Genomic DNA, 55,646 nt, shown 5'->3' with positions numbered 1-55,646 from the left:
GCCGGGAGCTGAATGCCTTCATCGATCCTATCGCGGTGGTATCCCTGACACCCAGGACCGATGCTGGTTGTCCGGGCGCTTGATCGAATAGTGCTTTCGCGCTTTGCCAAAACAGCGACAACAGCTTAGATTGCTCTCTGCGGGGCCTGAAACCATTGAGTGGCGTTGTGATGAATTCCTCCTCATACCCGGTTTCAGGCCCCGTCCTTACCTCAATCTCGCGCGTTTCCGAGACTTCCTACCTATCAGAGAGCCGATGCTGCAGTCCTCTCACTGCGCTGGCCGATACCCGCGTGCCTTTAACCCTGACTATATGAAATGAACCGCCCGGCCAACACCTCGAGCGGATCATCCATCACGCAGACGAATCGGCACCATGACCTTACCGCTCACCGCATCAACCCAGGCTCTAAACGCCTCGCTTGCCAGCGATACCTATCCACCCGACTTCAGCAAGACGACCCAAGAACTGGCCCGTACCCTGCTGCATCCCCTCAAACCCGAGCTGGATGTCGAGACGACCTGGCTGACTTACCGTGACAACGAGGTCGGATTCGACCACGGGAGCAACATACACAGGGTTCCACTGATCCCTGGCCTGATCGAATACTTCACCGGCTATTTGCAATGGATCGACAATGATGTAGTCGCTCTCCACCCGCCTCTCGACACGCCTTCTCCAACGCCTGACACACAGCAGCCTGACGTCAAGCCACCTGCCATTCAGCCGCTGGGGCGGGCAGCGACTGTAACGTTCTTCACCCAGGTCAGCGAGCAACTTGAGCAGTGCTACACACGAAATCTTGCAGACTACTGGAGCACTGCGACGCTTGATGGCGAAACCCGGAGCAGCCAGTTTGTCGCAGAGCAGATCGAGTGCCTGACATCCGAATGTGCGGTGCTGATCGCCCTGGGAAAGATGACGACCGGGCACTACAGCCTGCTTTCGGCCACCCTTGGGCCCTGTGCCACAGATGCGACCGCGGGTCTCGCAGACTTGCAGCCGCACAGTGTTTACAGCCTGTCGGCACAAGACGGCGACGGCCCCTCGCTGTCGCTTTACGGTGCGTTTGCCATTGCCCGGCGTCTTCGTGATGCGCCGGTCCAGCCAGACCTGGAAGAGCAGGAAGAGCTGGAAGATGTACTTCTGTTTACGCCCCATGACGGGCTGGAAGCATTTGCCTCATTGCAACAGTTGAACCACGCGCTTGTTCAGCGAGTGACTGAACCCGAGTACCGAGGACGCTTGGGCGACAGCGTCACCGCCGGGGAGGCAAGCCCCACCAAACCCACCCCTGTCCTGCAATGGCAATACACCCTGATGGACGGCAACTTTCTCAGCCTGCTGCTTGCCCGGCAGGTTGTCGCGCAGCAGTCGGTCTTCGCTCAGGCTGTACAGCTGGCCCGCGCTCAGAAGATGGACGCGGTCTGTTTCGAGCAAACGATAGCGAGTTTGCTGAAACCCAGGATTTACTTCGACAACCACTGGCGACTCGACGGATTCGACAGCGATCTGGTGCAAAGCCGAATGCCCGATTGGTGGAAAACCATGACGCTGACGCAGCGTCAGGCATGGCATCGCCAGGCAAAGCGGTTTGGCGAATTGGTGGTGAACATGCGCAAAGCCAGCAAGGAGCACTTCGGCCAGGCAGAAAATGACAGCCGCACCTACCCGACGCGCTATATCGACAAGCAACTGGCTCAACTGCTGAACCGGCTATCCATCACGGCAACAGCGCAACAGATCAATATTTCACTGACCTACAGGACGGGCATCGAAGTGCTCGATATTCCCGGCGCGCCTGTATTGCCAGAAATCAACACCGAGAACGTTTCACTCAGGCAACTGGCACATACCCAAGCCCTGCACACCAAGGCCAAGGATGCCGTGCTTCTACGCGCTGTCGACGCCGAAGGCGTCTACCTTGCGCACTTGGACAAGCAGGCCGTAACAGAGCTGATTACCACGCTGGAAGATCCCCAATACCTCAGTAATTACCTTGACCTGCACCTGAAAACCTCGGCGTATGCACAGCAGCTCAAGCGGTCAGAAAAAGCCATGTTGCGAGCTCAGATGAAGATGGCGCTGCTGGAGATCGAACAACAGGCTTTTGCACCCACCGGCCGCGAGTGGATCAAGGCTGTGCTGGATTCGCCAGGACTCCAAGGACGTCGAACCATCAACAAGCAAGCCATTGAAGTCCGTTTTTTCAGCGTCAACCAACTCAAGATGACCAACGTGATGCTGATTGCTCCAGCCGGAAAATTCGAGAAGGGGCCACTGGTGCTGTGCACGCTGGATGCTGCCGACGGTGTCGTTTTCCGCTGGTTCAACAGCATGTATCACCTGACCACCAGCTTTCTGGAAGAGGCACCCTTCCAGCAGTATCTGATTCAGCAAATACCGGTTTCCAGGCGTCTTGAGACGCTGCATGCCATGCAGTACGAAAAGGAAGCGAAGCATTGGCGTCCACCCGAAGTATTTACCCAACTGACGCTGCTACCGATCCCGTCAAGGCTGCTGCGCCCCGTCGTGTTTGTCAGCCAGAGCAAAGACATTTACGAGGAAAATCACGAGACCAAGATCAACCTTCTGATCAACGAAGCCAAACGGCAGATGAGTCTGACCACCGGTACAGGGCAATCGGGTCTGGGCTTCGATCTGATCGCGAGCATTGCGATTCTGTTTCTGCCTGGCGCGATCATGATGCCTGTCGCGCTGGGCGCTGGCCTTTACAAAACCTGGAGCGCTTTTTCGAAAATCGATGAAAACGACCTGGAAGGCGCCGCCGAGGAGTTTCTGAGCGCCCTCAGCTATCTTGCCATTGCCTTGGTCGGCCACTTGGCGCTGGCCTTGAAGCCGGCAGGAAGCGCCGCAAAAATGGTGAGACGTCCGCACCTCGTACGCAGAGTCGGTCGTGATGGTCAGGCGCAGATCGGCTACCTCCTTTCGCACTCAAAGGCGCCGCGTTTCGCAGGCTCGAAATTGATCACTGCCATGGACCCCAAAAGCTTCGTCGCCATTGAGGTAGAGGGCCAGACCTGCTTCATAAGCCGGCGGGCTAACGTGTTCGGCCACTCGCGCCTTTATCGGGTAAACCCGATGGATGCCACACAACTGGTGCACGGGCAGGAGTTTGCTCTTCGCAGCACGACCGGCGTCTGGAAAATCGTGGGCAAACAGATCCCGCGCATGAGTCAATCGGCAATCCGCAGTGCCGAGGCGCGGCTGACCAGCCTGACAACTCTCTGGCCGGCGTCTCTGGAGGAAGCAAGTAGCATCGAACGCCTGAAGTTCGAGACCGACTACCTGACGCTGGCCCATACATCCAACGCAGAAAAATTTTCCGAAATAACCACCTACGTGGAAGGCGGTTCAACGGAGATCAACCCGCTGCTGCGAAGCGGCGTACGCAATGCCACCACGCGCAGGTTTCTGCGTCAGTTCCATAAGCTCAAGGCGTGGGAAGGCACTGCATTTCGCGCCACCTATGTGTCCAGCGACGGGGTGGCATGCCTTGAGCGCGAAGTGGGTGCAGTGTTTACCGACAATGGCGTGCAGTCTGCATCGATGTCGCGAGCCAACGCCTCCAGATGGAGCCAGGACGGGTTCGTGAATCGCAACGCCAATGCCGAAAACCACCCGGTGTTCTTCATCTTTGCACCGGCTGTGCCCAAGAAGAACATGTTCACCGGCTTTCTTGGTGATCACGTGGCCATTGCGCCGGGGACATACGTGCAACTGGGTGCGACCAAGCGGGTCAACGGACAGCTGTTTGCCTGGTTCGATGCGCCCGAACAACTGGTTGATCAGACCTACGATCTCTATACCGGGGAACAGGAACTCTGGGTCTGAAACCCGCACGCGGCTGATCCGGGAAGCCGGTCGTTACTGGCCGGCGCTCCTGCAAAGCAGCCTTGCACCATTGCAGAGCCCGGAGCGCACGCGGGACAAGGCCGGGTTCCACCTTGGTGCACATCTTCCCCGAACCGCGACACATTCGTTCCATTTTGCGACGTTTCTGCATTGGCCCAGACCTTGCTAAAGCCTGAAAGAGCAAAAAATGCACCGCCGCCAAACCTCAAAACAATGTACTAAGGGAGCCAGTCAATGAAGCGTCGCAGCCTGATCAAAGCCTTTACCCTGTCCGCATCCATCGCCGCCATGGGGCTGACCTGGACCGTTCAGGCAGCCGAGACCATCAAGGTCGGCATTCTGCATTCGTTGTCCGGCACCATGGCCATCTCCGAGACATCGCTCAAGGACATGGCCTTGATGACCATCGACGAGATCAACGCCAAAGGCGGCGTCAACGGCAAGATGCTGGAGCCGGTCGTCGTCGACCCGGCGTCCAACTGGCCGCTGTTCGCGGAAAAAGGCCGTCAGTTGCTGACCCAGGATAAAGTAGCCGTGGTATTCGGCTGCTGGACATCGGTGTCGCGCAAATCGGTGCTGCCGGTCTTCGAAGAACTCAACGGGCTGCTGTTCTACCCGGTGCAGTACGAAGGCGAAGAGATGTCGCCCAATGTTTTCTACACCGGTGCTGCGCCTAACCAGCAGGCCATCCCTGCCGTCGAATATGTCATGAGTGAAGATGGCGGCTCGGCCAAGCGCTTCTTCCTGCTCGGCACCGACTACGTCTACCCGCGCACCACCAACAAGATTCTGCGCGCCTTCCTGCATTCCAAAGGCGTGAAAGATACCGATATCGAAGAGGTCTACACCCCGTTCGGTCACTCCGATTATCAAACCATAGTGGCCAACATCAAGAAGTTCTCCGCCGGTGGCAAGACAGCCGTTATCTCCACCGTCAACGGCGACTCCAACGTGCCGTTTTACAAGGAACTGGCCAACCAGGGCCTGAACGCTACCGACGTGCCGGTTGTGGCCTTCTCGGTAGGCGAAGAAGAACTGCGCGGCATCGACACCAAGCCACTGGTAGGCCATCTGGCCGCCTGGAACTACTTCCAGTCGGTGGAAAACCCGGTCAACAAGAAGTTCGTGGCTGACTGGAAGGCCTACGCCAAAAAGAAAAACCTGCCAGGCGCTGACAAGGCCGTGACCAACGACCCGATGGAAGCCACGTATGTCGGCATTCACATGTGGGCGCAGGCGGTCGAGAAAGCCAAATCCACCGACGTGGACAAGGTCCGTGAAGCCATGGCCGGACAAACGTTCGCCGCGCCGTCGGGCTTTACTCTGACCATGGACAAGACCAACCATCACTTGCACAAGCCAGTGATGATCGGCGAAATCCAGGACGACGGTCAGTTCAACGTTGTGTGGCAGACCAAAGAGCCGATCCGCGCCCAGCCTTGGAGCCCGTACATCCCTGGCAACGACAAGAAGCCGGACGCCCCGGCGAAGAGCAACTGACCCCCTATCAACACAGCCTGATCGTTCCCACGCTCCAGCGTGGGAACGCAGTTCTGGACGCTCCGCGTCCGATCCTGAGCGCGCGGCTCGGTGCATGGTTGACGCAGAGCGTCACGAAAGGCATTCCCACGCAGAGCGTGAGGAACGAGCAGCGTCAGGGCGAACAGTCACGAATGTCTAGTGGAACGCCATAACAGACCAAGGCCATATTGATATGCCTTCTTATTTCTACCGTTTGATCCTCACCATCAGCCTGCTGCTGCCTTTGGCTGCCCAGGCCGGTGATGCCAGTGACTTTGTCGCAGCCAGTTCTTCGCAACAGGCAGAGCTGCTGGAGGCCTGGGCCGCCAAGCCTGTGCCGGAACGCGTCGAGCTGCTTGAAGCCTTGCGCGATGGCCGTGTAGGTGCTGACAGCAGCAAGCGCGCCTGGATCGAAAACAACGATCAATACGTGGCCGTCGATGCACAGGCTCCTGCCGCCGCCGATGCTCCAACGCCTGACGAACCGCGTAAATTGCGCTTGAACAACCGGCTGCGTGGCCTGGTTGAAACGGCGCTGGCCAGCCATCAGTTGCTGGCAGCCGACACACAACTGCGCATGGCCGCGGCCCTGCAATTGCAAAAAAGCGCGCGCCCTGCACAACTCGAGTTGCTGACCGAACGCGTGGCCAGCGAATCCGACTCAAGCGTCAAAAGCGCGCTGACCCTGGCGCTGGCCAACCTGCAAATGGTCGATTCCAGCCCGACAGTACGTCTGGCTGCCGTGCGGCTGCTGGGCGAAACCGGTGATCCGCTGGCGCGTACCCGTCTTGAATCATTGCTGGCACCCGGCGTGGAAACCGACGCTTCGGTACGCGTGGCGGCTGAAACCAGCCTGGCGCAGGTCAAGCGCAAGCTGATGATCGGTGAAATCCTCGGTCAGGCGTTCAGCGGCATGTCGCTGGGCTCGATCCTGTTGCTGGCGGCGCTGGGTCTGGCGATCACCTTCGGCCTGCTGGGTGTGATCAACATGGCCCATGGCGAGATGCTGATGCTGGGAGCCTACTCCACCTACGTTGTGCAACTGATGCTGCAGCGCTATGCACCGGGGGCCATCGAGTACTACCCGCTGATCGCGCTGCCAGTGGCGTTCTTTGTCACCGCCGCGATCGGCATGGCTCTGGAACGTACGGTCATTCGTCACCTGTATGGCCGCCCGCTGGAAACGCTGCTTGCAACTTGGGGCATCAGTCTGATGCTGATTCAGGCCGTGCGTCTTGCCTTCGGCGCGCAGAACGTTGAAGTCGCCAACCCGCTATGGCTGTCGGGTGGCATCCAGGTGCTGCCTAATCTGGTGCTGCCTTACAACCGCATCGTGATCATCGCCTTCGCGCTGTTCGTGGTGGTACTGACCTGGCTGCTGCTGAACAAGACCCGCCTGGGCCTGAACGTGCGCGCCGTCACCCAGAACCGCAACATGGCCGCCTGCTGTGGCGTACCGACCGGGCGCATCGACATGATGGCCTTCGGTCTGGGCTCAGGTATCGCTGGTCTGGGGGGTGTTGCCCTGAGCCAGATCGGCAACGTGGGCCCTGATCTTGGGCAAAGCTACATCATCGATTCGTTCCTGGTGGTCGTGCTCGGTGGCGTCGGGCAACTGGCCGGCAGCGTGATGGCGGCCTTCGGGCTGGGCATCGCCAACAAGATTCTAGAACCGCAAATCGGCGCTGTATTGGGCAAGATCCTGATTCTGGCGCTGATCATTCTGTTTATCCAGAAACGTCCGCAAGGCCTCTTCGCACTGAAAGGACGGGTGATCGACTGATGAGCCAGCCATTGATAGTAACTGCCGCGCAAAAAGTCGGGCCAAGAGTCACGCTGACTGCAGGCTGCGTAATACTGGCGGTGCTGCTGGCACTGCCGCTGCTGTCGTTGCTGCCTGCCGATAACGGCTTTCAGGTCTCGGCCTACACCCTGACCCTGGTGGGCAAGATCCTCTGCTACGCCATTGTCGCGCTGGCGCTGGATCTGGTCTGGGGCTATGCCGGGCTATTGTCGCTGGGCCACGGCCTGTTCTTCGCCCTGGGCGGCTATGCCATGGGCATGTACCTGATGCGCCAGGCCGCTGGCGATGGTCTGCCGGCCTTCATGACATTTTTGTCGTGGACCGAGCTGCCGTGGTACTGGGCGGGCACCGACCATTTCCTCTGGGCGTTGTGCCTGGTGGTATTGGCACCGGGACTGCTGGCGCTGGTATTCGGCTTCTTCGCCTTCCGCTCGCGGATCAAGGGCGTGTACTTTTCGATCATGACCCAGGCGCTGACCTTCGCCGGCATGCTGCTGTTCTTTCGCAACGAGACCGGCTTTGGCGGCAACAACGGCTTCACCAACTTCCGCAGCATTCTGGGCTTCAGCATCAGTTCACAAGGGACCAGAGCCGCGCTGTTTCTGGCCACGGTCGCATTGCTGGTGGCCAGTCTGTACATCGGCTGGCGCCTGGCGCAGAGCAAGTTCGGCCGCGTGCTGACGGCACTGCGCGATGCGGAAAACCGCCTGATGTTCTGCGGTTACGATCCGCGCGGCTTCAAACTGTTCGTCTGGGTCCTGAGCGCTGTGCTGTGCGGTCTGGCTGGCGCTTTGTATGTGCCGCAGGTCGGCATTATCAACCCCAGCGAAATGTCGCCGACCAACTCCATTGAAGCCGCTGTCTGGGTTGCCCTGGGTGGCCGCGGCACGCTGATCGGCCCGCTGCTGGGCGCAGGTCTGGTGAACGGCATGAAGAGCTGGTTCACCATGGCCTTCCCGGAATACTGGCTGTTCTTTCTTGGCGCGCTGTTCATCATCGTCACGCTGTATCTGCCCAAGGGCGTGATCGGCATGCTGAAGAAAAGGAGCGAGCAATGAAAACCACTCCGACCCCGTCTTTCATGCTTGAACCGATCCTGGCGCCAAACTCCGATGCCGGCACCAGCCGCGACGCAGTGGGGCTCGGCAAAAGCGCCGGCAAAGGCCTCAACACTCGCCACGGTACGATCCTGACGCTGGAAGACATCAGCGTCAGCTTCGACGGCTTCAAGGCCCTGAACGATCTGAATCTGTACATCGGCGTAGGCGAACTGCGCTGCATCATCGGCCCCAACGGCGCGGGCAAGACCACGCTGATGGACGTCATCACCGGCAAGACCCGGCCCAGCCACGGCAAGGCATGGTTCGGTGAAACGCTGGACCTGACGCAGATGACCGAAGTGCAGATTGCCCAGGCCGGCATCGGCCGCAAGTTCCAGAAACCCACAGTATTCGAGGCCTTGAGCGTGTTCGAAAACCTTGAGCTGGCGCAGAAGACCGACAAATCGGTGTGGGCCAGTTTGCGTGCGCGGTTGAGCGGCGAACAACAGGACCGGATCGGTGAGGTGCTGGAAACGATCCGCCTGACCAGCTCGATGCAGCGCCCTGCAGGCTTGCTGTCCCACGGCCAGAAGCAGTTTCTGGAGATTGGCATGCTGCTGGTGCAGGACCCGCAATTACTCCTGCTCGACGAGCCGGTGGCGGGCATGACCGATGCCGAAACCGAATTTACCGCCGAGCTGTTCAAGAGCCTCGCCGGCAAGCACTCGCTGATGGTGGTTGAGCACGACATGGGTTTCGTCGGCTCGATTGCCGACCATGTCACCGTGCTGCACCAGGGCAGCGTACTGGCTGAAGGCTCGCTGAACGACGTACAGGCCGATGAACGCGTGATCGAAGTGTATTTGGGACGCTGACGCAACGAACCGATCGTTCCGGCGCGCTGCGCGGGAATACCTGTCCAGACGCCCCGCGTCGCAACACTGCGATTACGCTGCAATAGACGAGAACACCCACCATGCTCCAGGTCGAAAAGCTTCATCAGTATTACGGCGGCAGCCACATTCTTCGCGGTCTGTCGTTCGATGTGAAGGTCGGTGAAGTCACCTGCCTGCTGGGCCGCAACGGCGTGGGCAAGACCACGCTCTTGCGCGTGCTGATGGGCCTGCTGCCATCGAAGGAAGGTTCGGTGCAATGGGAAGGCAAGACCATCACCCAGTTCAAGACGCATCAACGGGTACATGCCGGGATCGCTTACGTGCCGCAGGGCCGGGAAATATTCGGTCGGCTTACGGTCGAGGAAAATCTGCTCATGGGCCTGTCCCGTTTTCCGGGCTCCGAGGCCAAGGAAGTGCCGGCCTTCATCTACGAGCTGTTCCCGGTGCTGCTGCAAATGAAGCACCGCCGCGGCGGCGATCTGTCCGGTGGTCAGCAGCAGCAACTGGCCATAGGCCGGGCATTGGCGAGCCGTCCACGCCTGCTGATTCTCGACGAGCCCACCGAAGGTATTCAGCCCTCGGTGATCAAGGAAATCGGCGCCGTCATCAAAAAGCTCGCCGAGCGTGGCGACATGGCGATTCTGCTGGTCGAGCAGTTCTACGACTTCGCCGCGGAGCTGGCCGATCAGTACCTGGTGATGTCGCGGGGCGAGATCGTCCAGCAGGGCCGTGGCGAGAACATGGAGACCGACGGCGTTCGTGGTCTGGTCACTATTTGATGCGCCAATCCGTTATCGTGCAGCATTCGACAAGCCAATGAAGACACCATGAACCTGCCTGCCAACACCGCCCTCTTCACCCCCAGCTGGCACGCCGAGCTGGAATTGGGTTACGGCCGTTTCGATGACAGCACACGCCCGACGCAGCGGCGCCACAAAGGACCGCTGCGGGTGCAAAAGCATCTGTACGCCGAAGGCCCGGAGGTGTGCCAGCACATCATCGTTCATCCACCAGGCGGTATCGCCGGGGGTGACCGGCTGGATATCTCGGCCACCGTGGGGGCCAATGCCTGGGCACAGTTGACCAGCCCCGGCGCGGCCAAATGGTATCGCGCCGCCAGCCCGGCCTTTCAGCAACTGGAACTGCACGTCCAGCCTGGTGCGACGCTGGAATGGCTGCCGCAGGAAACCATCGTCTTCAGCAATGCCCAGGCAGAACTGAGCACTCGGATAGAGCTGCACGGTGATGCGAAGCTGTGTTACTGGGATGTAGTGGCGCTGGGCCGCCCGGCCAGTGGCGAGCGGTTCGAGCACGGGCATTTTCAGTCGCATCTGGATATACGTCGCGACGGCACATTGCTCTGGCATGAGCGACAACGCATTATCGGTGGCGACGGGCTGCTGGACTCGCCCATCGGCCTGGACGGCAGAACGGTGTTCGCCACCCTGCTGATGACCGGCGAAGTAAGCAGCGAGCTGCTCGAGGCCTGCCGTTCGCTGTCGATGCCCAACCCGGTACGCGGCGACCTGACTCAATTGCCCGGTCTGCTGGTCGCTCGCTGTCTGGCAGACGAAGCATTACACGCGCGGGCCTGGCTGATACAAATCTGGAAATACCTGCGCCCTGCCCTGCTGGGACGCGAGGCGGTAACGCCAAGAATCTGGAACACCTGATTGATGACTGGACGCTCTGCATTCCAGGCTACACCCTCGGCGCTGATGCACTCAGCGTGGTACATAAGTCCTGAAAAGCCCGAAAATCGGGGCTTTTAGCGCTTCTGCCCGCAGGGCGTGGGAGCGAACTTGTTCGCGAAGACCATGTTTTAGGCGCTGCATTTTCGGCGACTACACCGGCCCCTTCGCGAACAAGTTCGCTCCCACGGCCTTCGGCCAGAACCCAAAACAGACTTATACATAGCAATGAGGGCTCAAGCCTGGGAACGATCAACCACCGAATTTGAACAAACGGAAGCCCCATGGACCTGACACCACGCGAAAAAGACAAGCTGCTGATCTTCACCGCCGGACTGGTCGCCGAACGGCGTCTGGCACGCGGTGTGAAGCTCAATTACCCGGAAGCCATGGCCTACATCTCTGCGGCACTGCTCGAAGGTGCGCGTGACGGACAGACCGTCGCTGAGCTCATGCACTACGGCACGACCCTGCTGAGCCGCCATCAGGTCATGGAAGGTATCGCGGAAATGATCCCGGAGATTCAGGTGGAAGCCACCTTTCCGGACGGCACCAAACTCGTCACCGTGCATCAGCCGATTGCCTGAAGGAGTGATCATGCAGGACGTGATTCGCGATGCCCTGCCGGACGATCTGCCGGGCATTCTGGAGATCTACAACGACGCAGTGCTCAATACCACGGCTATCTGGAACGAGCAGCCGGTTGATCTGGCCAACCGCCAGGCCTGGTACGCCGCTCGCCAGAGTCAGGGTTATCCGATTCTGGTGGCCACCGACACCGCAGGCGAAGTGCTCGGCTATTCGTCGTTTGGCGACTGGCGGCCGTTCGAAGGCTTTCGCCATACGGTCGAGCATTCGGTTTACGTGCGCGCTGACCAGCGTGGCAAACGCTTGGGCCCGCGTCTGATGGCCGCCTTGATCGAGCGCGCCCGTGCCTGTGACAAGCACATGATGGTCGCGGCGATCGAAAGTGGTAACGCTGCGTCCATCGCCCTGCATGATCGCCTGGGTTTCAAGACCACCGGACAAATGCCTCAGGTCGGCACCAAATTCGGCCGCTGGCTGGACCTGACCTTCATGCAGCTCGACCTGTCGCCCGGTGCTCAGCCACCGGCTTCGCAAGCCCCCTCCGCCCTTTAGAGAGCACGCCATGAATCCAGCACAGCTGCGCCGCGTCACCGCCGAAAGCTTCGCGCATTACCGCCAGGGTCTGGCGCAATTGTTGTTCGATACGGTTCATGATGGCGCGTCGGTCGGTTTCATGGCCGACCTCGACATGGCGCAGGCCTACGGCTGGTGCGACGGGCTCAGAGCCGATGTCGCCGCTGGCTCTCTGCTGCTGTGGGTGGTGGTCGAGAACGAGAACGTCCTGGCCAGTGCGCAACTGTCGCTGTGCCAGAAGCCCAACGGCCTGAACCGCGCCGAAGTACAGAAACTGATGGTGCTGCCTGCGGCGCGCGGGCGTGGCCTGGGCAGGCAATTGATGGAGGCCGTTGAACAGGCGGCCGTGAAACACAAACGTGGGCTGTTGCACCTGGACACCGAAGCAGGCTCGGCGGCTGAAGCCTTCTACAGCGCGCTGGCCTACCACCGTGTCGGTGAGCTGCCGGATTATTGCGCCACACCGGACGGGCGCCTGCATCCCACCGCCATTTATTTCAAAACCTTGGGGCAACCGACATGATCCCTGGTCAATACCAGATCCAGCCCGGCGACATCGAACTCAACGCCGGACGCCGCACCCTCAGCCTGACCGTCGCCAACAGCGGCGACCGGCCGATTCAGGTGGGCTCGCATTTCCACTTTTTCGAAACCAACGACGCACTGACCTTCGACCGCGCCGCCAGCCGGGGCATGCGCCTGAACATTCCGGCCGGCACCGCGGTGCGCTTCGAGCCGGGCCAGTCCCGCGAAGTCGAGCTGGTGGACCTGGCCGGCTTGCGCAAGGTTTACGGGTTTGCCGGTCGGGTGATGGGCGATCTGGATTGAAGGCTTTTTGAATACCATTCCTACGCTCCGCGTTCACCGTTATACACAAGTCTGCTTTTGATTCTGGCCGAAGGCCGTAGGAGCGAACTTGTTCGCGAAGAGGCCGGTACAGCCTCCAGAAACAGGGCGTTCGGACTAACGTCTTCGTGAGCAATGCGGATCGCCGCACCGGTCACACAGGCATCCAATCGGGACGTGTGTATGACGATGGGCACTCGGCACGAGGATCAAAAGCTTTGACGACTAACGACTTGCAGCTCGCCGCTGGTCGCTTTGAAAAACTTACAGTTTGCGGCCTGCAGCTTGCCGCTCTGAATCCGAGGTACGAAAGATGAAGATAAGCCGACAAGCCTACGCAGACATGTTCGGCCCCACCGTCGGCGACAAGGTTCGCCTGGCCGACACCGAGCTGTGGATCGAGGTCGAGAAGGACTTCACCACCTACGGCGAAGAAGTGAAGTTCGGCGGTGGCAAGGTCATTCGTGACGGCATGGGCCAAGGCCAGTTGCTGGCCGCTGACGTAGTCGACACGCTGATCACCAATGCCCTGATCATCGATCACTGGGGCATCGTCAAGGCCGACGTCGGCATCAAGAACGGGCGTATCGCGGCCATTGGCAAGGCGGGCAACCCGGACATCCAGCCGGACGTGACCATCGCGGTCGGCGCCGCCACCGAAGTCATTGCCGGCGAAGGCATGATCCTTACCGCGGGTGGCGTCGACACGCACATCCACTTCATCTGCCCGCAGCAGATCGAAGAGGCGCTGATGAGCGGCGTGACGACCATGATCGGCGGCGGCACCGGCCCGGCCACGGGCACCAATGCCACCACTGTCACGCCCGGCCCGTGGCACATGGCGCGCATGCTCCAGGCCTCGGACTCGTTCCCGATGAACATCGGCTTCACCGGCAAGGGCAACGTCAGCCTGCCCGGCCCGCTGATCGAGCAGGTCAAGGCGGGGGCCATCGGTCTGAAGTTGCACGAGGACTGGGGCACCACACCTGCGGCCATCGACAACTGCCTGAGCGTGGCCGACGAATACGACGTGCAGGTCGCGATCCACACCGACACCCTCAACGAGTCAGGTTTTGTCGAGACCACCCTGGCCGCGTTCAAGAACCGCACGATTCACACCTATCACACCGAAGGTGCCGGTGGCGGTCACGCGCCGGACATCATCAAGGCCTGTGGTTCGCCGAACGTGCTGCCGAGCTCGACCAACCCGACGCGTCCGTTCACCCGCAACACCATCGACGAGCACCTGGACATGCTCATGGTCTGCCATCACCTGGACCCGAGCATCGCCGAAGACGTGGCTTTCGCGGAAAGCCGCATCCGCCGCGAGACCATCGCTGCCGAAGATATCCTTCACGACCTGGGCGCCTTTTCGATGCTCAGTTCCGACAGCCAGGCCATGGGTCGGGTTGGCGAAGTGATCATGCGCACCTGGCAAACCGCCGACAAGATGAAGAAACAGCGTGGCCCACTGCCGCAGGATGGTCCGGGCAACGACAACTTCCGCGCCAAGCGTTACATCGCCAAATACACCATCAACCCGGCGATCACTCATGGCATCAGTCATGAAGTAGGCTCTATCGAAGTTGGCAAGTGGGCCGACCTGGTGCTGTGGCGTCCGGCATTCTTCGGCGTCAAACCGACCCTGATCCTCAAGGGTGGTGCCATCGCCGCCAGCTTGATGGGCGACGCCAACGCTTCGATCCCGACCCCGCAACCGGTTCATTACCGCCCGATGTTCGCCAGCTACGGCAGCTCATTGCACGCCACCAGCCTGACGTTCATCAGCCAGGCAGCGTTCGATGCCGGTGTACCAGAGTCACTGGGCCTGAAGAAGCAGATCGGTGTCGTCAAAGGCTGCCGCACCGTGCAGAAGAAAGACCTGATCCACAACGATTACCTGCCGGACATCGAAGTCGACCCGCAGACCTATCAGGTCAAGGCCGACGGGGTGTTGCTGTGGTGCGAGCCCGCGGATGTGCTGCCGATGGCGCAGCGGTACTTTCTGTTTTGAACCCAAAAAAGGGCCTCCCCTTCGGACGGCCCTTTGATGTTACCGACTTGGCCTGGTATTCGGTTACCTCGGGTAGAAATTTCGACCAGGACCGGCTTCGCCTTGCTGGCTTCAAGAGCTTCCTGTTGAAAGATCGCATCTGTAACCGTAATGACGCTCATGTCATGGCCCTCCGTTCGTATAGTCCCCGGAGAGAACATAGGACGAAGCGAATAGGACGTCTACTGACAGAAATGACAGCAAACGCCCTGTTTGTCGTGTCATGCAAAGGAGGTAATATGCGCCCATTCTTTCGTCACGCATCTCCAAAGGTAACCGGCCATGCGCCTTTCCGAATTCATCGTTATTCATGTGGATCGCATCGTCGATGAATGGGAAGACTTCGCCAGAACCCTGAAACCGGCGGCAGAAACGATGAGCAAAGCCGAGCTGCGGGATCATGCCAGGTCGATCCTGCTCGCCGCTGCGCGGGACATGAATACCGCACAGAGCAAAAGCGAGGAGATTGCCAAGGCCAGAGGCGAAGAGTTGAACAAGACGCCAAGCCTGGACGAAGCAGCCAGCAGCCATGGCGAGTTGCGTCATGAGGTCGGCTTTGATCTGGTGCAGATGACGTCGGAATTTCGCCATCTGCGCGCCAGCGTCATCCGCCTCTGGGTAGAAAGCCTGGCAGCGCCGCAACTGGCCGATTTTCAGGACGTGATTCGTTTCAACGAAGCCATCGACGAGGCGCTTGCCGAATCCACCGCTGCCTATGCGGAACGGGTCGGCCGCTCACGGGATATATTTCTTGCCATTCTGGGTCACGATCTGCGCGCGCCGCTGCAGGCCGTCAGCATGTCGACGGAATTGCTGGCACGCAAGATAGCGCTGGACGAAAAGACCCAATCCTATGTTTCGCGTATCCAGACCAGCACCCGCCATATGGGCTCGATGGTCAGCGATCTGCTGGAATTCGTGCGCAGTCGCCTGGGCGCCGGGCTACCGGTTGAACGCAAATACATGGATTTGGCCAGTGCTTGCCGTGAAGCCATCGAGGAAGCCTGCGCCGGGCGACCGGACTCTGTTCCGGTACTGAACATCGAAGGCAACACCAAGGGTCACTGGGACGCCGGACGGATCAGCCAGATGTTACAGAATCTGATCGGCAACGCCCTGCAGCACGGTGCGGCCAGTCACGAGATAACGGTCAGTGTTACGGGTGCCGAGAAAGCGGTGGTATTGGTGGTACACAACGAAGGCAAGCCGATTGCCGAAGACGCTATCGGGACGATCTTCGATCCGCTGGTGCGCAGCACCGAGGAAAACAGCGAAACACGCGGTACATCGACCAGCCTGGGTCTTGGCCTGTTCATCGTCAAGGAAGTGGTCAACGCCCACGGTGGCAGCATCACTGTGACCTCGACCATTGGTGAGGGCACGACCTTCAATGTGGTGCTGCCGAAAAACTGAGCGAGGCTGATTGCCTGCTGATGCGGGTGGCGCATCAGCCCATTCAGAAAAGACAGAATCGCAAGACCGCTACGCTCAACCCTTCCACTGCGCGCGAGGATCGAACGACGAACTGTCTGCCAGTTTCTGCCAGAGCGCCCGGGTAGCCTCGTCGGTGTGCTTGGGCACGACGACTTTCAACTGCGCGTAAAGATCACCGCGTTCGCCACTCTTGTTCATCAAGCCATTACCCTTAATCCGCAGACGCTGACCGTTCTGACTGTCCGGGCGGATGGTCAGGTTGATCCTGCTGGTCAGCGTCGGCACAGCGACCTTGGTACCCAGCACGGCTTCCCAGGGGGCCAGTGGGACGGTGATGACCAGATCATGCCCCTCGACCTCGAACAGCGGGTGCGGGGCCAGGCGAATGATCAGGTACAGGTCGCCATTGGCACCACCGCCCACGCCCGGCGCGCCCTGCCCCTTCAGGCGAATACGCTCGCCATCGACCACGCCCGCGGGAATCTTCACGTTCAGGGTCTTGGTGATATCGCTCATGCGCTGCCCGTTGGGGCTGTGCTGCGGCACCTTGAAGCTGACCTGCTTGGATTCCCCCGACAGGGTCTCTTCGAGGAATACCGCCAGTTCCATCTCCACGTCCTGCCCGGTACGCCCAGGGTTGCGGGTACGCCCGCCCTGCTGTGGCCGGCCACCGAAAATGGAGCTGAAAAACTCCGAGAAGTCTGCCGTTTCCTCGAACCCGCCTGCCCCGGCGCCGGCACGGCTTTGCCAGCCCGGCGGGGTCTGGAACGGGCGGCCCTGACGACCGTATTTGCGCAGCTCGTCATACTCGGCGCGCTTTTCCGGGCTGCTGAGTACCTCATACGCTTCGGAGGCTTCCTTGAACTTGTCTTCGGCGCCTGCCTCCTTGCTGACGTCCGGGTGATACTTGCGCGCGAGTTTGCGATAGGCGGTCTTGATCGCCTTGTCGTCCGCAGTCGGCTCCACGGCAAGTATCTTGTAGTAGTCTTTGAAATCCATGTAACGATCACCCATCCGAATTATCCGGCAAAGCCAGATACGCTGGCGTCACGCGCCCAGCTCCCTCTGTCACGAGGCATCTGGATTACCTAACGTCGAAAAATATACAGATAGACCAGCTGCCTTTGTCGGCAGGTCGATAGCTCGACAACATAATGTCCGACAACAGGGTCTACCGAGAATCCCTTCAAGATTGGGGGTAACGGGCCTCAGTTCAAGCCTTGGTCGCAAATACAGCCAGGTAAATATAAGCGACGTGTCGCGCTACGCAATTTGCCCGCGCTGGCATAAACTGCGCGGCCGTTTTTTGACTGGAACGTAAAAGACATGAATAACCAATCCCCGGCCCGTGCCTGCGGTATCGATTTCGGCACGTCCAACTCCACTGTCGGCTGGCAACGACCCGGCATGGAATCGTTGATCGCGCTGGAGGACGACAAGATTACCCTGCCTTCGGTGGTGTTCTTCAATATGGAAGAACGCCGCCCGGTGTATGGCCGCCTGGCGCTTCACGAGTATCTGGAGGGCTACGAAGGCCGCCTGATGCGCTCGCTCAAGAGCCTGCTGGGCTCGAAGCTGATCAAGCATGACACCAGCGTGCTGGGCACGGCGATGCCGTTCAAGGATTTGCTGGCACTGTTTATCGGCGAGCTGAAAAAGCGCGCGGAGCAAACGGCTGGCCGCGAATTCGAGCAGGTCGTGCTGGGCCGTCCGGTGCATTTTGTCGATGACGACGCCCAGGCCGATCAGGAAGCCGAAGACACGCTGGCTGAAGTGGCGCGCAAGATCGGCTTCAAGGACGTATCTTTCCAGTTCGAGCCCATCGCTGCGGCCTTCGATTACGAGTCCACCATCCAGGACGAAGAACTGGTGCTGATTGTCGACATCGGCGGCGGTACGTCAGACTTTTCGCTGGTACGTCTGTCGCCCGAGCGACGCCGGCACGATGATCGCCAGCAAGACATCCTTGCCACCGGTGGCGTACACATCGGCGGGACCGACTTCGACAAGCAGTTGAGCCTGCAAGGCGTGATGCCGCTGTTCGGTTATGGCAGCCGCATGAAAAGCGGTGCGTACATGCCGACCAGCCACCACATGAACCTGGCGACCTGGCATACCATCAACGCGGTGTACTCGCAAAAATCGCAACTGGCCCTGGGCAGTATGCGCTACGACATCGAAGACACCGGTGGCATCGATCGCCTGTTCAAGCTGATCGAACAACGCGCCGGGCACTGGCTGGCCATGGAGGTGGAAGAAACCAAGATCCAGCTGACCCACGCCGACAGCCGTCATCTGCCTATGGATCGCGTGGAAGCCGGACTGAGCGTGGACCTGAGCCGGGTGATGTTCGAAGCAGCGATCGACGCCCAGCTCGAGCGGGTGCGCAACAGCGTGACGAACTTGCTGAACGATGCGGGCGTGAGTGTCGAGCAGGTCAGCACGGTGTTCTTCACCGGCGGTTCAAGCGGCATCCCTGCCCTGCGCAACAGCGTCTCGGACATGCTGCCCAACGCGCGCCACGTTGAAGGCAACATCTTCGGCAGCATCGGTAGCGGCCTGGCCATCGAAGCGAAGAAGCGTTACGGCTAGTCATGCGCCTATCGTGGGAATGCCCTTCGTGATGCTCCGCGTCACAGATCGCTGATCTTGTGGGAGCGAGCTTGCTCGCGAAGGCGGATTACCTGACCAATGGGCTTCCAGCGGCTGCACGGGCCTGTTCGTGAGCAAGCTCACTCCTGTAGGGCCGGGGTATTTTCAAGCCATGTGAATCACCCCCACGGGCGGGAGTGTTTCGAGCCATGTGGATGTTCTGCGGCACCGCAGACGCAGAGCGGCCAGAACTGCATGCCAACGCGGTGAAGTGACAGGCGTTGTTTCGGACGGCTACATACGCAAGCGCCCTAGACCAACCCTTCCTTCTGCAACTCGCTCTTCAGATACGCATAGTAAATCGGCCCTGCAACCACGCCCGGCAGGCCGAATGCGGCTTCGAACAGCAGCATCGCCAGCAGCAACTCCCACGACTTGGCGTTGATCTGTCCGCCCACGATGCGCGCATTGAGGAAATACTCGACCTTGTGGATCACGATCAGATAGCCCAGCGCAGCCAGCGCGACCCAGATCGAGATGGACATGCCGACGATGAAGATCAACGTGTTGGACATCAGGTTACCCACCACCGGCAACAGGCCGAGCAGGAAGGTCATGATGATCAGGGTCTTGGTCAGCGGCAGGTGAATTCCGCACAGCGGCAATACGATGGCCAGGAACACCGACGTGAACGCCGTGTTGAGCAGGGAAATCTTGATCTGGGCAAAAACAATGTTGCGAAACGCCCGGCTGACCAGGTACAGGCGATCGAACAGAGCAGCCGCCAGCGGCTTGCGCGCATGCACGTCGGAGATACGCTGCAAGGCAATGATCGCGCCCAGTACCATGCCGATCAGCATGGTGACGAACATGTGCGCCGCCCCCTTGCCGATCAACTGCAATTCGCCCACGTGCTTCTGCAGCCATTGCCCGAGCGAAACCTGAAACTCCGCTGCGCTGGCAGGCAGGTAGGCATCGATGAACGGAGGCAGCTGACCACGAGCGCGGTCGACCAGGGTCATGAACTTGTCGAGCGAGGCGCCCGGATTTTCGGCTTCGTGCAGCACAAAACTGATGGCGCCGGCAAAAATCAGCGTCAGCAGGCTGACCACCAGCGTGCCGAGCAACGCTACGGCCAGCCAGCGAGCACGTTCGCCGGAGATCAGCCGCTGCAGTTTGGGGGTCAACATGTTGACCAGCTCGAAAACCAACAGTCCGGCCAACAGACTGGGCAACAACTTGAATGGCAACACCAATAACAGACCGCCAAATACAAGAATCCAGCTGGCTATTAACACCTGACGCGCAGAAAACGTTGGCATAGACCCTCAACGGGCAACACAAGGAAGGTGGGCAGTCTGCCAGCCTTCTCAGTCCAGAACCAGTGATCAGAAAGCCGGAAAAAACACGCCGCAATCATCTGCCCGATGATCGGCTCGAGAACGGCGCGAAAGTGCAGTGTTTACTGCACCCGCGCCTCTTGCCTGCCGCAAAGATGCCGACTGAAAAATTATTTCTTCTTGAGACAATCGCTCATGAAACTCTTGCGCGCGTCTCCCTTGAGCGCCTGAGTGCTGGCAGTCGCGTTGCAGGTTTTCATCTTCTCCTGCTGGGTCGCCGCTGGCGGCGGTGCCGCTTTAAGGCAAGTGCTCATGAACGTCTTGCGCTCATCGCCCTTCAGCGACTTCGCGCTGGCGTCGGCATTGCAGGTGGTCATTTTGTTCTGCTGCGCGGTCGCAGCGAAACCCTGGGCAGATAACATCAAGCCAACGAGCAATACAGGAATACCGAGCTTGTTCATCGATCCACTCTCCAGATCCACTGCACCGGGCGGCACAGACTGAGATTCAGTGTAGTCAGCGTCTGCGCTCTGTGACGGAGCACCCAACATCGCCGCTGGCATTCTCGACAAACAGGCGGATAATTACGCCTCGCTCTAACGATGATCCACTCATGCAATACGCTTTTCCGCTGATTACCATCCTTATCTGGGCGATCAACACAGCCGTCACCAAGGCGTCTGCCGGGGTGATCTTTCCGGCTGAAATTGGCTTTTATCGCTGGGCGCTGGCTGGCTTGCTGTTCACACCGTTCATGCTCGGGCCTGTGTGGGCGAACCGAGCGGCGATCAAACCGGTACTCGGCAAGATTTTCATTCTGGCCGTGCTCGGCACAGCGCTGTATCAAAGCCTGGCGTATTTCGCGGCCAGCCTGACAACCGCCACCAACATGGGGATCATTCAGTCGATGGTGCCGATGATGGCGCTGGGGCTGTCGATAGCCTGCCTCGGCACTCGTCTGACCTCGGGTGCGCTGCTAGGGGCGGTGCTGTCATTCGCGGGAGTGGTGGTCGTGGTCTCGGCGGGCAATCCGGCCGGTCTGATTGAGCAGGGGGTCAATCGGGGCGATGCGATGGTGCTGGTGGCCGCCGCATCGTATGCGGTCTACAGCACGCTGCTGAAGAAGTGGCAGTTGCGTTTGCCGCCCCTGCAGTTGCTTTACGTACAGATCCTGCTGGCGATTATCGTTTTGCTGCCGCCGTTCATGCTGTCGGCGAAAACCGGTCTGAATGCGAACAACATACCGATGGTGCTGTACGCAGCGATTCCAACCTCGATGCTCGCACCCTGGTTGTGGATGACCTCGATCATGCGCCTGGGCCCCAGCCGCACAACACTGTTCTTCAACCTGATGCCCATCGCCACGGCCTTGATTGCCGCGGCGACACTGGGCGAGCAGCTGGCGCTCTATCACCTGTTCGGCGGAGCGCTGACCCTCTGCGGCGTCATCCTCGCGGAACGCTGGACGACGCCGCTGCGATCCAGGGCGGACTAGGCAGTCGCGCTGCCTTCGCTGCCCTCCAGGCTGTGAATCGACACATCGGTGATGCCGGCGGCAAGCGGCAGCCCGGCTTCACCCATTGGCAGCTCGTCCAGTTCTACGTGATGCTTGAGCGCCAGTTCGTGCACCACTTCGATGATGGGCACATCCAGATTCTCGATAATGTCTACGTGGTGCTCGCCGAGCAGGGTGTACTCGATCTCATACAGTTCTTTATCGCTCATCGCATCTTCCTGGCCGTCACTGAGGAGCGGCTGATTAACGAACTACGGTCCGACAACCGATGACCGAGCCCAAGGCCGAGCAAAACGCTCAACCATGCCATCAGATTGACCTCGGCCTTTCGGGAACGTGCGAGGAATATTCAAAGCGCTTTTCATGCCCGATTGTCATGGCGTTCAGGGGGGTCAGCAACGGCCTCAGGGTGGATGCAAGGTACTGCCTCATCGCCATCTTTTTTTCGAACTCTTGAGCCCCTCCTCTGCTCCAAGGCATACCGGGCCAAAACCGGCTCTGACATGTGGAGCAATAACGATGTACAAAAAACTCTTCGCGGCGACCTTTGTATTGGCGACAATGGCTGGCTGCAGCAACACAACCGTGCAGAACCCGGTGGACTACGTCACTTATCGCAACGAGCCGCTGGTCAAGCAGGTCGAGAACGGCATGACGCGCCAGCAGGTCCTGACTATCGGCGGTGAGCCGTCGAGCACTATCGAGCGTAAGGTCAACCCAGGCACTTGCAACAACTACGTCATGAACAAGGACGGCCACAAACAGGTCTACCACGTCAGCTTCAACAGCGACGGCCGTGTGACCAACAAAGGTTTCATGACGTGCGAACAACGCGAGAAGAACGAAAAAGCGATGTAATCAAAACGCAGGCACAAACAAAAAGCCCGAGGCATGGATGCCTCGGGCTTTTTGTTGAATGCGTTTTTAGAAAACCAGCTTGAACAGGGCGATAACCACGACCAGGCCGATCAGAAAGATGATGCCAACGGTGCTTCCCAGGAACTTGAGCATTGTGTATCTCCACGATTTATTTGAGTCTCAAGGTTGGGACCGCGGGGCTCGGCACTCGTTTCTTATATTTTTACATTCAGACACAGCCGTCCGTATCAGTGAAAATCCGATAAAACTTTTTGCCCCCTTCGCTACTCACAATCTTTGCTGATCCTGCCGGGCCACCCACAGAGCGAGACAGCAAAACCTGATGAGTCCTGGAGATAAATGATGAATTCTGCACCGCAATCACAGCTTTCCGATGTAAATACTCTGCGCCAGCGCGCACGCCAGAACGTTGAGGATGGTGCTGTGACTCAAGGCTACAGCGCTGACCGCGAAACGGTCCTGCGCCTGCTCAATGAATCGCTGGCTACCGAGCTGGTCTGTGTGCTGCGCTACAAGCGCCACTACTACATGGCGTCAGGCCTGAAAGCGAGCGTCGCGGCAGCCGAGTTTCTGGAACACGCAGAGCAGGAAGCGCAGCACGCCGACAAACTGGCCGAGCGTATCGTGCAACTGGGCGGCGAGCCGGAGTTCAACCCGGACACCCTGTCGAAGAACTCCCACGCGCAGTACGTGGCGGGTAACACACTGAAGGAAATGGTTTACGAAGATCTGGTTGCCGAGCGCATCGCCGTCGACAGCTATCGCGAAATCATTCAATACCTCGGCGACAGCGACCCGACTACCCGCCGCATCTTCGAAGAGATCCTTGCTCAGGAAGAAGAGCACGCTGATGACATGGCGGATATTCTCGAAGACCTGTAACTCGCGACAGCAAATGAAAAGCCAGGACCTGTGTCCTGGCTTTTTTGTGGGGAAGTATTTTCTCAGGCCAGCGACGTAAACATCGTTCCTCACGCTCCAGCGTGTGAATGCATTTCTGGACGCTCTGGGTCCGGCCAAGTGCGCGCCAACGCGGAGCGCTGGCACGAGAGGTGGAGCGTTACTTCACCGTCTTCGGCGCCTTGCCGGTGCGCATCTGCTCCAGCAGCGGGCCACACTGATTAGGCTCGCTGTCGCCAGTGGCGACCAGCGCCAGCAGGCCTGCAGCAGGGCCTACGGTTGCGCCGAGCAGGACCATGCCGGCTCCGCGCAGCAACAGCGGGCCGGACTGTACGCCTGCGTTGGGCTTGGCGAACGGGCCGTTGACATACAACGGCGAGCGCAGCGAGAACACGCGGAAGCCCTTGGACTCAGGGTTGATCTGCAGGTCCAGTTGCTCGGTCTTCAGGTTCGCAGTGCCGTTGATGTAGATGATGGCGTTCTCGGTATCGAAGACAAACAGCCGACTGGTCGCCAGCCCGTCCTTGATGCCGAAGTCCGAGGCCGCGCAATTGATCTTCACGTCCTTGTCGCCGAACAGCTTGCCAACGACGTAGTTGCCCACGTTGAGCCCGGCAATTTCCATCAGGCCACGACTGATCGCACCGTCGTTCACCAGCATCTTCATTTCGCCGTTGGCAGTCCCCAGCAAGGCTGCAACCGAGTTGCCACGGCCACTGATATCGGCATCGCCGTTCAGCTCACCGAAGCTGGTTTTCATCGGTTCGAAGGTCGGGAAGAGTTGCTTGAGCTTGAAATTGCGCGCCGACAGCCTGGCTCTGCCCTGCATCGGTTTGTTTTGCCCGTTGAGGCGAATGTCCGCGTCCAGCTTGCCACCTGCCACCCCAAAACGCAGCGGCTCGAGGCTCAACTGACCATCGTTGAGAACCAGATGGGTGTAGAGGTCAGTGAACGGCAGGTCCGGGCTCTGCACGATGCGCTTGCCGGTGAACTCCACGTCGGCATCCATCGCCCGCCAGCGATCAGTCTGAAACTCCTCGACAGGCAGTACCTTGCCCGAAGGCTGCTTGCTCTCGCCACCGCGCTTTTTCTGCGCGGCATTGGAGTCCGCACCGATCAGTGGCGCGAGGTCACTGAACAGCAATTGATTGGAGACCAGCACGCCACTCAGCTTGGGCCGGGGCTGACTGGCGACGAAGCCCAGGTCGCCGTGGATATCGCTGTTGCCGATCTTGCCGTTGAAGCCTTCGTAACGGAAGTTGGCGCCGGCCGGGTCGTGCAGTTTGGCGATCAGGCGGCCATCGGTGGAGTACGCCGGAGAATCCGGCAGGGTCACACCCGTCAGCGGGTACAGATTGCTCAGGCTCGCGCCGGAAAGCTTGAGGCGCAGGTCCAGCGCGCCCAGGTTCTGTGGATCGGTCAGGGTCCCGGCGATCACCGCATGGGTGTCACCGACCTTCACGTCAGCCTGTACCGGAAACGGTTGATTGGCATCCTTGAGCGCGAGCAGGCCGCCGACCTTGCCGGTGCCGCTCAGCTTCTGACCGTGGTACTGGCCGGTGACCGCCAGACCGAATGCGTAATCCTGCGGTACTGCGCCCTTGTCCTGGGCCTTTTTCGCTTCCTTGCTGCCGACGATTTCACTGAACGGGATCGGCTTGCCGAGCAGGTCGATCACCACGTCCAGGTTGGCGTTGAGCTTCTGGTCGTTGAAGCTCACCAGTCCCTTGTCGAACTTGATCGCGCCGATGTCCATCACCCACTTGGAGGGCTCGGCGTTCGGGTCGGATTTGGGCAGATCGAACACCCAGTTGGCACGACCATCGGCCAGACGCTCGAGTTTAGCCTCGGGTCCGGTCAGATCGATACGCGGGATAACCACTTGCTGCGCCAGCAGCGGCAGCAGCGAGAGACGAAATTCGACGTGCTTGAGGGTCACCATCTGCGGGGTCTTCGACCACTCAGGGTTACCCAGACTCAGGTCGTCAGCAACAAAGTGCGGCGACGGCACCCAGGCACGCCAGCCACCGAGTTCGGGCTCACGCGTCCAGCGCACATCCAGATCACCATTGATGGCGAACGGACGATGCAGCGCTTCGCTGACTTTCGCATTGAGGGTGGGTTTGATGCGATTCCAGTCGAAAGTGACGATCACAATGACCAATATAGCCAGCACCACCAACAACGTGGCACCTGTCCAGGCGAAAATCTTGCGGCTGCGCGTCATGCGTCACTCTCCAGAAAACAGCGCCCCGACCCTGGAGCGCTGAATACGACATGAATGTTCGACTGACAAACGCGCCGAGGGTTTGATTTGAATACGAAAATGCATCGAAGGCCAGCACTCATGCACTATTACTGGTCAAGGAGCCTGACTGAAAACCCTTTCGACGCAGGTAAAGCGCATTTGCTAAAGTGCAACCCAGCCTAATCCAAGAATCGTTTGAGCCATGCTGCCCCGCGCCGAACAGAAACAACAGACCCGAAGAGCCCTGCTCGATGCTGCCCACCAATTGATGGAGAGCGGGCGCGGCTTCGGCAGCCTGAGCCTGCGGGAAGTGGCGCGCACGGCAGGCATCGTACCAACCGGGTTCTACCGGCACTTTGAAGACATGGACCAGTTGGGGCTGGCGCTGGTCAGCGAGGTCGGCCAGACCTTTCGCGAGACCATCAGGCTGGTGCGCCACAACGAATTCGCCATGGGCGGGCTGATTCGTGCCTCGGTGAAGATATTCCTCGAACGTGTGGCGGCCAACCGGTCGCAGTTCCTGTTTCTGGCGCGCGAACAATACGGCGGCTCCTTGAAGGTGCGTCAGGCGCTTGGCGCATTGCGCGAAGGCATCAGCGCCGACCTCACAGCCGACCTGGCAAAGATGCCCAAATGGCAGCACCTGAATGCCGATGCCCTGTCGATTATCGCCGACCTGGTGGTCAAAAGCGTGTTCGCGATGCTGCCGGAGCTGATCGACCCGCCGCCCGCCTCGCTCGCCCCGCACCTGACACCTCAGGCGAAGATCACTCAGCAACTGCGCTTCATCTTCATTGGCGCACGGCACTGGCGTGGTCTGGGCAGTCACGATTGAGCGGCGACACGCTCTGCCTGGGGCTGAGATGTGAACCGTCTCACTATTAACTTCACTTCCAGCAACCCAAACGCACCAAATTAAAGCACTATCATGATTACGCACCAAAATAGATCTTTAGTGATCTTGCCGATGCTTGAATCACCTGCCTCTGTCAGCCATTTCCCCGCAAGCTGCACTGTTGGCAAGCCCCTTGCTCTGATTTGAAGCATCGCAATTGGCTGGAAGCTATCTGATGCTGGTGATTCACGACCGAATCGAACCTCAGGCCGAATGGGCCGCCGAGCTGCATTTGAATTTCGAGGCACGCAGCAAAAGTCGACTGCGCTGCTTCAGTGCGGAAAACGAAGACGTTGGCCTCTTTCTGCAACGCGGTCAGTCGCCGCTGCGCGATGGCGAGTTTCTTCAGGCCCAGGACGGCCGCGTGGTGCGTGTCTGCGCACGTCCCGAAAAACTCATGCACGTCACGTGCAGCAGTACTTTCGAACTGACCCGCGCGGCCTATCACCTTGGCAATCGTCACGTGGCCCTGCAAGTCGGCGACGGCTGGCTGCGCCTGCTCGACGATTACGTGCTCAAGGCGATGCTCGACCAACTGGGCGCCACTGTCGAAACCATCGAAGCGCCGTTCCAGCCGGAACATGGCGCCTACGGCGGTGGGCATCATCATTCGCGCGCGGGCGAGGAGGATTTCAACTATCCGCCGCGCATGCACCAGTTCGGCGTGCGCAAGTGAACAGCGCCTGGGCGCTATTGCGCCTGGCCAGTCCGCAGCTGCCTATCGGTGGCTACAGCTATTCGCAAGGGCTGGAAATGGCCGTGGAGCAATCCATTGTGGTGGACCCGCCGACCGCGGGCCGCTGGATCGGCGATCAACTGCTGCTCAATCTCGCGCGCTTCGAGGCCCCGCTGCTGCTGGCTCATTGCGAGGCGGCGGCAGCCGGTGACTGGGGCCAGTTGCTGCAAGTCAGCGAGCAGCATCGCGCCAGCCGCGAGACCCGCGAGCTGCATCTGGAAAGCCGGCAGATGGGCTACTCCCTGCAACAGTTGCTCAATGGCCTGCCTGAACTGGATCGTGAAGCACGCCAGTTTCTGCAGCAGACTGCCGAGCCGCACCTGGCCCTTGGCTGGGCGCTGGCCGCACGCGCCTGGCAGATCAGCCCGCAGGATGCGCTGGCCGCCTGGCTATGGAGCTGGCTTGAAAACCAGCTGGCCGTGCTGATGAAAACCCTGCCGCTGGGCCAGCAAGCCGCCCAGCGCCTGACCAGCGAGCTGTTGCCGTTATTGCAGCAGGCGCAGGTCAGTGCCAGCACACAAGATCCCTGCCATGCCGGCAGCGCAGCCTTTGGCCTGTCCCTGGCGAGCATGGCGCACGAACGTCAATACAGCCGGTTATTCCGGTCCTGATCATTCCTTATGGAGAACTCAATGAACAGCCAACCTCTGCGCGTCGGAATCGGTGGCCCGGTCGGATCCGGCAAGACGGCGCTGACCCTGGCGCTGTGCCTGGCATTGCGCGACCGCTATAACCTGGCCGTGGTGACCAACGATATCTATACCCGCGAAGACGCTGACTTTCTGGTGCGCAACGAGGCACTGGCCCCTGAGCGCATCATCGGCGTTGAAACAGGCGGCTGCCCGCACACCGCGATTCGCGAGGACGCTTCGATCAACCTGGAAGCAGTCGACCAGCTCAATCGCCGCTTCGAAGGCCTGGACCTGATCATCGTCGAGTCCGGTGGCGATAACCTTTCCGCGACCTTCAGCCCGGAGCTTTCAGACCTGACCATCTACGTGATCGATGTGTCGGCCGGCGACAAGCTGCCGCGCAAGGGCGGTCCGGGCATCTGCAAGTCCGACCTGCTGGTGATCAACAAGATCGACCTCGCCCCTTTGGTAGGCGCATCACTGGAAATGATGGACAGCGACACGCGCAGGATGCGTGGCGAAAAGCCGTTCGTGTTCAGCAATCAGAAAACCGGCCAGGGTCTGGAGCAGATCATTGCCTTCATTGAGCGCCAGGGCCTGCTGACTGCGGCCGCCTGAATTCACAACCAAAAGGAACCCGTCGATGAACTACAAAAAAGCCCTTGGCGCCCTGGCGCTGTTGCTGGTCCCGACTCTGGCGCTGGCTCACCCCGGTCATGGCGATAATGGCCTGATCGCAGGTATCAGCCACCCTATTGGCGGGCTCGATCATTTGCTGGCCATGCTGGCCGTCGGCTTGTGGGCTGCGCAGCAACAAGGTTCGGCACGCTGGGCGCTGCCGTGCACCTTCGTTGGCACCATGCTGATTGGCGGCATGCTGGGCTTTGAAGGTTTGAACCTGCCGGCGCTGGAAAGCGGCATTGCCGCATCGGTACTGGCTCTGGGCCTGGCCGTGGCATTGGCAGTGCGTCCGCCGCTGGCGCTGGCGGTAGCCGCAACAGCCCTGTTCGCCTTGTTCCACGGCGTAGCGCATGGCCTTGAACTGCCGGAAATGTCCAGCCCATGGGCGTACGCAGCAGGTTTCGTTGCTGCAACTGCGGCCTTGCATGCGCTGGGTTATGCGGTGGTTCGCGTGTTGCCTCAGGCGGCGGCCCCCCTGGTGCGTATCGCCGGTGCAGCCTCTGCGGCAGCGGGTGTCTGGTTGCTCGCAGCCTGATGGCGTTTCGCGCTGATCGTGTCCGCTTCAGCCGGGGACGATCAGCGCGAAAGCGCGGGAATGCGGTACAGGTAAAGCAGCACTGCGCTGGCAAACGCCAGCAGGCAGACCGGCAAGGGATGCAGACCGAACAGCACCGCGATGGCGGCGATCCAGGCGGGCAAGCCGGCGGCCAGGAACGCCAGGCGGCGGATGGCAGCGAGTTTGAGCCATGCTGCCGGCTCCTCGGGTGTATCGAGTGCAGCCTGGGTGACCGCCAACGCGCGCTTGTAGGCGCCGAAGGGTTTCAGGCTGACGAACATCGAGCCTATCCCGGCGATGAACAGCGGGATCGCCAACACCGGAATGAGCGGTTCGCTGGCACCAAAAAATACACAGACCACCAGCAATGGCGCCAGGGTCAGACCCAGTTGACGCCACCATTGCATCTCCAGCTTTTGACGAACCTCGCTGCGTGTCACGCGGGGCCGACCTCGCTTTGATGTTCGTTGCCCATCATGTGCCCCAGCTTGCCCGCCTTGGTCGCCAGATAAAGACGGTTATGCGGGTTTTGTCCGGTGTGCAGAGGCACGCGCTCGGCGACCCTGATGCCCATGTCGGTCAAGGCTTTGACCTTGCGCGGGTTGTTGGTCATCAGCCGCAACGATTGCACGCCCAGATGCTGAAGCATCGGCAGGCAGATCGCGTAGTCACGCTGATCGGCAGCAAAGCCCAGGCGCTCGTTGGCCTCAACCGTATCGGCGCCGCCATCCTGCAGCTCGTAGGCGCGGATCTTGTTCATCAGACCGATACCGCGCCCTTCTTGACGCAGGTACAGCAGTACACCACGCCCTTCGGTGGCGATGGCGCGCAGGGCAGCCTCCAGTTGAGAACCGCAATCGCAACGCTGACTGAACAGGGCATCGCCCGTCAGGCATTCGGAATGTACGCGACCCAGAACCGGCTCACCGTCCGCCACATCGCCCAGACTCAGGACGACATGTTCACGGCCGGTTGCCGACTCGATAAAGCCGTGCATGGCAAACTCTGCAAAGGGAGTGGGCAGTTTGGAAGCGGCGACAAAGACGACGGGCACCGTGTGCTCCTGATCAGTGTGAAGACTGGAAATTCGCAAGATTTGCATTGTAACAGCAGGTTCCTGCGGACGCTCAGGGTGAATTCTCGGGCATTTAGATCATAAAGTTCGATAGATAGAAGCGCTCATCCGCTCACTGCTCAGCGCCAAAATGCTGGTAGCCGCGCGTGTCGGGCGTGACGTCTTGCCCTGTGTCGTCGACAAGCACGACGCCTTGACCCTGCTCTACCCGGCCAATGACATGCACCGGCCAGCCTTCTTTCAGCAACGCCGACAGGTGTTCGGAAGGCAGCGTGAAGGCCAGGATGTAATCGTCGCCACCGCTGAGCGCGGCCTGTCGGGCAGAGGGCAGATCGAACAAGTTCAGCAACTGGTCAGACATCGGCAGCCGGTCACGCTCGATCACCAGACGCACAGCCGAAGCGCGGGCGATGTGTCCGCAGTCGGCCAGCAGCCCGTCGGAGATGTCCAGCGCGGACGTCGCCCTGCCCCGCAACGCCTGCCCCAGCGCCAGTTGCGGTTGAGGCGACCAGTAGCGGGCCAGCAATGCTTCGGCGATCAAGGGCTCGGCGCTGCGCTGCTTCAATACCAGCGGCAATGCACCTGCACCATCACCCAACGTGCCGCCGACACACAGCAGGTCACCCGCCTGGGCACCCGCGCGGGTCAGGGCTGATCCAGCCGGCACGGCACCGAACACCGTCAACGTCAGGCTCAAGGGACCGCGCGTGGTATCACCACCGATCAGACGCAGCGAACAGCCTTGCGCCATCTGGTTCAAGCCGCGAGCGAAGGTCTGCAGCCAGTCGGCATCGACCTGCGGCAGGGTCAGGGCAAGGGTGAACGCGACAGGCCGGGCACCCATGGCCGCCAGGTCACTGGCAGACACCGCCAGCGCACGCTGACCGAGCAGAAAGGGGTCGCAGACATCAGGAAAATGTACCCCGGCAACCAGGGTATCGGTCGAGATCGCCAACTGCTCGCCGGGCGCCAACGCCAGCAGCGCGCAGTCGTCGCCGATCCCCAGGGCAACTTCCTCGCCCGCCTGCGCACAGGGCGCGGCGGCGAAGTAATTGCGGATCAGCTCGAACTCTTCCATGAAGGTCAGGCGCGAATCAGCGCTTGTGGGCCTTCACTTCGACTTCACGCAGGCGCGGCGCCAGCTTGTCCAGCACACCATTGACGAACTTGTGGCCGTCAGTGGAGCCGTAGACTTTCGCCAGCTCGATGCCCTCGTTGATCACTACGCGATAAGGCACGTCGATACGTTTGAGCAGTTCGAACGTCGACAGACGCAATACCGCCAGTTCAATCGGGTCCAGCTCTTCGATGGTCAGATCAAGACAAGGCGAAAGAGCAGCATCGATCTCGGTCTGGTTGGTCGCTACGCCGTGCAGCAGCTCACGGAAGTAGGGGCCGTCAACGTTGCTGAAGTCGTTATCGACCCGAAACTGTGCTTCGATTTCGTTCAGCGCGTGGCCAGCCATGTGCCGTTGGTACAGGGCCTGAGTCGCCATCTGACGCGCTTCGCGACGCTTGGCGCTTTTACCCTTGGCGGCTTCCGGCGATTTGGCGTCGCGCGGGTTGAACTGGTCGGTATCGTCGGAAATCACTTGGCCTCCAGCTGCGACAGCAGACTGACCATTTCGATGGCGGACAGAGCGGCTTCAGCGCCCTTGTTGCCGGCCTTGGTGCCGGAACGCTCGATGGCCTGTTCGATGGAGTCGACGGTCAATACGCCGAAAGCGACCGGCACGCCGAATTCCATGGACACCTGGGACAAGCCCTTGACGCACTCGCCTGCCACGTATTCGAAGTGTGGAGTACCGCCACGGATCACTGCACCCAGTGCGACGATGGCCGCGAACTCGCTGCGTTGGGCAACTTTCTGCACAACCAGTGGAATCTCGAACGCACCCGGCGCACGGATGATGGTGATGTCGCTTTCGCTCACGCCATGGCGTACCAGCGCATCAACGGCACCGCTAACCAGGCTTTCCACGACGAAGCTGTTGAAACGGCCAACTACCAAGGCATAGCGGCCCTGGGGGGCGATGAAGGTACCTTCGATGGTCTTCAAGGTCATTCGGTGAGTCTCGTATTAAAGAGCAAGCCCGCCTTGGGGCGGACTTTGAGGGATATTAGGCCACGAATCATGTCTGTCAGGCCAAAACCTGCGAAAAAACCATCTTTCACACGCCCCGACCTGCCGGTATTTATTCGGAGGGCACGTATTCTACAACTTCCAGATCGAAACCGGATATCGCATTGAACTTCATCGGCGAACTCATCAGGCGCATTTTGCGCACGCCGAGGTCACGAAGGATCTGCGAACCAGCGCCGACCGTGCTGTAAGTGGTCGGTGTCTTGATGGGTTGCTGACCGGCGGTTTCGCGAATATGAGCCAGCAAGACATCGCCATCCAGCGGGTGACCGAGCAGCAGCACCACACCGCTGCCCGCCTCGTTAACCGCACGCATGGCGGCGCGCAGGCTCCAGCGGCCGGGCTGGCTGACCATCAGCAGGTCACGCAGCGGGTCCATGTTGTGCACGCGAACCAGCGTGGGCTCTTCGGCGCAGATGGTGCCCAGGGTCAGCGCCAGATGCACGTCGCCCTCGACCGAATCGCGGTAGGTCACCAGGTTGAAACTGCCCAGTTCGCTGTCCATCGGCTGCTCAGCAATCCGCTGAACGGTACGTTCGTGGATCATCCGGTAGTGAATAAGGTCGGCGATGGTGCCGATCTTGATGTCATGTTGCAGGGCAAATGCTTCGAGTTCGGCACGTCGCGACATGGTGCCGTCATCGTTCATGACTTCGCAGATCAGGCCCGTCGGCTCGAAACCGGCCATGCGCGCCAGGTCGCAGGCCGCCTCGGTATGACCGGCACGCGCCAGGGTGCCGCCAGCCTGGGCCATGAGCGGGAAAATATGCCCAGGGCTGACGATGTCTTCAGCTTTCGCGTCCTTGGCAGCGGCAGCCTGCACAGTACGTGCGCGGTCGGCTGCCGAGATGCCGGTGGTCACGCCTTCGGCAGCTTCGATGGAAACGGTGAACTTGGTGCCGAAACCCGAACCGTTGCGCGCTGCCATCAGCGGCAGCTTGAGGGTTTCGCAGCGCTCGCGAGTCATCGGCATGCAGATCAGACCACGGGCGAAACGCGCCATGAAGTTGATGTGCTCGGGCTTCACGCATTCGGCGGCCATGATCAGGTCGCCTTCGTTTTCGCGGTCTTCGTCATCCATGAGGATGACCATCTTGCCCTGGCGAATGTCTTCGACCAGTTCTTCGATACTGTTGAGCGCCACGCGGCACCCCCTTCAATCAATTCAGGATTTGAGGTAGCCGTTCTCGGCCAGGAAGCTTTCGGTGATCGTGCCGTGGCCCGGCTCGGCGGCCTTGTCACCCAGCAGCAGGCGCTCCAGATAACGCGCCAGCAGGTCGACCTCCAGGTTGACCTTACGGCCGGGCTGGTAGTCGGCCATGATCGTTTCGCTCCAGGTATGAGGCACGATGGTCAGTTCGAACTCGGCGCCGTTGACCGAATTGACGGTCAGGCTGGTGCCGTCGACCGTAATCGAGCCTTTGTGGGCGATGTATTTGGCCAGTTCACGTGGCGCACGCACCGTAAACTGAATGGCGCGGGCGTTGTCCGCACGGGCGACGATTTCGCCCACGCCGTCGACATGACCGCTGACCAGATGGCCGCCCAGACGCGTAGTCGGGGTCAGGGCCTTTTCCAGGTTGACCCGGCTGCCGCTCTTGAGGTCGACAAAGGCGGTGACGGTCAGGGTTTCCCGGCTGACATCAGCCCAGAAGCCATCACCGGGCAATTCGACGGCGGTCAGGCACACGCCATTCACGGCAATGCTGTCGCCGAGTTTGACGTCGGTCAGGTCAAGCTTGCCGGTTTCCACATAAACGCGGACGTCGCCGCCTTTCGGAGTCAGGGCGCGGATGCTGCCAATGGATTCGATAATGCCGGTAAACATGGGTCCTCCGGGAGAACAAGGGCTGCGCGCTAGGCGAAAGCCGGGAATTATACGCCGGGTGTGCGCGCAGGGAGAGCGATGACTCGCCAGTCATTACCGACAGCACGCATTTCCACAATGTTCAGCTCAAGTGCCTCGCTCATCTGCGCCAGGGGCAGATCGAGCAGCGGGCGGGCCGATGAGCCGAGAAACTTGCCGGCGATGAAGAGCTGAAATTCGTCGACCAGCCCGAGACGCGCAAAAGCCCCCGCCAGTCGCGGACCGGCCTCGACCAATACTTCATTGACGCCACGCGCGGCGAGTTCGCCCATCAACCTGCGCAGGTCCACATGACCGGCGCTGTCGGCCAGAGCGAGCATTTCGTGGCCCTCTTCCTGGTAGCGACCTCGCGCCGACGCAGCAGCACACGTCACGACCAGCGCACTGCCTGCCTGGAAGAACGGTGCATCGAGCGGCACACGCAAACGGCCGTCGATCAACACGCGCAACGGCGGGCGTGCAGCGGCCAGTGAGGTCAGTTCGGCATCGAGCCCCAATTCATCAGGGCGTACGGTGAGACGAGCCTTGTCGGCCAGCACCGTATCGGCGCCGCTCAGCACCACACTCGACTGCGCACGCAGACGCTGCACGGCAGAGCGCGCCTCGGGACCCGTGATCCACTGGCTTTCACCGCTGGCCATCGCCGTGCGGCCATCCAGGCTCATGGCCATCTTGACCCGCACGTACGGCAGGCCGGTTTCCATGCGCTTGAGAAAGCCTTTGTTCAGCGCTCGCGCTTCGCTTTCCAGCACACCACATTGAACACCGATACCGGCATTCATGAGGCGCAACAGGCCACGGCCGGAGACTTCGGGATTGGGGTCCTGCATCGCAGCGACAACCCGCGTCACTCCGGCTTCGATCAGTGCATCGGCACAGGGCGGTGTGCGCCCCTGGTGACTGCACGGTTCGAGGGTGACGTAGGCGGTCGCGCCTCTGGCCAGCTCGCCAGCCTGGCGCAAGGCATGCACTTCGGCATGCGGCTCACCGGCCCGTACATGCCAGCCTTCGCCAACGATCCGGCCTTCACGCACGATCACGCAGCCGACTCGCGGGTTGGGATGCGTGGAGTACAGCCCCTTGCGCGCCAGCTCGAGTGCTCGCGCCATGTAATGAACGTCGAGAGCCGCCTGTTCAGTCAGCAATGCATTTATTCCTTGCCCGGCTCGCGGGCCAGACGGTCGATTTCTTCACGGAATTCGTTGAGGTCCTGAAAGCGGCGGTACACGGAAGCGAAGCGGATGTAGGCCACTTCGTCGAGCTTCTGCAGCTCGGTCATGACCAGCTCACCCACCACCAGCGATTTGACTTCGCGTTCGCCGGTCGCGCGCAGCTTGTGTTTGATGTGAACCAGGGCCGCTTCAAGGCGTTCGACACTCACCGGACGCTTTTCGAGCGCGCGCTGCATACCGGCGCGCAGTTTTTCTTCATCGAAAGGCTGGCGGCTGCCGTCCTGTTTGATCAGACGCGGCAAGACCAGTTCGGCAGTTTCGAACGTAGTGAAGCGCTCGCCGCAGGCCAGGCACTCGCGTCGGCGGCGTACTTGCTCGCCTTCGGCGACGAGGCGGGAGTCTATGACTTTGGTGTCATTGGCACCGCAGAAGGGACAGTGCATGGTGGCTGGCAACGAAAGAATGGGGAGCGCCATGTTAGCGCATCCTGCCGGCAAGACAAGGCTGAGGGTTTACGGTATATAGACGCGCATTAAAGCGGTGTGAAATTGTCCGGGCTCGGTAATACTGCACGCTTGGCGTCACCCAGCCTTTCGAATTTTGCCTTGTGGAGCTCTTGATGACGTTACGCCCCGCTTTTCTACTCTGCTTCATCGGCTTGCTGGCCGCGTGCAGCAGCAATGACGCGCCGAAACCCGTTGCGCCGCCACCGGTCGCACCGTCGATCAAGCTGCCCGCCGGTCCAGGGCCGTTGCAGCCGTACCAGCGAGAAATCAGCGGGCAGTTGCTGGGCGTACCGGCCGGCGCCGAGGTCGAGCTGGCGATGCTGGTCATCGACGAACGCGGACGTCCGCAGAAGCTGCTGACCAACACCCTGCTCAAGGGTAACGGTCAATCATTGCCGTTCCAGCTGCGCTTCAACCCGGAAGCCTTTCCGGTCGGCGGACGCGTCGAGTTGCGTGGCCGTGCCAGCCAGTCCGGGCAGTTGATTCTGCATCTGCCGTCGATGCGCATCGATCAGCCGGTGACTCAGGCCCTGGGGCAGTTGCAGTTCGTCAAGGCACCATGATCGCTCCGCAACATCTGCAACACGCGCTGAGCGAACTGCTTGGCGACGCCCGGCTGGCAATTACTTCGCTGCCGGGCACAGATCTGAAGCTGTGGCTGATCGACGATGCCAACATGGACCGCGCCTTCAGCCCGGATGAAACGCGGCGCATTCTGGAAGATCCACCGTACTGGTGCTTTTGCTGGGCCAGCGGCCTGGCTCTGGCACGCTTTCTGGCTGAAAACCCGCACTGGGTGGCCGGCAAGCGGGTACTGGATTTCGGTGCGGGCTCGGGTGTGGCGGGCATTGCCGCGCTCAAGGCAGGGGCGCTTGAGGTAGTGGCCTGTGATCTCGACCCACTGGCGCTCGCTGCCTGCCGGGCCAATGCCGAACTCAATCAGGTGCCATTGAGCTACTCGACTGATTTCTTTGCCGAGGCGGACCGCTTCGATCTGATTCTGGTCGCCGACGTGCTCTACGACCGCGCCAACCTGCCGCTGCTGGATCATTTTCTCTCCCGAGGCCGCGTGGCACTGGTGGCCGATTCCCGCGTGCGCGACTTCAGGCACACTGCCTACCAGCGTCTGACGATGCTGCATGCGCACACCCTGCCGGACCTGGCCGAACCGCACGAGTTTCGCGACGTGAGCCTCTATCACGCGGCGCGGTGAGCGTTCAGCCAGACGGTCTCTGCAGGAGCGAACTTGTTCGCGAAGACGGTCGTTCAAACGATAAATCCCTTGGAGCTCTCCACCCCTTTCACGAACAAGCGAGGCGTCGCCCGGCTCGCTCCCGCGGCCTTCGGCCAGCATCAGGAGCAATGAGTGCGGGAACGATCATGTCCAATAGACGACGCCGCTTTCAGCATTGTCCTGCGGGCTTTATAGTTGGCAGCATTCAGATTCTTCGAGACGTGCAATGAGCCAGGAAACTGCTTACATTTTCGACGCAACCGCCGCGAACTTCGATCAACTGGTGATCGACAAGTCCTTCGACCAGCCCGTGCTCGTCGATTTCTGGGCCGAGTGGTGTGCGCCCTGCAAGGTCTTGATGCCCCTGCTGCAGCAAATCACCGAGAGTTATCAGGGCGAGTTGCTGCTGGCCAAGGTCAATTGCGACATCGAGCAGGACATCGTGGCGCGCTTCGGTATTCGCAGCCTGCCTACCGTGGTGCTGTTCAAGGACGGCCAGCCGGTGGATGGCTTTGCCGGTGCACAGCCCGAGTCGGAAATCCGCAAGATCCTCGAACAACACGTAGTCATGCCGCCACCGCCAGCCGCCGACCCGCTCAAGCAGGCACAGACGCTGTTTGCGGAAAGTCGTTTCGCCGAAGCCGAAGCACAGCTCAAGGTGCTGTTGGGCGAAGACAACACCAATGGCGCCGCGCTGATTCTGTATGCGCGCTGCCTGGCCGAACGGGGCGAACTGAGCGAAGCCAAGGCCGTGCTGGATGCGGTCACCGGTGATGCACACAAGGCAGAACTGGCAGGTGCCAAGGCCCAGCTGACGTTCCTCGCGCAAGCCGCGACCCTGCCGGACGCCGCCGAACTGAAAAGCCGTCTTGCACAAAACCCTCAAGACGATGAAGCAGCACTGCAACTGGCGATTCAGCAGTTGTCGCGTCAACAGTACGAAGCTGCGCTCGAGGGCCTGCTCAAGCTGTTCATCCGCAATCGCAATTACGCCGAGGGCCTGCCGCACAAGACGCTGCTGCAAGTATTCGACCTGCTGGGCAACGACCATCCGCTGGTCACCGCGTACCGTCGCAAGCTGTTTGCCGCGCTGTACTAATGTACAAAGCAACAGGCACCGCTCGGGTGCCTGTTGTTGCCGAGCGCAGTCAGGTCATGTCGCTTCGACCCAACTGTACAGCGGCGCATCTCCGCCGCTCTCGACTTTCACGTTCGCCGAGTGGCGCAAGCGCACCAGTAGATGCTTGCCCGCTGCGGTGCTGCCCGCCAACCCTTCCAGTTGCCCCAACAGATCCGGCCCACTCATCTGCCCGGCCTTGTACAGCAATTCCTGAGCGACTTGCCAGAGCCTGTCGTCCTGATTGAGCGGCTTGTTCTCGGCCACGGCGGCGGGTACCTCCGGGGCGGTTGCCTTGAGCTGCGCGCCCAGTTGCGCCCAGTCCCCGTCGTCCAGTTCAAGGGTCAAATCCACCGGCCATTGGCCTACGGTTCCACGAATACGCAACATGATGTGCACCTGCTGACAGTCAGGCGTACATGCTCCCACAGGCTGGCGCGCATTCCCATGATCAACCGTAACGCCACGGGTTGAGGACCGGTTCCTTGCCGTTCATGAAATTGCCAAGCGCCCGCACGTCGTAGACGTTTTCCCAGTACTCGATAATTCGGCCATCGCGAAACCGCCACAGGCCGCAAAACGGCATGATGATTTTCCGGCCCCCGCAGCTGGCGCGCATCTCACCCAGCACCGAGCCGAAGTGATCGTTGGCGACGATGTCGTGGACATCCATGTACAGGGTCTGATGCGTCCGCCTGATCAGATTGATCTGGTGGGAAAGTACTGCCTCCCGGCCGATGGCTATGGACAACCCACCGCCTGCGCCTTGATCCGCCTTGTGCAGCACGATGTCAGCGTCGGCGAATTCGGTGATACGTTCCATATCCTTGTACACAGCACGCAGGACTTCCCTGTTCGAATGGAGCTTGTTCATGAGTATCTTCCCTGATGTCGCACTCGGCCCAGGTCGAGCGCAGGCACTGGCTGGGATGAAAACCTTCCTGCGCGTCCGGCGCAGGTGTAGCGATTTTCATCTTCCAGAGTAGGACTTGATGACGCCAAGTGTGAGACTACTTAGGCATAAACACCTGACCGGGTATTCCCGATAAGACCGTCAATAGCGCTTTGCTGAAGCCCGGTCTTCCGGCGCCTGGATAAAAACACGTCCACGCAGGTCGCCACTTGTTATAAGATCACATAACAGTTTTTCCGATTATTGTTCTGGAGCCCGCTATGCGCCGTCTGCTACTCGCCCTGCCTTTCGCCCTGTTACCACTCGTTGCTGCGCACGCTGCCGAAGAACACGACCACGATCATGGCGATGAACATGGCAGCCTGGGTGCACACGAGCACGGCGTAGGACGCCTGGATGTGGTGCTGGAAGGCAAGACGCTGGAGTTCGAATTTGACAGCCCGGCCATGAACATCGTCGGTTTCGAGCACGTTGCGACCTCGGATGAAGACAAGGCCAAAGTCGCCAAGGCCCGCGAGTTGCTGCTCAAGCCCAACGCCTTGTTCAGCATTGCCGATGCCGCCAATTGCTCGGCCACTTCGGTGAAGCTGGAAAGCCCGCTGTTTGGCGACAAGGATGACGATCACGATGAACACGCCAAGGACGGCGAAGCCGATCATCATGAGCACAGCGAAATTCACGGTCACTACAAGTTCGTCTGTGACGCACCGGCCATTCTGAAGAAGCTCGACCTGTCGCAAATCTTCATAACCTTTCCCGACACCAAGAAGCTTCAGGTACAACTGATTTCGCCAGGTGGCCAGTCAGGCGCAGAAGTGATCGCAGCCAACCCGACGCTGAAATTCTGATCGCACCCTGCGGTACAACGACCGGGCCTGGCCCGGTCTTTTAATTTCCAACCGAGCGTGAGTCAGCCCATGACCCAAGCACTGATCGAACTGTCGGACCTGCGCTTCAACTGGCCCGGCCATCCGCAACTGCTGGACATCCCCGAATTCCGTCTGCAAAGCGGCGAAACCCTGTTCCTCAAAGGCCCCAGCGGTAGCGGCAAAACCACATTGTTGGGCCTGCTGGGCGGTGTGCAAAAACCGGTCAGCGGCAGCATTCGCCTGTTGAACCAGGAACTGTCGGCCCTCTCTTCGGCCGCGCGTGATCGCTTTCGCGTCGATCACACTGGCTACATCTTCCAGCAGTTCAATCTGCTGCCGTTTTTATCGGTGCGGGAAAACATCGAACTGCCCTGCCACTTTTCCAGCGTGCGTGCCGAACGTGCCAGACAACGCCACGGCAGCGTCGAGAAAGCCACCACCACCCTGCTCGCCCACCTGGGCCTGAAAGACCCTGCGATGCTGGCACGCCGCGCCGACTCGCTGTCCATCGGCCAACAGCAGCGTGTTGCTGCCGCCCGAGCGCTGATCGGTCAACCGGAGCTGGTGATTGCCGACGAACCTACGTCTGCGCTGGACGCAGACTCGCGCGAGGCGTTCATTCGCCTGTTGTTCGCCGAGTGCCGCGAGGCCGGGGCCAGCCTGCTGTTCGTCAGTCATGACCAGAGCCTGGCACCGCTGTTTGATCGCAATCTGTCGCTGAGCGACCTGAATCGCGCCGCCGTCGCCGTGGAGATTTGAGATGTATCTGTTTCGTCTGGCCATGGCCAGCCTGGCCAATCGCCGTTTCACCGCGTTCCTCACTGCCTTCGCCATTGCACTGTCGGTTTGCCTGTTACTGGCCGTCGAGCGGGTACGCACCGAAGCGCGCTCCAGCTTCGCCAGCACCATCAGCGGCACCGACCTGATCGTCGGTGCGCGCTCCGGCTCGATCAACCTGTTGCTGTACTCGGTGTTCCGCATCGGTAATGCCACCAACAACATTCGCTGGGACAGCTTCGAGCACTTCGCCAACAGCAAGCAGGTCAAGTGGGCGATCCCGGTTTCGCTGGGCGACTCCCATCGTGGCTACCGGGTGATGGGCACCAGTGAAGCGTATTTCGAGCATTATCAGTTCGGTCGCCAACAGCACCTGGAGATGGCCGAAGGACGCGAGTTCAAGACCGATCCCTTTGAAGTGGTGCTGGGTTCGGAGGTCGCCAAGGCGCTGCATTACAAGCTGGGCGACAAGCTGGTCCTGGCGCACGGTGTCGCCGCGATCAGTCTGGTCAAGCATGACGACAAACCGTTCACCGTGGTCGGCATCCTCAAGCCGACCGGTACGCCGGTGGACCGCACGCTGCATATCAGTCTGGGCGGCATGGAGGCCATTCATATCGACTGGCACAACGGCGCCCCGGCACGCGGCAACGAGCGCATCTCAGCCGATCAGGCGCGCAATATGGACCTGACGCCGACTGCGATCACTGCCTTCATGCTGGGCTTGAACAGCAAGATTTCCACCTTCAGCCTGCAACGCGAGATCAACGAATACCGTGGTGAGCCGATGCTGGCGATTCTGCCCGGCGTGGCCCTGCAGGAGCTGTGGAGCCTGATGGGCACTGCGGAAAAGGCGCTGTTCGTGATTTCGCTGTTCGTGGTACTGACCGGGCTGATCGGCATGCTGACCGCAATTCTTACCAGCCTCAATGAACGGCGCCGGGAAATGGCCATCCTGCGCTCGGTCGGCGCGCGTCCCTGGCATATCGCAAGTCTGCTTATACTCGAAGCCTTCGCCCTGGCGCTGGCGGGTGTCATCAGCGGCCTTGCGCTGCTCTATATCGGCATCTTCGTGGCCCGCGACTACGTGCTCGACAACTACGGTCTGTACCTGTCGTCTATGCCACCTGGCCAATATGAATGGACATTGCTCGGTGCCATTCTCGGCTGCGCGCTGTTGATGGGAACCGTGCCAGCCTGGCGAGCCTACAGGCAGTCACTGGCCGATGGACTGTCGATTCGTTTATGAGGACCTTCATGATGCGGCGCATGCTACTCACTCTGCTGTTCTCGGTTACCACTCAAGTGTGGGCCGCCGAGCCGCGTGAGCTGACCTGGAATGACATGATTCCACCCGATGCACCTGTGGTGAAGCCGGTAACGACTCCGCTTCACGATATGTCCAAGCTGTCCGATGCACTGGCCATGGAGGCAGCGCCTGCGGCTCACCAACTGGCGCCGCATGCGCCGGTGGTCAAGGCACTGGACGGCAAACTGGTGCGTTTACCGGGCTACATCGTGCCGCTCGAGGTCAGTGAGGAAGGCCGGGTGACGGAGTTTTTGCTGGTGCCGTATTTCGGCGCCTGCATCCATGTGCCGCCGCCACCGGCGAACCAGATCGTGCATGTCACGAGCGAGCTGGGTGTGAAGGTCGATGAGCTGTATCAGCCGTACTGGATCGAAGGACCGATGCAGGCCAAGTCGTCTTCCAGCGAACTGGCAGAAGCGGGTTATCAGATGCAGGCAGACAAGATTCTTGTCTACGAGTTGCCGGATTCATAAGGATCACGAGGTTCCCAGCGATTTCATTGAGCTGAGTCAAAGTCGCCGCTCGACAGCGCTTTAACATTACGCCCATAAATTTTGACTGATCTCTGGAGCCTCCATGCACAAGCATCTGCTACGCGCGTCCCTTGTCGCGCTTGCCCTCACCGCCCCGGTCGCGGCACACGCCTACGAGCCTGGCGACTTCATCGTTCGCGCCGGTGTCGCGCACGTTCAGCCCAATGAAGACAGCGGCGAAGTGCGCCTCGACGGCACCAAGGTTTCCGGCACCAAAGCGACTGTCGACGGCGAAAACCAGCTGGGCCTGACCTTCGCCTACATGCTGACCCAGCACGTCGGCATCGAGCTGCTGGCCGCCACACCGTTCAGCCACACTGTGTCGGTCAAAGGCCTCGGGCCTGGCCTGGATGGCAAGCTGGCCGATATCAAACAACTGCCGCCGACGCTGTCGTTGCAGTACTACCCGATGGAACCGTCGTCGAAATTCCAGCCGTACGCTGGCGTGGGCATCAACTACACCACGTTCTTCGATACCGACCTGACCGGCAACCGCAAGGATCAGGGCTTCAGCAACCTCAAGCTCAAGGACTCGGTCGGCCTGGCCGCACAGCTGGGCATGGATTACATGATCACCGACAACGTACTGCTCAACGCCTCGGTCTGGTACGTCGACATCGATACCAAAGCAACCGTGGACGGCCCGTCAGCCCTGGCCGTCGGCAAGACCAAGGTCGACGTGGACATCGACCCGTGGGTGTACATGGTGGGTGTGGGTTACAAGTTCTGACCTGAACGTCTTAAGCGCCACAAGCACAAAGGCGCCCTTATTGGGTGCCTTTGTTTTTTGCGGGAGCTGCTGACGCTCGTGCCAGTGCACAACGCTTATCGGTTCTCAACAGTTCGCGGATGAGCAGAGCATCTTTCGATCCGCTCTTCCCCCAAGTGGTGAAGCTGTATCAAAGAAACTCAAGCCCTGTTCAAGTTGCCTCTTCGCACCTCGAAAAACTGCCTTGAGGAGGTAAAATGGCCAGACTCTTGAACGTCTTTTCGGGCCGAAGCTTATTATGCCTGCTCGACAGTATCCTCAATTCTGAATACTCCATCACCGACATAGGTGATCGCCAGCGGCTTATCATCGTCAATTCCCTCTGGCAATTTCAGGTCGTAATTAGCCGTCAGGAACTGCTCCGGAATCATCGGCTCAACTATGCCCGAGGAACGAAGAAAGGTGCTGATGCCGTACACCAGCACACCTACGGAAGCGATAGGACCTGGGTAAAGTTGAAGAAACTGAAGAAACGTTAGCCCGGTCAGATAGTCGATACGAACAGTGTCAGGGCCAAATATGATAAAAGCGCCCCCAACTACAAACAGCAGCAACCCAATAAGACTCAAGAGGAGTGACGTCAAAATGACCGGTGCGCTATCGGTTTCCTTTTCAGTAGAAAGATAAGCCAAATATGCTTCAATAAAGCCCGGTACTGCGATCTCTCCCGGCACTTGGTGCACGTTGACCTCGCCGAGATTTTCTACCTCTAGTTCATCTTCGTCTTGCATGCCATGCGTCCTTCATAAGAATGACGATGGATACTAGAAGCCATTGAAATTGCTGAACACCTTAAAATCATCAATTACAAAAAATGCAGAATGCTCCTACATATTCGGAAGCTAAATCCTGCGCAACCAGCCAATAGATCTCACACCAGCGTTGGGCCGCAGGCAATTGGTAGCTGACACCATTTGCCGAAACAGGCAGTAAAACCCGTGCAGACGGTGCATCGGTGTAACCGAGGCCGCATATTCCAAAGCCTCAGTCCATCGCAGTCGTCATAGCCTTCCATGCTCTGGTGCATAAGCACCTTCTTCAGGGCTGATTGAGGCACGGATAACGACAAGCACTTAGCGCGGGACTCACTGTCCCATCAACAACTCAAGCCCACGCACCAGTGGCGTTGGCTCGTCGATGGTGAAGTGCTCCAGCAAGCGTTGGTTGCTCGCGCGGGAATGCTTGATGTCGCCCGAGCGCGGTGCCTGATAGCTGACTTCCGGCTGTTTGCCGACCACTTGCGAGAGTGCCGACAGCAACTCATTGAGCGACGTGGTCTTGTTCAGACCGACGTTGATCGCGCCTTCGATGGCGCTGTCTCGTGACAGAGCCTGCAGCAGCAGCTTGAGCAGATCGCCCACGTAGTAGAAATCCCGCGTCTGCTCACCATCGCCAAACACACTGATCGGCAGGCCTTTGCGGATACGCTCGGCAAAGATGCTGATCACGCCGGAGTACGGCGACGATGGGTCCTGGCGTGGCCCGAAAATGTTGAAGAAGCGGAAGATCACCGGTTCCAGGCCATGCTGGCGACGGTAGAAATCCAGGTAGTGCTCGCTGGCCAGCTTGTCCGAGGCGTAAGGGGTCAGCGGTGCCTTGGTGGTGTCCTCGGTGATCGCTTCGCCCTCACCGTTATTGCCGTACACCGCCGCGCTGGAAGCAAAGATCACCCGTTTGATGCCCGCTTCGCGCATGGCTTCGCAGACATTCAACGTGCCGATGAAGTTGCTCTGGTGGGTGCGCACCGGGTCGTCTACCGACGCCTGAACCGAGGCCACTGCCGCCAGGTGCACGACGGCCTTGCAACCCTGCGCCGCGCGCTTGACCAGGTCGGCATCGGCCACGTCCCCTTCGATCAGTTCGACCTGCGGGTTATCGAGCGGCAAATTGCTGCGCTTGCCTGCCGAGAGGTTGTCGAGGATACGCACGGCCTGCCCACTGGCAAGCAATGCGTCGGTCAGGTGCGAGCCAATAAAACCCGCACCTCCAGTGATCAGAACAGGAGCGTCAGACATGTCGATAATACCGATCCAGCAGGCTTGGCAGACCGGCCCGCCAGGCGCGGGGCTTGATGCCGAAAGTGTGGAGAATTTTCTTGCAGGCCAAGACCGCGTGCTGCGGTTCTTCGCCTGCATCGGGGCGCGCGGCGTGGGCCTGCGCAGTGGGCGATTCGATAGCCAGCGCGTGCAGCAGACGCGCTTCGGTGAGCACTGCCTGCCCCAGCGCCAGCGGCGTAGTCGCCTCGTGTCCGGCGTAGTGGTAGGTGCCCCACAGCGGCGCTTCGCAATCGAGTTGCTTGATGACCGAAATGATCACCCGCGCCGCATCGTCGACCGGCGTCGGGTTGCCGCGACGATCGTCGGCGAGCAGCAGCTCTCCGGGTTCTTTCGCACGCGAGAGAAAGCGGCCCAGCACACCATCGGTGCTGTCATCCAGCAGCCAGCCGAAACGCACCAGCACATGTTGCGGGCAGGTCGCACGAACACTTTGCTCGATACGCCACAGGGCCTGACCGCGCAGGCCCAGAGGTACAGGCTCGTCTTTTTCGCTGTAGGCCGTCGCGCGGGAACCATCGAACACACGATAGCTGGACGGCTGAACCAGCGTGATGTTGTGGTGCTGACAGAGTTCGGCAAGACGCTCGACAGAGCGCTCCTGATGAGTCAGGCGCGCTTCACTCACGGTCTCCGCCTGAAACCAGTCGAAGTAGTAAGCAAGGTTGATCAGGGCATCGGGACGGGTGTCATCAAGCAGTTGCGTAAGGCTCGCCACGTCCCAGCCGTCTTGCGGTGGACGTGGTGCGAGGAAACCAATGTCTTCCTCGGCACCCAGACGAATCAGCGCCTGCCCGAGGGCATTCCCGCCGCCCAACAGCATAAGGCGCATTCGCATAGAGTCAGCAGGCTCGGTATCAGATAATCAAACGAACAATTGAAAAACGCCTGCAAACATAACACGTTGCCTGCCAACCCCCAACAGTTGCGCAGCCTGGCGGGTTAATGACGCCGCGACAAAGCGTTGCAGCGTCCGCGCATGTCGGTTGAGTTACTGAGCGGCCGGGCCCGGCGTGCTGTTGCCCTTGGACAGACTGAGCGGCGCGGGCGCAGGCGCAGGCGCAGAAGGTGTCGCCATGGCAGGGTCCGAGGGCGCGGGTGGCCCTTCGGCTTCGACGCCAGCCTGCGGATTATTGAAGCCCGGCCCCATGACCATCTGTGGATAAGTCTGCGCAAAGCGTACGCTCGGATTCTTGTCCACAAGCCGCTTGAGACGCTCGTTGAACGCACGTCCCACCGCGTACTGACCGCCCGAAGAGGTACGAAATTGCGCGGTCAGCACCACGCCGTTGAGGTCCATGCGGTCGACGCCGAAGACCTCCAGCGGTCCCTGCAGGTTGTGCTTGAGCAGGATGTCTTCGCTGATCGACTGGCCGGTCTCGCGGATCAACGCCAGTGCGTCATCGATGTCCGAGTCATAGGTGAACTGCACCGAGAAGAACGCATAAGCGAATTGCCGCGACTGGTTGGTAACGGCCTTGATTTGCCCGAACGGCACCGAGTGCACGAACCCCTTGCCGTCACGCAGGCGCACGGTGCGAATGGTCAGGCTTTCCACCGACCCGGAATGGCCGGTACTGAGGACCACCCAGTCGCCCACCGAAAAGGTGTCCTCGATGATGATGAACAGGCCGGTGATCACGTCCTGTACCAGTTGCTGCGAACCGAAACCGATGGCCAGACCGACGACCCCGGCACCCGCCAGCAGTGGTGCCACGTTGATGCCCAGGTTGGCCATGGTGGTGATCGCACAGATCACTACCAGAATGATTTTTACCGCATTACGCAGCAGCGGCAGAATGGTTTTGACCCGAGTGCTTGGCTGGCGACCGCTGCGATGATTGACCGGCGGTTTCAGGGCTTCCTGAATGGCGGTGTCGAGCACCACCCACAATAGCCAGGTGACGACGAAGATCAGACCGATGCTGCTCAGTGAATCACTGATCACCCGGCCAAGGGTGTTGCGCTGGGCAAACTCGAACATCGAGAAGCCCCAGATACGGCCCAGGATCTCGATGAACCCGATGGCCAGCGCGATACGCAGCACCGCATACACCAGGCTCAACAGACGCGCCTTGTACACATGCCCGCCGCGACCCAGGGTCTCGGTCGGTTTGAACAGGTGCTGGAACACGGTGCTGAGGAACACCGTGGCAATCAGCAGAATGGTGGTGAACAACGCACAACGCAGCGCTTGCTGACTGTCCTCACCGGCACCGATGAGGTTGATCGCCGAGACCAGAATCATCAGCAGGATCGGCAGGTGCCACAGCTTGGAGAATATCTTCAACGACTGTTGCAGCGCGGGCCGTTGCAGGCGACTGCTCAATGAGCGGTTACGGATCAGGTGGGCCACCGGGCGACGCACCTTGATGATCAGCATGCAGAACACCACCGAGGCGAACAGCCCGGTAAACACCGCAACACTGGTGGTGACGTTACTGCCCAACTGGCGGGCGATCTGCGGACTGGTCAGCGCGTCACTCAGCGCCGCGAGGAAGCCGACCACGAACAATGGCCTTGGCGCGTAGCGGCGAATCATGCGCACGGCGGCACGCTTGTGGCCGAAATTGAACATCACGATCACGCAGAGCAGCACCGAAGTCGAGACGATGCCGCTGCTGGTTGCATACGCGAAACACAGTGCCAGCGCACGGCCTACCGAAGACGGCATGAAATGGCTGACGTAAAGGGTTAACGGCAGGCAGACGATGGCTGGCAGGGTAAATGGCAACACGTACTTGAGCAGCGCCTGACTGCGTGCGCGCACCCGCATGAACGGTGTGCGGCACAAGCGTACGGCGAGAAAACGACCCAGCGTGGTCAGAACCGCAAACGATGCGATCCATACAAAAGACAGGGCGAGGAAGTCCCCGGCGACGCTCCATGGGGAACGAGTAGTGCGTTTGTTGACCAGCTTTTCCAGCTCGTCGGCGGCACGATCGGCACGCAGTTGCCAAGCGTCGAACAGATTGTCATCCAGATTGAGCTTTTCCTGGACGTCATCGATGCTGGTACTGATGGCGCCGAGTAACCCGCCCTGCACCAGCAACTCGGGAGCCTCGGCCGCAGGCTCTGCACCATCAGCCGGTTTCGCATCGGCCTTGTCCTTGTCCGCCGCCTTGTCATCCGCTTTCGGGGCGGGTTTGTCAGCAGCCTTGGGGTCGGCTTTGGGGTCAGCCTTTTCAGCAGCCTTGTCATCTGCCGGCACCGCCGCGCCCATCGGTAATGCAGGTACATCGGCCGCCTGGAGATTGAAACTGCCTGCGAATAACAGCAGACCCGAAAGGATCAAGATTTTCAGCTGAGACGCCACGCAGTTCTCTCCTTCAATGGGCAAGTCAAACCATGGACAGGGCAAGGCAAGCCTCGACCCCAATGAACTGATTCCCGTATGCGCGGCAAGTTCGGTTTCGGCAGGGAAATACGATGAGGCAATGTTTCAGAAAACCGCGGTTGGGCAGTACGCTCAGTCTTCTCGACTGAACTATGCAAAACCCTCACTGCCGGAATTATCGGGAGCTGCCGAAAGCGTGCACCCGCCTGCGCACCAAAGCGCTCGCCCGATAACCCTGACATCGAGAACCTGACATCGAGAGGAATCTGCATGAGCACGTTCAACACCAAAGATGGCACCGAGATCTATTACAAGGATTGGGGCACGGGCAAACCGGTCCTGTTCAGCCATGGCTGGCCGCTGGATGCGGACATGTGGGAATACCAGATGGAATACCTGAGCAGCCGGGGCTATCGCACCATCGCCTTCGACCGCCGCGGGTTCGGTCGTTCCGGTCAGCCGTGGACCGGCTATGACTATGACACCTTCGCTGACGACATCGCCGATCTGATCGAACACCTCGATCTGCGCGACGTGACACTGGTGGGTTTCTCCATGGGCGGCGGTGACGTCACGCGCTATATCGCCAAACATGGCAGCAAGCGGGTGGCCAAACTGGCGTTGCTGGGCTCGGTCACACCGTTCTTCCTCAAGACCGCTGACAACCCGGAAGGCGTCGACCAGTCCATATTCGATAGCATCATGGCAGGCCTGCTCAAGGACCGCGCCCAGTTCATCAGCGACTTCGCCAGCACGTTCTATGGCATAAACCACGGCCAGAAAGTCTCCGAAGGCGTACAGACGCAAACGCTGAACATCGCCCTGCTCGCCTCACTCAAGGGCACGCTGGATTGCGTGACAGCGTTCTCCGCAACCGACTTCCGCCCGGACATGGCAAAAATCGATGTGCCGACCCTGGTGATTCATGGTGACGATGATCAGGTGGTGCCGTTCGAAGCCTCGGGCAAACGGGCTGCTGCGATGATCAAGGGTGCCGAACTTAAGGTGTATTCAGGAGCACCGCACGGGTTTGCAGTGACCCATGCAGAGACGCTTAACAAAGACCTGCTGGCGTTTGTGCAGGGCTGATGGCTGGTGTGACAGGGAGCCGACTGACTCCCTGCTGGCAGCGGATCAGTCGGCCGGAACGGTCAACTGATTCTGCTCGCCCAGCCCCGTGATCCCCAGACGCATGCGTTGCCCTGCACGCAGGAAGACAGGTTGTGGCTTCACGCCCAGTCCCACACCCGGCGGTGTCCCCGTCGAGATGACATCGCCTGGTTGCAGGCTCATGCAACGGCTCAGGTAGGCGATCAGTTGCGGCACACTGAAAATCAACGTGCGTGTATTGCCACTCTGGTAACGATGGCCATCCACTTCCAGCCACAGGTCGAGCGAGTGAGGATCGGCAATCTCGTCGCGAGTCACCAGCCAAGGACCTAAAGGGCCGAAGGTATCGAAGCCTTTGCCCTTGTCCCAGGTCCCGCCGCGCTCAAGCTGCCATTCGCGCTCGGACACATCATTGATCACGCAATACCCGGCTACATGCTCCATGGCATCGGCTTCGTCGATGTAACGTCCGCCCTTGCCGATGATCACGCCCAGCTCGACCTCCCAGTCGGTCTTGAGCGAACCACGGGGGATCTGGACATCATCGTTGGGACCGCAAATAGCACTGGTCCACTTGTTGAAGATGATCGGTTCCTTCGGCACGTCCATCTGCGACTCTGCCGCGTGGTCAGCGTAGTTCAAGCCTATGCAGATGAATTTGCCGACCTGCCCGACACACGCCCCGATGCGTGGTTGGCCCGAAACCAGCGGCAGGCTGGCAGGATCGATTGCCGCCAGGCTCGCCAGACTGGCCGGGCTCAGTGCCTCGCCCGCGATATCCCTGATGTGCGCAGACAGGTCGCGGATCTGGTTGTTGGCATCCAGCAGCCCGGGTTTCTCCAAGCCTTTTTCACCGTAACGTAGCAATTTCATCGAGTTCTCCCGTTTCTGTCCAAGGTGTGAACCGCGGATCAAGAGGGTGACGCCCTGTTGCCCAGCCTGCGCGGCAATACGTTTTCGTGTCAGTACGAACCTGGCAAGTCTGGACAGATAGCATTGCAGCAAATGCCTTGCCTAATGAAATTTACGAACAATTGCGCGACAAGCCGGGTTCACTTTCAACAGCAGAAAACCACGATCACACGGCGGCGGTCATAATTAATACACACAACGAGTATTAATATCAGCTCCAGTTGAAACGAGCCTCTCGCCAACACGACGGGCTTGTATTCTTTCACGGGTGAGCTGAATTCATGTCAACGCTGATACTGTCCCGCCGCTTACCGCCGCGTCAGCTACGCCACTGGCCCCATCAGCCTGTGGGTAACTGCAACGTTGCCCCTTCGTCGCTTGTCGTCCAGCAGCACAGCCACAACGCACCACGCACATGGCCGCACGCCGCATTGGCGATTGCACTGGCGATCGGGTTGCATGCCGCGCTGGCAGCGTGGCTGATGGCCGATCACCCGCAAGCGCCCGAGCCGACCCCGCCGATGCCGATCACCGTGCAGTGGGTACCGCCGCCCGTTGCGCTGCCGGTAGCCCAGCCGACGCCGCCTGAGCCCACCCCTCAGCCAGCACCGGAGCCGCCTGCGCCTGCGCCAGCTCCCAGGCCAGAGCCAGCCCCCACGCCAGCGCCTCCTGAGCCCAAACCTGCCGAGCTACCCAAGCCCAAGGCGCAGCCCAGAACCGCACCAAGCAAACCTGTCGCCAAACCTGCTGCGCCGGCGCCTTCCATCACGGCGCCCACACCAACGCCTGCTGCAGCGCCAAGACCTGCGCCAGCGGCACCACAGACCACCACCGCGCCCATAGGCCGCGCCGGTTACCTGAACAATCCGCCACCGGTCTACCCGCCCGCCGCCGCACGCCGCCATCAGGAAGGCACGACGATGCTGCGTGTGCATGTGCTGCCCAACGGACGTACCGACCAGGTGCAGGTGCTGCAAAGCAGCGGCGTCCCGTCGCTGGACGACGCCGCGCAGGCAGCCGTCCGGCAATGGACCTTTATTCCCGCCAAACGCGGCGACACCCCGGTAGAAGGCTGGGTCAACGTCCCCATGGCTTTCAAACTCGCACCCTGAGGCTCACGTCATGAACACTGCTTACTCCGTACTCATTACCCAATCCTCAATGGCCCTGCTGGTGATTTTCTCGCTGGTGACCTGGGCGCTGCTGCTCGGCAAGACCTTTCAGCACTGGCGACTGACCCGGCAGAACCGACGCTACGCCACGCAGTTCTGGGCCGCCCGCGACCTCAAAAATGCGCTGCACCTGCCGAACAGTGAAGGCAGCCTGGCGCGCCTGACCGATGCCGGCGCGCAGGCCCTCGCCGCGCCCCACGACTCGCCGGACCTGGGCCACAGCTGGAACCGCCAGGACTTGCTCGAGCGCAGCCTGCGCCAACAGATCCACAAGGAACGTCGTCGCCTGGAGAGCGGCATGATCCTGCTGGCATCGATCGGCAGCACCGCGCCCTTCATCGGCCTGTTCGGTACGGTGTTCGGGATCATTCATGCACTCACTGCGATCAGCCAGGCCAGGTCGGCGAGCATTGCGGTGGTCGCCGGGCCCATTGGCGAAGCGCTGGTAGCGACCGGCGTCGGCATCGCCGTCGCGGTGCCTGCGGTGCTGGCCTACAACTTCTTCGGGCGGCGTCTGAAGCTGGTGATCGCGGACCTTGAGGAGTTCGCCGTGGATTTCCTCAACCTCTCGCAACGCAACGCCTTCCGGCTGCAACCCGACCATCGCGACAAGACGGCCCCGAGCCTGAAAGGAGTGAGCTGACATGTCCTTCTCCACGTCCAATGATGACGATGCAATCAGCGACATCAACATCACGCCGTTGGTGGATGTGATGCTGGTGCTGCTGGTGACCTTCATCGTCACCGCACCGCTGCTCAATAACGCCATACCGCTGGACCTGCCGCAGACCGTCGCCACCACCTCACTGGATCAGGCCGACCCGGTGGTGCTGAGTGTCGACGCCACTGGCGGCGTGTTCATCGACAGCGAAGCTGTAGCGCTGGAGCAACTTCCGGAGGCGCTGCAAGCCCTGCACAGCAAAAACCCGGACGTCGCCGTCAGCCTGCGCGCCGATCAGGCGACGGGTTACGGCCGCGTGGCGCAGGTACTGGCCGATGTGCAGAAGGCCGGCATCAGTCGCCTGTCGGTGATTACCGAAAGCCCCTGAAACAAAAACCTGTCGTTAACCACATGACCCGCCGCAAGCGCGGCGCCCTGACGCCCCCAGGAAAATCTTTCCATGAACAATCGATCGATACCGCGTGCCCCTCGATTCCCGGTAACGCGCCTAGCGCTGCTGGTTTCATTGAACTCACTGTGCCTGATCAGCCCGTTCATTCAGGCCGATGACGAGGTGCCCACCTCGGTAACGGCGCCCGCCAGCGACGACACCGCCGCCATGACGCTGGGCACGGTGTCAGTGATCGGTCAGGGCGAGACTCGCCAGGTGCAGCGCGTGACGCAAAAGGATGTGAAGGCTTACTCGGCAGGCACCAGCCCGATGAAGGTTCTGCAACGCCTGCCTGGGGTCAACTTTCAGTCTGGTGACCCGCTGGGCCGTGAGGAAGGCAGCCAGCGCATCAGCCTGCGCGGCTTCGATATGCACCACCTGGGCTACACGCTGGACGGCGTCACCCTCGGCAACATGAGCTTCGGCAACTTCAATGGCCTGAGCATCACCCGGGCGATCATCGCTGAAAACATCGCCTCCAGCGAAGTGGCACCCGGCATCGGCTCACTGGGCACGGCATCGAACAGCGATCTGGGCGGCACCATCCAGTTCACCAGTTCCAATCCCGATAAAGAGTTCGGCGCGCGCCTGTCGCAAACCCTGGGCAGCTACGACACCTCGCGCACTTTCATGCGGGTCGATACTGGCGAATACAACGGACTTTCAGCGTACGTGTCAGGCGAAAAGTACGATGCCGACGCCTGGAAAGGCCACAGCAACCCGCAAAAGTCCGACGCAGTGAACGCCAAGGTCAACTACAACTTCGGCGACAACCGGGTCAGTTTCTTCCACAGCACCTCGTCACATGACGAAGCCAACCTGCCGAACCTGTCGAAGAGCATCATCCAGCGTCTGGGCTACAACTGGAGCTACTACACGCCGGACTGGACCCGCGCGGTCAATGCGGCCAACGGCATTTATACCGGCGGGGTAACCAGCGCAAACGATGCGACCTACAACGCCAGCAGCCTGCGCGACGACGAACTGGACATCCTCAACGGCAATTTCTCGCTGACCGATGATCTGGTCCTGGACGCGACCGTCTATCACCACCATGACTCGGGTCGGGGCAACTCGTATTACCCGTTCGTCTACACCAGCGGCTCGACGACAGTGCCGAGCAATTCGATTCGCAGCACAAAATACGGCATCGATCGAACCGGCTTCCAGAGCTCGCTGACCTACTATCTCGGCCAGCATGAAATTCAGGGCGGGTTCTGGATTCAGTCCAACAAGAACGACATTTCGCGTTACCTGTTCGATACCACCAATGCGACGCCGCAGAACCACATCGTCAAAACCGATGGCCTGCCCCTGGCGGCCACCGTTCTGGATCAGAGTTACAACGACCTGACCCGGCAGTTCTACCTGCGCGACACCTACACCCTGCTCGATGACCGCCTCAAACTTGAGTTCGGCGCGAAAAATACTGTGACGACCTCAACAGCCGAAGGCAAAGGCGGCGGTTACGCCAGTGGCTCGCTGCAAGCGCGGGACAGGTTTCTGCCGCAAATAGGCGCAACCTACAAACTCGACGAGGACGACGAAGTCTTCACTTCTTACTCGGAAAACATGGCTGCGTTCCCGAGTGGCGGGTACAGCCCGTTCTTCACGACGCAGAGCGCCGTCGATGCGCAGAACGGCTTCAAGGACCTGAAGCCGGAAACCTCGAAAACCGTCGAATTGGGCGTGCGCCGCAGCACCAAACTGTATTCGGCCTCGGCGGCGATCTACAACACCAAATTCGATAACCGCCTGGTCGCCATCACCAACTGCACCGGCATCGTCATCTGCCAGAACGGCGTCGCCAACGTCGGCTCGGTCACCAGTCGAGGCCTGGAACTGTCGTTCGGCCTGACGCCCAATGAGAACTGGCGCTGGTCCAACTCCATGTCCTATAACCACAGCACTTACGACGATGACTACGCCAGCGGCGGCAACACCGTTCATGTAAAAGGCAAGACCGTCGTCGATACACCGAAACTGATGTACTCGAGCAACCTGGACTGGAATTGGGAACACTGGAACGCCGGCTTGCAAGGCAGTTACATCAGCAAGCGCTATTACACCTACACCAATGACTCCAGTGTCAGCGGCTACTGGCTGGCAAACGCCAACCTCGGCTATGACTTCGGCAAACTCGGCGCCCTCAAGGACACCACGCTGTCGCTGAACATGGTCAACCTGTTCGACAAACGCTACATCTCCACCCTCAACACCGACGCCAGCGCAGCCACCGACCCGGCGGGCAACCTGCAGATCCTTCAGGTGGGCACACCGCGCAGCGCGTTTGTAACACTGGGCGTGAAGCTCTGATCGTTGCTGACTGAGGACGGGCGAAGGATCGCCCCATCCGCCACTTGCATT

General features: G+C 60.2%; 57 protein-coding genes. 36 read left to right on the top strand and 21 right to left on the bottom strand.

Annotation, left to right across the window (positions count from 1 at the left end; genetic code table 11):
- The first annotated feature begins 376 nt into the window (after positions 1-376).
- From BT119_RS15745 to BT119_RS15685, 13 genes are all read left to right on the top strand, one after another.
- A complete protein-coding gene (locus tag BT119_RS15745) occupies positions 377-3,856 on the top strand; it encodes a dermonecrotic toxin domain-containing protein (RefSeq protein ID WP_072366301.1) in 3,480 nt (1,159 codons plus the stop codon).
- Between the two features lie 255 nt (positions 3,857-4,111).
- Entirely contained in the window at positions 4,112-5,377 is a 1,266-nt protein-coding gene (urtA, locus tag BT119_RS15740) for an urea ABC transporter substrate-binding protein (RefSeq protein ID WP_058397068.1), read from the top strand.
- A 214-nt stretch (positions 5,378-5,591) separates the two neighbouring features.
- Positions 5,592-7,181, top strand: a complete 1,590-nt coding sequence (urtB, locus tag BT119_RS15735; RefSeq protein WP_054081938.1) for an urea ABC transporter permease subunit UrtB — start codon at positions 5,592-5,594, stop codon at positions 7,179-7,181.
- Positions 7,181-8,260, top strand: coding sequence for an urea ABC transporter permease subunit UrtC (gene urtC / locus BT119_RS15730; protein ID WP_072366299.1), 1,080 nt, complete (start codon positions 7,181-7,183; stop codon positions 8,258-8,260). The genes urtB and urtC overlap by 1 nt, the downstream gene beginning before the upstream one ends.
- Positions 8,257-9,117, top strand: a complete 861-nt coding sequence (gene urtD / locus BT119_RS15725; protein ID WP_003368877.1) for an urea ABC transporter ATP-binding protein UrtD — start codon at positions 8,257-8,259, stop codon at positions 9,115-9,117. The genes urtC and urtD overlap by 4 nt, the downstream gene beginning before the upstream one ends.
- A 101-nt stretch (positions 9,118-9,218) precedes the next feature.
- Positions 9,219-9,917 (top strand): urea ABC transporter ATP-binding subunit UrtE, encoded by a 699-nt coding sequence (urtE, locus tag BT119_RS15720; RefSeq protein ID WP_003368879.1) that lies wholly within the window; start codon positions 9,219-9,221, stop codon positions 9,915-9,917.
- A 48-nt stretch (positions 9,918-9,965) separates the two neighbouring features.
- On the top strand, positions 9,966-10,811 hold the full coding sequence (locus tag BT119_RS15715) for an urease accessory protein UreD (protein ID WP_003431754.1): 846 nt from the start codon (positions 9,966-9,968) through the stop codon (positions 10,809-10,811).
- Positions 10,812-11,113: 302 nt separating this feature from the next.
- Complete coding sequence (ureA, locus tag BT119_RS15710) at positions 11,114-11,416, top strand: urease subunit gamma (RefSeq protein ID WP_072366297.1); 303 nt, start codon at positions 11,114-11,116, stop codon at positions 11,414-11,416.
- 10 nt (positions 11,417-11,426) lie between these two features.
- Positions 11,427-11,969, top strand: a complete 543-nt coding sequence (locus tag BT119_RS15705; protein ID WP_003368884.1) for a GNAT family N-acetyltransferase — start codon at positions 11,427-11,429, stop codon at positions 11,967-11,969.
- A gap of 10 nt (positions 11,970-11,979) precedes the next feature.
- Positions 11,980-12,513 carry a GNAT family N-acetyltransferase gene (locus BT119_RS15700; protein WP_003431756.1) on the top strand — a complete coding sequence of 178 codons (534 nt, stop codon included), beginning with the start codon at positions 11,980-11,982 and terminating at the stop codon, positions 12,511-12,513.
- Positions 12,510-12,818, top strand: a complete 309-nt coding sequence (locus BT119_RS15695) for an urease subunit beta (protein WP_002555403.1) — start codon at positions 12,510-12,512, stop codon at positions 12,816-12,818. The genes BT119_RS15700 and BT119_RS15695 overlap by 4 nt, the downstream gene beginning before the upstream one ends.
- Before the next feature lie 331 nt (positions 12,819-13,149).
- Positions 13,150-14,850, top strand: coding sequence for an urease subunit alpha (gene ureC, locus BT119_RS15690; RefSeq protein WP_003368889.1), 1,701 nt, complete (start codon positions 13,150-13,152; stop codon positions 14,848-14,850).
- Between the two features lie 321 nt (positions 14,851-15,171).
- Positions 15,172-16,302, top strand: a complete 1,131-nt coding sequence (locus BT119_RS15685; protein ID WP_003368890.1) for a sensor histidine kinase — start codon at positions 15,172-15,174, stop codon at positions 16,300-16,302.
- A gap of 75 nt (positions 16,303-16,377) precedes the next feature.
- Here the strand turns inward: BT119_RS15685 and cbpA are convergent, their stop codons facing one another.
- Positions 16,378-17,322 carry a curved DNA-binding protein gene (gene cbpA / locus BT119_RS15680; RefSeq protein WP_003368891.1) on the bottom strand — a complete coding sequence of 315 codons (945 nt, stop codon included), beginning with the start codon at positions 17,320-17,322 and terminating at the stop codon, positions 16,378-16,380.
- Positions 17,323-17,649: 327 nt separating this feature from the next.
- Between cbpA and BT119_RS15675 the strand changes: the two genes are divergently transcribed.
- On the top strand, positions 17,650-18,915 hold the full coding sequence (locus BT119_RS15675) for an Hsp70 family protein (protein ID WP_072366295.1): 1,266 nt from the start codon (positions 17,650-17,652) through the stop codon (positions 18,913-18,915).
- A gap of 311 nt (positions 18,916-19,226) precedes the next feature.
- Here BT119_RS15675 and BT119_RS15670 read toward each other — a convergent pair whose 3' ends face one another.
- Positions 19,227-20,237: an AI-2E family transporter gene (locus BT119_RS15670; protein ID WP_003368896.1), complete on the bottom strand. Its 1,011-nt coding sequence runs from the start codon at positions 20,235-20,237 to the stop codon at positions 19,227-19,229.
- A 188-nt stretch (positions 20,238-20,425) separates the two neighbouring features.
- Complete coding sequence (locus BT119_RS15665) at positions 20,426-20,716, bottom strand: PsiF family protein (RefSeq protein WP_003368898.1); 291 nt, start codon at positions 20,714-20,716, stop codon at positions 20,426-20,428.
- A gap of 152 nt (positions 20,717-20,868) precedes the next feature.
- Between BT119_RS15665 and BT119_RS15660 the strand changes: the two genes are divergently transcribed.
- Positions 20,869-21,750: a DMT family transporter gene (locus BT119_RS15660; protein WP_003431760.1), complete on the top strand. Its 882-nt coding sequence runs from the start codon at positions 20,869-20,871 to the stop codon at positions 21,748-21,750.
- Here BT119_RS15660 and BT119_RS15655 read toward each other — a convergent pair.
- Positions 21,747-21,980, bottom strand: a complete 234-nt coding sequence (locus tag BT119_RS15655) for a hypothetical protein (protein WP_003368905.1) — start codon at positions 21,978-21,980, stop codon at positions 21,747-21,749. The two genes, BT119_RS15660 and BT119_RS15655, sit on opposite strands and share 4 nt — an antisense overlap.
- Positions 21,981-22,290: 310 nt before the next feature.
- Here BT119_RS15655 and osmE point away from each other — a divergent pair, with 310 nt between their 5' ends.
- The 3 genes from osmE to BT119_RS15635 all read left to right on the top strand — a co-directional run bounded on the left by osmE (position 22,291) and on the right by BT119_RS15635 (position 23,532).
- Positions 22,291-22,629, top strand: a complete 339-nt coding sequence (osmE, locus tag BT119_RS15645; RefSeq protein ID WP_003431761.1) for an osmotically-inducible lipoprotein OsmE — start codon at positions 22,291-22,293, stop codon at positions 22,627-22,629.
- Positions 22,630-22,662: 33 nt separating this feature from the next.
- Positions 22,663-22,806, top strand: a complete 144-nt coding sequence (locus BT119_RS27285; RefSeq protein ID WP_175550587.1) for a hypothetical protein — start codon at positions 22,663-22,665, stop codon at positions 22,804-22,806.
- A gap of 186 nt (positions 22,807-22,992) precedes the next feature.
- Positions 22,993-23,532: a ferritin-like domain-containing protein gene (locus BT119_RS15635; RefSeq protein WP_003431762.1), complete on the top strand. Its 540-nt coding sequence runs from the start codon at positions 22,993-22,995 to the stop codon at positions 23,530-23,532.
- A 178-nt stretch (positions 23,533-23,710) separates the two neighbouring features.
- Here BT119_RS15635 and BT119_RS15630 read toward each other — a convergent pair whose 3' ends face one another.
- The gene (locus tag BT119_RS15630) at positions 23,711-25,777 is read right to left on the bottom strand and encodes an AsmA family protein (RefSeq protein WP_003368911.1); all 2,067 of its coding nucleotides are present in this window, start codon (positions 25,775-25,777) and stop codon (positions 23,711-23,713) included.
- A 223-nt stretch (positions 25,778-26,000) separates the two neighbouring features.
- On the opposite strand from BT119_RS15630, the gene BT119_RS15625 reads away from it, so the two are divergent.
- The 5 genes from BT119_RS15625 to BT119_RS15605 all read left to right on the top strand — a co-directional run bounded on the left by BT119_RS15625 (position 26,001) and on the right by BT119_RS15605 (position 29,277).
- Positions 26,001-26,633, top strand: a complete 633-nt coding sequence (locus tag BT119_RS15625) for a TetR family transcriptional regulator (RefSeq protein ID WP_002555418.1) — start codon at positions 26,001-26,003, stop codon at positions 26,631-26,633.
- A gap of 235 nt (positions 26,634-26,868) precedes the next feature.
- The gene (gene ureE, locus BT119_RS15620; RefSeq protein ID WP_003431764.1) at positions 26,869-27,369 is read left to right on the top strand and encodes an urease accessory protein UreE; all 501 of its coding nucleotides are present in this window, start codon (positions 26,869-26,871) and stop codon (positions 27,367-27,369) included.
- Entirely contained in the window at positions 27,366-28,040 is a 675-nt protein-coding gene (locus BT119_RS15615; protein ID WP_003431765.1) for an urease accessory protein UreF, read from the top strand. The genes ureE and BT119_RS15615 overlap by 4 nt, the downstream gene beginning before the upstream one ends.
- Before the next feature lie 21 nt (positions 28,041-28,061).
- On the top strand, positions 28,062-28,679 hold the full coding sequence (gene ureG / locus BT119_RS15610; protein WP_003368915.1) for an urease accessory protein UreG: 618 nt from the start codon (positions 28,062-28,064) through the stop codon (positions 28,677-28,679).
- Positions 28,680-28,704: 25 nt separating this feature from the next.
- Positions 28,705-29,277, top strand: coding sequence for a HupE/UreJ family protein (locus tag BT119_RS15605; protein ID WP_003368916.1), 573 nt, complete (start codon positions 28,705-28,707; stop codon positions 29,275-29,277).
- A 41-nt stretch (positions 29,278-29,318) separates the two neighbouring features.
- Here BT119_RS15605 and BT119_RS15600 read toward each other — a convergent pair whose 3' ends face one another.
- From BT119_RS15600 to nrdR, 9 genes are all read right to left on the bottom strand, one after another.
- Complete coding sequence (locus BT119_RS15600; protein ID WP_003368918.1) at positions 29,319-29,738, bottom strand: hypothetical protein; 420 nt, start codon at positions 29,736-29,738, stop codon at positions 29,319-29,321.
- Positions 29,735-30,352, bottom strand: coding sequence for a GTP cyclohydrolase II (ribA, locus tag BT119_RS15595; RefSeq protein WP_003368920.1), 618 nt, complete (start codon positions 30,350-30,352; stop codon positions 29,735-29,737). The genes BT119_RS15600 and ribA overlap by 4 nt, the downstream gene beginning before the upstream one ends.
- A 133-nt stretch (positions 30,353-30,485) precedes the next feature.
- Positions 30,486-31,451, bottom strand: coding sequence for a thiamine-phosphate kinase (thiL, locus tag BT119_RS15590; protein ID WP_072366293.1), 966 nt, complete (start codon positions 31,449-31,451; stop codon positions 30,486-30,488).
- A gap of 16 nt (positions 31,452-31,467) precedes the next feature.
- On the bottom strand, positions 31,468-31,965 hold the full coding sequence (gene nusB, locus BT119_RS15585; RefSeq protein WP_003368925.1) for a transcription antitermination factor NusB: 498 nt from the start codon (positions 31,963-31,965) through the stop codon (positions 31,468-31,470).
- On the bottom strand, positions 31,962-32,438 hold the full coding sequence (ribE, locus tag BT119_RS15580; protein ID WP_002555427.1) for a 6,7-dimethyl-8-ribityllumazine synthase: 477 nt from the start codon (positions 32,436-32,438) through the stop codon (positions 31,962-31,964). Before ribE ends, nusB begins: the two co-directional genes overlap by 4 nt.
- Positions 32,439-32,568: 130 nt before the next feature.
- Positions 32,569-33,660 carry a bifunctional 3,4-dihydroxy-2-butanone-4-phosphate synthase/GTP cyclohydrolase II gene (ribBA, locus tag BT119_RS15575; protein WP_003368927.1) on the bottom strand — a complete coding sequence of 364 codons (1,092 nt, stop codon included), beginning with the start codon at positions 33,658-33,660 and terminating at the stop codon, positions 32,569-32,571.
- Between the two features lie 21 nt (positions 33,661-33,681).
- Positions 33,682-34,344 (bottom strand): riboflavin synthase, encoded by a 663-nt coding sequence (locus tag BT119_RS15570; protein ID WP_003317049.1) that lies wholly within the window; start codon positions 34,342-34,344, stop codon positions 33,682-33,684.
- Between the two features lie 47 nt (positions 34,345-34,391).
- Positions 34,392-35,492 (bottom strand): bifunctional diaminohydroxyphosphoribosylaminopyrimidine deaminase/5-amino-6-(5-phosphoribosylamino)uracil reductase RibD, encoded by a 1,101-nt coding sequence (ribD, locus tag BT119_RS15565; protein ID WP_175550589.1) that lies wholly within the window; start codon positions 35,490-35,492, stop codon positions 34,392-34,394.
- Positions 35,493-35,533: 41 nt separating this feature from the next.
- Entirely contained in the window at positions 35,534-35,998 is a 465-nt protein-coding gene (nrdR, locus tag BT119_RS15560) for a transcriptional regulator NrdR (protein WP_003317051.1), read from the bottom strand.
- A 176-nt stretch (positions 35,999-36,174) separates the two neighbouring features.
- Here nrdR and BT119_RS15555 point away from each other — a divergent pair, with 176 nt between their 5' ends.
- The 3 genes from BT119_RS15555 to trxA all read left to right on the top strand — a co-directional run bounded on the left by BT119_RS15555 (position 36,175) and on the right by trxA (position 38,394).
- On the top strand, positions 36,175-36,624 hold the full coding sequence (locus BT119_RS15555; protein ID WP_003368930.1) for a hypothetical protein: 450 nt from the start codon (positions 36,175-36,177) through the stop codon (positions 36,622-36,624).
- Entirely contained in the window at positions 36,621-37,274 is a 654-nt protein-coding gene (locus BT119_RS15550) for a class I SAM-dependent methyltransferase (protein ID WP_072366289.1), read from the top strand. The genes BT119_RS15555 and BT119_RS15550 overlap by 4 nt, the downstream gene beginning before the upstream one ends.
- Positions 37,275-37,521: 247 nt before the next feature.
- Positions 37,522-38,394, top strand: a complete 873-nt coding sequence (gene trxA / locus BT119_RS15545; RefSeq protein WP_003431771.1) for a thioredoxin — start codon at positions 37,522-37,524, stop codon at positions 38,392-38,394.
- A gap of 54 nt (positions 38,395-38,448) precedes the next feature.
- Here trxA and BT119_RS15540 read toward each other — a convergent pair whose 3' ends face one another.
- Positions 38,449-38,802, bottom strand: coding sequence for a hypothetical protein (locus BT119_RS15540; protein WP_003368939.1), 354 nt, complete (start codon positions 38,800-38,802; stop codon positions 38,449-38,451).
- Between the two features lie 61 nt (positions 38,803-38,863).
- Positions 38,864-39,286: a nuclear transport factor 2 family protein gene (locus BT119_RS15535; protein WP_003431775.1), complete on the bottom strand. Its 423-nt coding sequence runs from the start codon at positions 39,284-39,286 to the stop codon at positions 38,864-38,866.
- Between the two features lie 299 nt (positions 39,287-39,585).
- On the opposite strand from BT119_RS15535, the gene BT119_RS15530 reads away from it, so the two are divergent.
- The 5 genes from BT119_RS15530 (at position 39,586) to BT119_RS15510 (ending at position 43,543) form a co-directional block, all read left to right on the top strand.
- On the top strand, positions 39,586-40,173 hold the full coding sequence (locus BT119_RS15530) for a DUF2796 domain-containing protein (protein WP_003368941.1): 588 nt from the start codon (positions 39,586-39,588) through the stop codon (positions 40,171-40,173).
- Positions 40,174-40,242: 69 nt separating this feature from the next.
- Positions 40,243-40,953, top strand: coding sequence for an ABC transporter ATP-binding protein (locus BT119_RS15525; protein ID WP_003368944.1), 711 nt, complete (start codon positions 40,243-40,245; stop codon positions 40,951-40,953).
- A 1-nt stretch (position 40,954) separates the two neighbouring features.
- A complete protein-coding gene (locus tag BT119_RS15520) occupies positions 40,955-42,220 on the top strand; it encodes an ABC transporter permease (RefSeq protein ID WP_003368946.1) in 1,266 nt (421 codons plus the stop codon).
- An 8-nt stretch (positions 42,221-42,228) separates the two neighbouring features.
- Entirely contained in the window at positions 42,229-42,753 is a 525-nt protein-coding gene (locus tag BT119_RS15515) for a DUF3299 domain-containing protein (protein ID WP_003431776.1), read from the top strand.
- Positions 42,754-42,856: 103 nt separating this feature from the next.
- Positions 42,857-43,543, top strand: coding sequence for an OmpW/AlkL family protein (locus tag BT119_RS15510; protein ID WP_003368950.1), 687 nt, complete (start codon positions 42,857-42,859; stop codon positions 43,541-43,543).
- A 275-nt stretch (positions 43,544-43,818) separates the two neighbouring features.
- Here BT119_RS15510 and BT119_RS15505 read toward each other — a convergent pair whose 3' ends face one another.
- The 4 genes from BT119_RS15505 to BT119_RS15490 form a co-directional block, all read right to left on the bottom strand.
- Positions 43,819-44,313, bottom strand: coding sequence for a hypothetical protein (locus BT119_RS15505; protein WP_003368952.1), 495 nt, complete (start codon positions 44,311-44,313; stop codon positions 43,819-43,821).
- Positions 44,314-44,667: 354 nt separating this feature from the next.
- On the bottom strand, positions 44,668-45,597 hold the full coding sequence (locus BT119_RS15500) for an NAD-dependent epimerase/dehydratase family protein (RefSeq protein ID WP_003368953.1): 930 nt from the start codon (positions 45,595-45,597) through the stop codon (positions 44,668-44,670).
- Complete coding sequence (locus BT119_RS15495; protein WP_003431778.1) at positions 45,590-46,474, bottom strand: sugar nucleotide-binding protein; 885 nt, start codon at positions 46,472-46,474, stop codon at positions 45,590-45,592. The genes BT119_RS15500 and BT119_RS15495 overlap by 8 nt, the downstream gene beginning before the upstream one ends.
- A 153-nt stretch (positions 46,475-46,627) precedes the next feature.
- Positions 46,628-48,952: a mechanosensitive ion channel family protein gene (locus BT119_RS15490; RefSeq protein ID WP_072366287.1), complete on the bottom strand. Its 2,325-nt coding sequence runs from the start codon at positions 48,950-48,952 to the stop codon at positions 46,628-46,630.
- A gap of 291 nt (positions 48,953-49,243) precedes the next feature.
- Here BT119_RS15490 and BT119_RS15485 point away from each other — a divergent pair, with 291 nt between their 5' ends.
- Positions 49,244-50,062 carry an alpha/beta fold hydrolase gene (locus BT119_RS15485; RefSeq protein ID WP_072366284.1) on the top strand — a complete coding sequence of 273 codons (819 nt, stop codon included), beginning with the start codon at positions 49,244-49,246 and terminating at the stop codon, positions 50,060-50,062.
- 45 nt (positions 50,063-50,107) lie between these two features.
- Here the strand turns inward: BT119_RS15485 and BT119_RS15480 are convergent, their stop codons facing one another.
- Positions 50,108-50,956 carry an ureidoglycolate lyase gene (locus BT119_RS15480; RefSeq protein WP_072366281.1) on the bottom strand — a complete coding sequence of 283 codons (849 nt, stop codon included), beginning with the start codon at positions 50,954-50,956 and terminating at the stop codon, positions 50,108-50,110.
- A 320-nt stretch (positions 50,957-51,276) separates the two neighbouring features.
- Between BT119_RS15480 and BT119_RS15475 the strand changes: the two genes are divergently transcribed.
- The 4 genes from BT119_RS15475 to BT119_RS15460 all read left to right on the top strand — a co-directional run bounded on the left by BT119_RS15475 (position 51,277) and on the right by BT119_RS15460 (position 55,595).
- Entirely contained in the window at positions 51,277-52,107 is an 831-nt protein-coding gene (locus BT119_RS15475; protein WP_003431781.1) for an energy transducer TonB, read from the top strand.
- A 10-nt stretch (positions 52,108-52,117) separates the two neighbouring features.
- Entirely contained in the window at positions 52,118-52,810 is a 693-nt protein-coding gene (locus tag BT119_RS15470; protein WP_003431782.1) for a MotA/TolQ/ExbB proton channel family protein, read from the top strand.
- A 1-nt stretch (position 52,811) separates the two neighbouring features.
- Entirely contained in the window at positions 52,812-53,216 is a 405-nt protein-coding gene (locus BT119_RS15465) for an ExbD/TolR family protein (protein ID WP_024663227.1), read from the top strand.
- Between the two features lie 72 nt (positions 53,217-53,288).
- Positions 53,289-55,595 carry a TonB-dependent receptor gene (locus BT119_RS15460; RefSeq protein ID WP_072366279.1) on the top strand — a complete coding sequence of 769 codons (2,307 nt, stop codon included), beginning with the start codon at positions 53,289-53,291 and terminating at the stop codon, positions 55,593-55,595.
- Positions 55,596-55,646: the final 51 nt, after the last annotated feature.

This window comes from Pseudomonas sp. NFACC10-1, from assembly GCF_900119195.1.
GTDB classification, from domain to species: domain Bacteria; phylum Pseudomonadota; class Gammaproteobacteria; order Pseudomonadales; family Pseudomonadaceae; genus Aquipseudomonas; species Aquipseudomonas cerasi.
The sequence above is the reverse complement of the archived record's forward strand: the minus strand, read 5'-3'. Positions and strand labels throughout refer to the sequence as shown.

Excerpts from the sequence above, each read along its gene's own strand:
- BT119_RS15515 (WP_003431776.1), top strand. The coding sequence starts at position 42,229 with ATGATGCGGCGCATGCTACTCACTCTGCTGTTCTCGGTTACCACTCAA.
- BT119_RS15630 (WP_003368911.1), bottom strand. The coding sequence starts at position 25,777 with ATGACGCGCAGCCGCAAGATTTTCGCCTGGACAGGTGCCACGTTGTTG.
- urtD (WP_003368877.1), top strand. The coding sequence starts at position 8,257 with ATGAAAACCACTCCGACCCCGTCTTTCATGCTTGAACCGATCCTGGCG.
- urtE (WP_003368879.1), top strand. The coding sequence starts at position 9,219 with ATGCTCCAGGTCGAAAAGCTTCATCAGTATTACGGCGGCAGCCACATT.
- BT119_RS15510 (WP_003368950.1), top strand. The coding sequence starts at position 42,857 with ATGCACAAGCATCTGCTACGCGCGTCCCTTGTCGCGCTTGCCCTCACC.
- BT119_RS15460 (WP_072366279.1), top strand. The coding sequence starts at position 53,289 with ATGAACAATCGATCGATACCGCGTGCCCCTCGATTCCCGGTAACGCGC.
- BT119_RS15520 (WP_003368946.1), top strand. The coding sequence starts at position 40,955 with ATGTATCTGTTTCGTCTGGCCATGGCCAGCCTGGCCAATCGCCGTTTC.
- cbpA (WP_003368891.1), bottom strand. The coding sequence starts at position 17,322 with ATGGATTTCAAAGACTACTACAAGATACTTGCCGTGGAGCCGACTGCG.
- BT119_RS15505 (WP_003368952.1), bottom strand. The coding sequence starts at position 44,313 with ATGCAAGACGAAGATGAACTAGAGGTAGAAAATCTCGGCGAGGTCAAC.
- BT119_RS15550 (WP_072366289.1), top strand. The coding sequence starts at position 36,621 with ATGATCGCTCCGCAACATCTGCAACACGCGCTGAGCGAACTGCTTGGC.
- BT119_RS15495 (WP_003431778.1), bottom strand. The coding sequence starts at position 46,474 with ATGCGAATGCGCCTTATGCTGTTGGGCGGCGGGAATGCCCTCGGGCAG.
- BT119_RS15485 (WP_072366284.1), top strand. The coding sequence starts at position 49,244 with ATGAGCACGTTCAACACCAAAGATGGCACCGAGATCTATTACAAGGAT.
- BT119_RS15705 (WP_003368884.1), top strand. The coding sequence starts at position 11,427 with ATGCAGGACGTGATTCGCGATGCCCTGCCGGACGATCTGCCGGGCATT.
- urtB (WP_054081938.1), top strand. The coding sequence starts at position 5,592 with ATGCCTTCTTATTTCTACCGTTTGATCCTCACCATCAGCCTGCTGCTG.
- nrdR (WP_003317051.1), bottom strand. The coding sequence starts at position 35,998 with ATGCACTGTCCCTTCTGCGGTGCCAATGACACCAAAGTCATAGACTCC.
- BT119_RS15470 (WP_003431782.1), top strand. The coding sequence starts at position 52,118 with ATGAACACTGCTTACTCCGTACTCATTACCCAATCCTCAATGGCCCTG.
- ureE (WP_003431764.1), top strand. The coding sequence starts at position 26,869 with ATGCTGGTGATTCACGACCGAATCGAACCTCAGGCCGAATGGGCCGCC.
- BT119_RS15660 (WP_003431760.1), top strand. The coding sequence starts at position 20,869 with ATGCAATACGCTTTTCCGCTGATTACCATCCTTATCTGGGCGATCAAC.
- ribE (WP_002555427.1), bottom strand. The coding sequence starts at position 32,438 with ATGACCTTGAAGACCATCGAAGGTACCTTCATCGCCCCCCAGGGCCGC.
- BT119_RS15605 (WP_003368916.1), top strand. The coding sequence starts at position 28,705 with ATGAACTACAAAAAAGCCCTTGGCGCCCTGGCGCTGTTGCTGGTCCCG.
- BT119_RS15715 (WP_003431754.1), top strand. The coding sequence starts at position 9,966 with ATGAACCTGCCTGCCAACACCGCCCTCTTCACCCCCAGCTGGCACGCC.
- BT119_RS15480 (WP_072366281.1), bottom strand. The coding sequence starts at position 50,956 with ATGAAATTGCTACGTTACGGTGAAAAAGGCTTGGAGAAACCCGGGCTG.
- BT119_RS15670 (WP_003368896.1), bottom strand. The coding sequence starts at position 20,237 with ATGCCAACGTTTTCTGCGCGTCAGGTGTTAATAGCCAGCTGGATTCTT.
- ureG (WP_003368915.1), top strand. The coding sequence starts at position 28,062 with ATGAACAGCCAACCTCTGCGCGTCGGAATCGGTGGCCCGGTCGGATCC.
- BT119_RS15475 (WP_003431781.1), top strand. The coding sequence starts at position 51,277 with ATGTCAACGCTGATACTGTCCCGCCGCTTACCGCCGCGTCAGCTACGC.
- BT119_RS15500 (WP_003368953.1), bottom strand. The coding sequence starts at position 45,597 with ATGTCTGACGCTCCTGTTCTGATCACTGGAGGTGCGGGTTTTATTGGC.
- ribD (WP_175550589.1), bottom strand. The coding sequence starts at position 35,492 with ATGGCGCGAGCACTCGAGCTGGCGCGCAAGGGGCTGTACTCCACGCAT.
- BT119_RS15665 (WP_003368898.1), bottom strand. The coding sequence starts at position 20,716 with ATGAACAAGCTCGGTATTCCTGTATTGCTCGTTGGCTTGATGTTATCT.
- BT119_RS15685 (WP_003368890.1), top strand. The coding sequence starts at position 15,172 with ATGCGCCTTTCCGAATTCATCGTTATTCATGTGGATCGCATCGTCGAT.
- ureA (WP_072366297.1), top strand. The coding sequence starts at position 11,114 with ATGGACCTGACACCACGCGAAAAAGACAAGCTGCTGATCTTCACCGCC.
- BT119_RS15535 (WP_003431775.1), bottom strand. The coding sequence starts at position 39,286 with ATGAACAAGCTCCATTCGAACAGGGAAGTCCTGCGTGCTGTGTACAAG.
- ureC (WP_003368889.1), top strand. The coding sequence starts at position 13,150 with ATGAAGATAAGCCGACAAGCCTACGCAGACATGTTCGGCCCCACCGTC.
- BT119_RS15675 (WP_072366295.1), top strand. The coding sequence starts at position 17,650 with ATGAATAACCAATCCCCGGCCCGTGCCTGCGGTATCGATTTCGGCACG.
- osmE (WP_003431761.1), top strand. The coding sequence starts at position 22,291 with ATGTACAAAAAACTCTTCGCGGCGACCTTTGTATTGGCGACAATGGCT.
- BT119_RS15465 (WP_024663227.1), top strand. The coding sequence starts at position 52,812 with ATGTCCTTCTCCACGTCCAATGATGACGATGCAATCAGCGACATCAAC.
- BT119_RS15700 (WP_003431756.1), top strand. The coding sequence starts at position 11,980 with ATGAATCCAGCACAGCTGCGCCGCGTCACCGCCGAAAGCTTCGCGCAT.
- BT119_RS15745 (WP_072366301.1), top strand. The coding sequence starts at position 377 with ATGACCTTACCGCTCACCGCATCAACCCAGGCTCTAAACGCCTCGCTT.
- BT119_RS27285 (WP_175550587.1), top strand. The coding sequence starts at position 22,663 with ATGGATGCCTCGGGCTTTTTGTTGAATGCGTTTTTAGAAAACCAGCTT.
- BT119_RS15570 (WP_003317049.1), bottom strand. The coding sequence starts at position 34,344 with ATGTTTACCGGCATTATCGAATCCATTGGCAGCATCCGCGCCCTGACT.
- BT119_RS15555 (WP_003368930.1), top strand. The coding sequence starts at position 36,175 with ATGACGTTACGCCCCGCTTTTCTACTCTGCTTCATCGGCTTGCTGGCC.
- BT119_RS15525 (WP_003368944.1), top strand. The coding sequence starts at position 40,243 with ATGACCCAAGCACTGATCGAACTGTCGGACCTGCGCTTCAACTGGCCC.
- BT119_RS15530 (WP_003368941.1), top strand. The coding sequence starts at position 39,586 with ATGCGCCGTCTGCTACTCGCCCTGCCTTTCGCCCTGTTACCACTCGTT.
- BT119_RS15540 (WP_003368939.1), bottom strand. The coding sequence starts at position 38,802 with ATGTTGCGTATTCGTGGAACCGTAGGCCAATGGCCGGTGGATTTGACC.
- urtC (WP_072366299.1), top strand. The coding sequence starts at position 7,181 with ATGAGCCAGCCATTGATAGTAACTGCCGCGCAAAAAGTCGGGCCAAGA.
- BT119_RS15655 (WP_003368905.1), bottom strand. The coding sequence starts at position 21,980 with ATGAGCGATAAAGAACTGTATGAGATCGAGTACACCCTGCTCGGCGAG.
- BT119_RS15635 (WP_003431762.1), top strand. The coding sequence starts at position 22,993 with ATGAATTCTGCACCGCAATCACAGCTTTCCGATGTAAATACTCTGCGC.
- trxA (WP_003431771.1), top strand. The coding sequence starts at position 37,522 with ATGAGCCAGGAAACTGCTTACATTTTCGACGCAACCGCCGCGAACTTC.
- BT119_RS15625 (WP_002555418.1), top strand. The coding sequence starts at position 26,001 with ATGCTGCCCCGCGCCGAACAGAAACAACAGACCCGAAGAGCCCTGCTC.
- urtA (WP_058397068.1), top strand. The coding sequence starts at position 4,112 with ATGAAGCGTCGCAGCCTGATCAAAGCCTTTACCCTGTCCGCATCCATC.
- BT119_RS15695 (WP_002555403.1), top strand. The coding sequence starts at position 12,510 with ATGATCCCTGGTCAATACCAGATCCAGCCCGGCGACATCGAACTCAAC.
- thiL (WP_072366293.1), bottom strand. The coding sequence starts at position 31,451 with ATGGAAGAGTTCGAGCTGATCCGCAATTACTTCGCCGCCGCGCCCTGT.